The sequence below is a fragment of the Pseudoxanthomonas spadix genome (assembly GCF_003703395.1).
GTDB lineage: Bacteria > Pseudomonadota > Gammaproteobacteria > Xanthomonadales > Xanthomonadaceae > Pseudoxanthomonas_A > Pseudoxanthomonas_A spadix.
Genome location: NZ_RDQN01000002.1, coordinates 508,228 through 560,296, shown reverse-complemented (window position 1 = coordinate 560,296; position 52,069 = coordinate 508,228). Strand labels below are relative to the sequence as shown.

Here is a 52,069-nt window from a genome sequence, read left to right as displayed (position 1 = left end):
GAGTACCTGGCGCATCACAACACCAAACCCAAGCCGTTCATCTGGACCAGAAGCGCCCGCGACATCCTGCAGAAGGTGATCCGCGCCAATCAGCGCTTAAGTTCCAAACAGAATGGAACACTACACTACCTGCTGCATACCACCGGCGAGCTGTGCCTGTCGCCGGTTGGCCTGTCGGCCATGAACCGGCTGTCGCCGGCAAACATGGCCAGCCTGATCATGGGCATGTGGTTTTTTGCCTCGGCCACCGGCAATTTCGCCGCCGGCCTGATTGCCGCAGCGACCGGCGCGGAAGGGGCCGACGGCGCCGATCCGCGCGAGGTGGTGATGGGCGTGTACTCGACCGTGGGCTGGACTGCGATCGTGGTCGGCGTGGTCATGCTGGTGATCGCCCCATTGATCGGGCGTCTGATGCACCTGGAGACATTGCGCGACGATCAGGTTGGCCTGGCCGGACAGGGTGAACTGGCAGGGCCCGATGCCGCTGGCACCGGGCTGCGCAGCGAAACGCGCAGCTGACCGGCCGGTCCTGGCCCGGTTCAGGCCGGCGGCGGATTGACCTGGGCCGAGGACACCGGGCTCATCGGCATGCCCTGCAGCCCGGACAGCAGCCGGTTCATGCCTTCGCCGCCCAGGCGCCCGATCAGTGTGTGCAGCTGGGCCAGTTCCTCTTCATCCAGGACCGAAAGCAGCCGCTGTTCGCAGGCCAGCACCAGGGGGGCCACCTGGTCGTGCATGGCCTGGCCCTTGGCCGACAGCGCCAGCACCGAGCGGCGGCGGTCGTCGCCGTGGATGTCGCGGCTGACCAGTTCGCGCTCCAGCAGGCGGGCGACCGCGCGGCTGACGGCGACCTTGTCCATGGCGGTCCGTTCGGCGACCTCGCTGGCCGACAGGCCCGGAAAGCGGCCCAGCACGCACATCGTGCGCCACTCGGTCATCACCAGGCCGAAGCGCCGGTAATACTCGGCCGAGATCGCCTGGCTGACGCGGTTGGACAGCACGCTCAGCTGATAGGGGATGAAGGTTTCCAGCTGCAGGGTCAGCGGCTGGGCTGGGGGGAGGGCGTCGGGCTGCTTCATGGTGCGCTGCGGCGTGTGTGCTTGTTTCATGTGAAACTATGCTGCCGCAAGTTCCTCTGCAAGGTGGGAGAAGTTTCCATGAGTGCCCAACGGTCCATGCAGGCCCCCGGAACGGATGTGAAAGATGCCACGTTCGACAACCCGATGGGGATCGACGGCTTCGAATTCGTCGAGTTTTCCGCGCCGGCCGGCCAGGGTGACCAGCTGCACGACTACTTGCGCAGGCTTGGCTTCACCCAGGTGGCCCGGCACCGGACCCGGGCGATCAGCACCTACCGGCAGAACGACTGCACCTTGCTGATCAACGAGGACCCGGATTCGTTCGCCGCCGACTTCGCCGCCCAGCACGGGCCCGGCGCCTGCGGCTTCGCCATCCGGGTCAACAAGCTGGCCGAGTGGGTACGCGTGCAGGCGCTGAAGAACGGCGCCGAACAGATCGGCGAGCGCGAGCTGACCAAGGCGGTGGCGGCACCGGTGATCAAGGGCATCGGCGGCTGCATGCTGTACATCGTCGACCGCTACGACAGCGCCGGCACCATCCACGATCCGGACTACCAATTCCTGGACGGCGTGGAGCGCATGCCGAAGGGCTTCGGCCTGACCTTCATCGACCATCTTACCCACAACCTCTATCCCGGCAACATGGCCCAGTGGGCCGATTACTACGCGCGGCTGTTCAACTTCCGCGAGATCCGCTACTTCGACATCAAGGGCGCCAAGACCGGGCTGCTGTCCAAGGCGATGACCGCCCCCGATGGCATGGTCCGCATCCCGCTCAACGAATCGCACGATCCCAAGTCGCAGATCAACGAGTACCTGGATACGTACAGGGGCGAGGGCATCCAGCACATCGCCTGCTTCACCGAGGACATCTACACCACCGTCGAAGCGATGCGCGCGGCGGGGGTGGAATTCCTGGAGACCCCGGACACCTACTTCGAGGTGATCGAGCAGCGCATCCCCGACCACGGCGAGGACCTGGCGCGCCTGGCGCGCAACCGGATCCTGATCGATGCCGACGCCGAAACCGGCCAGCGCAAGCTGCTGCAGATCTTCACCCAGAACGCGATCGGGCCGATCTTCTTCGAGATCATCCAGCGCAAGGGCAACCAGGGTTTCGGCGAAGGCAACTTCACCGCGCTGTTCGAAAGCATCGAGCGCGACCAGATCAAGCGTGGCGTGCTGTAAGGCTTGAACCCCTCTCCCGTCGGGAGAGGGGTTGGGGTGAGGGTCCGGCGAAGTCCGGATGGTAACCAGCGCTATGCTCCACCCAATCCACCAGACAGGACGTCTGCCGATGCCGGATCACATCAAACCGCCGCTTCCTGCGCGCACCTTGGATCACGCAAGAACCCTGCGACGCGAAATGACCGATGCCGAGCGCTTGCTTTGGAAGCACCTGCGCGGCAGTCGGCTGGAAGGTTTGAAGTTCCGTCGCCAGCATCCTGTTCCGCCATACATCGCTGATTTCTGTTGTATCGAACTCAAGCTCATCATCGAGCTTGATGGAAGCCAGCATTCTCAACAGGCCGATGAAACGCGGACCAAGTTTCTGGAATCTCAGGGTTGGACGGTGGCGCGCTTCTGGGACAACGAGGTATTGCTTCAGGTCGAAGCGGTCGTCGGGGCGATCTGGCATTGCGCCTGCGGTCGCACCCTCACCCCAACCCCTCTCCCGGTGGGAGAGGGGCTTTAGCGCATCGCGGGAACACGCATGGCGGGAAAGTCCATGGATTCGAATCAGTACATGACCGGCTTCGGCAATCACTTCGCCAGCGAGGCGATTGCCGGGGCGTTGCCGGTCGGGCGCAATTCGCCGCAGCAGGTGGCCTTGGGGCTGTATGCCGAGCAACTGTCGGGCACCGCGTTCACTGCGCCGCGCGCCGACAACCGGCGCAGCTGGCTGTACCGGATCCGGCCGGCGGCGATACATGGCCCGTTCGCGGCTTTCGATGGCGCGGCGCGGTTCCACAACGTGTTCGGCGATGGGCCGGTGAGTCCGGACCAGCTGCGCTGGTCGCCGCTGCCGTTGCCGCAGGCGCCGGCCGATTTCATCGAAGGCCTGGTCTCCATGGCCGGCAATGGCTCGGCGGAAAGCCAGCACGGCGTGGGCATCCATCTGTACGCGGCCAACCGCGACATGGCCGGGCGCTGGTTCTACAACGCCGATGCCGAGCTGCTGATCGTGCCGCAGCTGGGCCGGCTGCGCATCGCCACCGAACTGGGCGTGCTCGAAGTCGAGCCGCAGCAGGTGGCGGTGATCCCGCGCGGCATCCGCCTTGCGCTGATGCTGCCCGATGGCCAGGCCCGCGGCTATCTGTGCGAGAACTTCGGCGCGCCGCTGCGCCTGCCGGAACTGGGGCCGATCGGTGCCAACGGCCTGGCCAATCCGCGCGATTTCCAAACACCGGTGGCGGCCTACGAAGACGTGGAAGGCGACTTCGAACTGATCGCCAAGTTCCAGGGCCACCTGTGGCGCGCCGACATCGGCCACGGCCCGCTGGATGTGGTGGCCTGGCACGGCAACTGCGCGCCGTATCGCTACGACCTGCGCCGCTTCAACACGATCGGCTCGATCAGCTTCGATCATCCCGATCCTTCGATCTTCACCGTCTTGACCTCGCCCAGCGACACGCCGGGCACGGCCAACCTGGATCTGGTGATCTTCCCGCCGCGCTGGCTGGTGGCGCAGGACACCTTCCGGCCGCCGTGGTTCCACCGCAACGTGGCCAGCGAGTTCATGGGCCTGGTGCACGGCGCCTACGACGCCAGGGCCGAAGGCTTCGCGCCGGGCGGGGCGTCGCTGCACAACGGCATGAGTGGGCACGGGCCGGATGCGGCCACCTTCGAGAGGGCCTCGCATGCCGACCTGTCCAGGCCCGATGTCATCACCGACACCATGGCCTTCATGTTCGAAACCCGTGCGGTGCTGCGCCCCACGCGCCAGGCGCTGCAGGCGCCCCATCGGCAGCGCGATTACCAGCAGTGCTGGGCCGGGCTGAAGCGCAATTTCCAGCCGCCGCGCTGAGCCTCAGTCTTCCAGCGCCAGGCCGATGCGGGCCAGCGCCGGCAGATGTTCCTCGGGCAGGACTTCGCTCAGGCGGGTCTGCACACGCTGGGCATAGCCGGGCGAGGTGAGTTGTGGCAACAGGGTCAGCGCTTCGAGCATGACCTCGACCGCCGGGTATTCGTCGGTCGTGCGTTGCAATTGCTGATGCAGGCGCTGCGCGGCCGGATCACGCTGCAGTTCCAGCATGCCCAGCAGATAGAGTCGCGCGGCCACCAGCGAGCGCCGATGGGAAGCAGGCGCGGCCGGTGCCGGTGGCGGCGCTGCAGGCGCGGCCTGCGGGGTGGCCAGGGCCTCGTGAAGCGTGGGCTCGGCGTCCGCGGTCAAGTAGCCATCGCGGATCAGCGCGGCCACCTGCTGCGCGGTTTCCGGCCCGAGCAGCTGGCTGAGTTCGCCGAGCGAGCGCTGGCCGTCTGCCATGATCAGGACCCGGCGCTGGCGCATGTCCAGGCCTGCACGGTGGGTCTGCAGGGCGGCGTGGGCCAGGGCGGTCTTGCGCGGTTGCATGGCGGCGGCGAAGAGAGGCGTGCATCCAGCGTCACCGCTCCAGATGAAGCTGCCATGACAGTTGCGTGGCTTTGTGCACAGCCAGGCCGGCCAAAGTCCGACAGGCTGCTAGGTTTCTGCCTTGCGCGGGAACAGGTAGATCACCGTGCCCACCAGGGCTGCGGCGGCCACCGCCAGCAGGTTGGGGGCGCTGGCGCTGCCCAGCAGGCCCAGCGACAGCAGCAGGGCCAGGATCGGGACCAGCGGTCCGCCCGGCAGGCGCAGGGCATTGGGGTTGTCGCGCCGGCGATGGGCCAGCACCAGCACCGCCGCAGCGGTGCCGATGTAGGCCAGCAGGCGAGTGACCATCGACAGCAGCGCCAGCTTCTCGAACGAGCCGGACAGCGCCAGCGCCACCGACAGCACGCCCTGGACCAGGATCGCGGCGGCCGGCGTGCGGAAGCGCGGATGCACCCAGGCCAGGAACTTCGGCCCGAACCCGTCCCTGGCCAGCGCGAACAGGAAGCGCGGGCCCAGCATCACCGTGTTGCTGGTGGTGCCGAAGATCGACACCACCGCGCCGATGGTCAGCACCAGCGCCAGCCCCTCGCCGCCGAACCGGGCCGCCGCATCGGCCAGCGGCGTGGCCGATTGCGCCAGGCCCGGCAGGGTGCCCATCGCCACCACCTGGACCGCCGCGTAGATCAGCGTCACCAGGGCGATCATGGTGATCAGCGCGAACGGCACGTCGCGGCGCGGGTTGCGGAACTCGCCGGCGGCGGCCGGGATGTTCTCGAAGCCGGCATAGGCGAACAGCAGCAGCAACGCCGCCTGGCCCAGGTTGGGCAGGTCGCCCAGGTCGGGCGCGGTCCCGGCGAAGGCCAGCGACCAGTCCATGAAGAACAATCCGACCACCACGAACAACAGCAGCGGCACCAGCTTGGCGATCACCAGCACCACGCCGGTGCGCGCAGCCGAGCGCACCCCGATCACGTTGATGCCGGTCAGCAGCGCCAGCGAACCGACCACCACCAGCAGCCGCCACCCGCCCGCCCCCGCGGCCGGCCAGAAGCGCGAGACTGCATCGGCCAGGCCATTGCCCAGCGCCGCGGCCGAGCTGATGCGGGTCAGCCAGATCATCCAGCCGACCTGGAACCCGGCATAGCGGCCGAAGGCCTCGCGTGCATACAGATAGCTGCCGCCGGGCTGGTCGAAATAGCTGGCCGCCTGTGCGTAGCACAGCACCAGCAGGGTCACTGCCACCCCGGCCAGCAGCACCGCCCACAGGCTCAGCGGACCCAGCAGCGCGACCGTGGCCGCCGGCAGCAGGTAGATGCCGCTGCCGATCACGTCATTGATCGACAGGCCGACGATCTGCCAGCGGCTGACCGCGCGGACCAGCTCGCCTTCGCCCGGCGCCGGCGCGCTCACCGCTGCGATCCGGCGGTCAGCAGCGGCAGCGACCAGGCGTGCTGCAGGCGGATGTATTCGGCCCTGGGCAAGAGCACGAACAAGGGCTGCCTGGACCGATCCAGCCAGGCCAGCAGCGCTTCCATGCTGGCTGGGGCCATCGCCGTGCAGCCGGCGGTGGCCTCGCCCGGGCTGCGCCACAGATGGGCGAAGATGCAGCTGCCGCGCCCAGGGATGGCCTTGGGGTTGTGCTCGATCACCAGGCCCTGCCGGTAGCGGACATCGCCATTGTTGTGCAGGTCCAGGCGCATGTGCTCGCTGGCGCCTTCCACTGCGCGTGGGCCGACCTGCTTCTCGTCCACGATCTGGTTGTAGAACGGCGAATCGGGCACGTCGACACACCAACTGCCGGCCTGCATCTGCTGGTACTTCAACCGGGTATCGACCGAAGCGGCATAGCCGAAGGCCTCACCGATCCGGTAGATGCCGGCCGGGCTGCGGCCATCGCCCTCGCGCTTGTGCGGTCCGGCCTGCTGCGCCGGGAACAGTCCCTCGCCCCAGGCGCTGCCGTGCTTGCCGATTGCCACCGCAAAGGCCAGCGCCGCCGGCTTCCAGTCCTTGCCTTCGCGCACGTAGGTCTGCAGCCGGCCCTGGTTGTCGTCCCAGCCGGCGGTGGTGACCACCACCAGCTGCTGGGCCTGCTGCATCGGCGCCAGTGCCGGTGGTGATTTTTTCGCCAGGCCCGGCAGGGCGGCCAGGGCGGCGGCCAGCAGCAGCCAGCGCAGGCGGCGGAAGCGGGGAACAGGTGCGGTCTGCGACATGGGCACTCCGGCGTGCGGTCAGGAATCGAGCAGGCGCTGGACCCGCTCCAGGTTCACCGCCAGCTGGCGCTCGCGGTCGGGGTTGGTCTGGCACAGCAGCACGAACAGAAAATCCAGCAGGTACTGCAGCGAGGAACGGTACAGCAGTTGCTCGATGTGCGGCGCCGGGTCGTGCGCGGATACCACCAGCGCCGCATCGGCGTGGGCGCGCAGCGGGTTGGCGGTGTGGCGGGTGATGGACACCACTGCGCCACCGGCGTCCTGGAAGGTGCGCGAGAGCTGGGACAGCTGCGGCAGCTTGCCGAATTCGGAGAACACGATCATCAGGTCGCCCGGCCGCGCGGCCGAGATGTTGGTCATCATCAGGATCGCATCGGCGTGGTGCACGGTCAGCATGCCCAGCAGCGACAGGCGCATGGCGAACTCGCGCGCGAACAGACCGTCATCGCCCAGCCCGCACACGAACACCTTCTGCGCCCGATCCAGCCGCGCCACGATCTGCTCGATGTGCGCGCGCGGGTTGAGCAGGCGCGTTTCGTCCTCGGCCGCCGCCTTGCTGCGGCGCAGCGCATCCTGCAGCTGCTGGTAGCCATCGCCAGGGGCCGGCGCCGGGTCGTTGGATGCCGGCTGTCCGTCACTGCCGCGCGCCACCGCCTGGCCAACCGAATACTTCAGGTCCGGATAGCCCTTGAACCCGAGCTTCTGGCTGAACTTGACCACGCTGGACTGGCTGATGCCCAGCGCGCTGGCCAGCTGCTGGGAAGAGTAGTCGCGCAGCAGGTGGGCGTTGTCCAGGATGTAGTCGGCGATCCGCCGCTCGATCGCAGACATGTGGTCGCGCTCGGAGCGGATCCTGACCAGGGGCGGCATGGGCTCGTGATCTGCGCGGGGCATCAGACGTGGCGCCTGATGCTGCGGTGGCTGCGGCTGCGGCTGCGGCTGTGGCTTTTGCCTTTGCTCTTGCTTTTGCTGCTGGCTTCACCGGGTCCCCATCCGCAGCGGCGGCGGCTGTGGCTGCGGCTGTGGCTTTTGCCCTTGCTCTTGCTGTTGGCTTCACCGGGCCCCCATCCGCAGCGGCGGCGCCGACGGGCCAAACCCCGCAGGGGCGACGCGCATGGATGCGCGTCGTTTTCGGCAGGGGCAGGAGGCCCCTTCCGAAAATTCCCGTCGGTGACGCGGACCCGGAGCGCCATCGGCGCGCAGGGCGCGAGGCCTGGGGCGTGCTTTCTTTGGGTTACCTTTCTTTGCACGAGCAAAGAAAGGTAACTCGCTCCCCGAAGGGGAGTGAAAGCCTTTGAATACGCTTCCAACTCCAGGCGTCCAAGGCCAAGGCCGGAGCCAAGGCCAAGGCCGGAGCCAAGGCCAAGGCCGGAGCGTTTCACGCCCTGACGGGCGCGCGTCACTTTTCTTTGCTTGTGCAAAGAAAAGTAACCAAAAGAAAGCACACCCCGCCTGCGCGCCCTCCGCGCTGCGCGCTGCGGGTCCGCAGGTCCGTCGGGGATTCGCGGATGGGACATCCTGTCCCGTCCGCGAACGCCACGCATCCGTGCGTGGCGCCCTTCGGGTATTTCCCCGCCGAACCTGCCGCTGCGGAGGGGCCCCGGGTCAGCAAAGGCAGGATCAAGCGCAACGTCAACGTCAACGGCAGCAGCAAAAGCAGGGTCAAGAGCGGGATCAAGAGCAGGACCAAGAGCAGGATTGGGATCAAGCTCAAGCTCAAGAGCAGGAGCCGTGGTAACCGCGCCCAGCGCGCTCATGGCGACAGCATCTCCAGCCCGCGGATTTCCTGGATGCCAAGCCCGGGGGCATCGGGGATGCTGATTTCCGATTCGTTGAACAGCACCCCGCCCACCACCGGATTGAACTGGCCCAGCGACGGGCCGTCCAGGTCGATCCTGGTGATGACATCGGCCTTGGCCACCGCCACGTGCACCGCGGCGGCCACGCTGATCGAGGACTCGATCATGCAGCCGATCATGCAGTCCACCCCGTACAGCGCGGCGATGTCGGCGATGCGGATCGCGTTGGAGATGCCGCCGGTTTTCATCAGCTTGATGTTGATGATGTCGGCGGCGCGGCGCTGGATCAGGTCGAACACCTGCTGCGGGGCGAACACGCTTTCGTCGGCCATCACCGGGGTGTTGACCCGATCGGTGACGTATTTGAGGCCCTCGATGTCGGCGGCCTTGACCGGCTGCTCCAGCAGCTCCAGCACCACCCCGGCTTCTTCCAGTTTGTGCATGGCGTACACGGCCTGCTTGGCGGTCCAGCCCTGGTTGGCGTCCAGGCGCAGCAGGGCGCGGCCTTCGACCGCAGCGTGGATCGCCTTGACCCGTTCGATGTCCAGGCCCAGGTCCTTGCCCACCTTGATCTTGAGCGATTCGAAGCCGCGCTCCAGTGCCGCGCGCGCGTCGGCCACCATCTTGTCGATGTAGTCCACGCTGATGGTGATGTCGGTGGTGATCACCGGGTCGCCACCGCCCAGCAGCCGGTACAGCGGTGCGTCGTAGCGCTGCGCCCACAGGTCGTACAGGGCGATTTCCACCGCGGCCTTGGCGCTGGTATTGCGCTCCAGTGCGGACTGCACCAGGGCGGTGAGCTGGTTGAGGTTGGCCACGTCCTGGCCGATCAGGCGCGGTTTGATGAAGCTGTCGATGGCGGTGATGATCGAGCCGAGCGTGTCGCCGGTGATGACCGCGGTGGCGGCTGCCTCGCCGTGGCCGGTGTGGCCGGTGTCGGTGCGGATTAGCACCACCACGTCCTCCACGGTATCGACGATGCGCAGCGCGGTCTTGAACGGGGTCTTGAGCGGCACGCGCAGCATGCCCAGCTGGATATCGGTGATCTTCATTCGGCCTGCTTGGCGGTCGCCGGCCGGGGGCGCACGCGCTGGATGTTGGTGATGCGGTCGATGTAGCTGGCGGTGTCGCTGGCCAGCATCGGCTCGAGCGGGGTGACCGACACGCCGTTGAGCCGGGCGGCCACGCGCCCCCCGTCCGGCCGCAGCCAGCTGCCACCGGCCGTGTCGTGGATGACATAGGTCAGCGCGCCCACATGGCCCAGCACCACCATCACGTGGCCGGGGATGTAGACCATGTCGCCCACGGTCAGCTGGCTCACCGCACTGGTGCGTTTGGCATCCGGGTCGCCCTGGTTGAAGGCGATCCGGTCCAGCGCCGGGCTCACGGCCTGCTGCGAGGTGTTGCGCGGCAGCAGCACGCCGAAGCTGCGGTAGATCTCCGAGGTGAAGCCGCTGCAGTCGCGCGCATCGTAGGCATGGCCCCAGCCGTAGCGTTCGCCCAGGAACTTGAATGCCTGGGTGATGAGGTTGCGCGGGGTCAGCGGCAGGTAGTCGGAGGCGCTGTCGGCGGTGCGCGGCAGCAGTGCCGGCACCAGCGCCAGCGCGCCCTGCGCGGTGCGGATCGGCAGCTGGATCACCCAGCCGGTGTAGGGCAGCTGACCGTTGACCGGCGTGGTCGGGGTCCAGTCGGCGATCACCGGCACGCGCACGCCCATGTCCAGCTGCAGCTGCGAGACCTGCGGCTGTTCCGGGGTGAAGACGGTGGTGGCGGTGGCGCCGGTGATCACCCGGTACGGCCCGTGCGCGCCGTAGCCGAACACCTGCTGCGCGCTGCCCAGCCCGACGTGGCGCTTCTCGATCCAGGCGCTGTAGCGCTCGCTGGTCACGAACAGCCATTGCCGGTCGCGGCTCTCGTGCAGCACCGCCACCGCATCGCCGGGGAACAGCGCCGATTCCTGGAAGCGGTCGATGTCGTGGTTCTCGGTGGTGCTGAAGACGCGCCGGGTGGAGGGGAAGGTGCGCAGGTCGGCGCGCTGGGTCACCAGGCCGTAGCGCACCGCAACCGTGGCCGGCACCGCCTCCAGTGCCAGGCTGTCCTGCAGCGCATCCAGCGCGGCGGCGTCCAGGGCCTGGCCATGCATGTCGTAGAGCGTGCGCGTGGGCGCGGCGGACAGGGACTGGATCTCCTTGCGCACCATCCCGGCCGGCATGCTGGCCGGCAGCGCGCGCAGGTCGTGGATGGCCGGATCCTCGGCCCGCATCCGCGCGTTCTGCGCGGCGATGCCGGCGCGGTCCAGGAGCTGTTGGTCAGGCTGTGGCTGCCGGCCGATCCAGTACTCGGCGGTCAGTTTGGGCGGATCCACGCCCACCACGCCAGTGACCGGGTCGACCGGTACCTGCGGGGCGAGCACGCCGGCCACGGTCGGGGTGGCGACCAGCAAGGCCAGCCACAGCATCGACCAAGCGAGCGGGTGCGGCGGGCGCGTGGCACGTCGCCATGCGGAAGGCTGACCGGACATGGCGTAGGGCTCCAACCAGGAAGTGCAGGAATAGTTATTCGGGAGCTCAAAAAAATCAAGAATAAATTATTGACCGAGCTCTGCGTCCCGTGTTACATCGATGTTGCCGGGCGCGTCACCGCGTCCGCACAGCGTGGCGGGGGATGCGCCACGCGACAGCGTGTTCTCCGGACCTGTGCGTCGCTGTGATCGGCAGTGAACCCATGGCGTGGGGTCGCGGCGGTACCGCACCAGGCCATCGACCGGTCCGTGCGCAGGGGGTCGACCGGAAGGAATCGGTGCGGACCATGGTCGGCTCCAGTGGCCGCGTTCGGAAGGGGAGCTTCGAGCGCCGGTGCGGACGCGCAGCTGTTTTCAGGTATCCACCCATCGGCCCAGGAGAGAGTGACCATGTCCGTTGAAGTTTCCTGCCTGCCCCGCTGCAGCACACTCACCCTGGCGCTGCTGGCCTGGCTGTGCACGCCGCTGGTCGCCCTCGCGCAAGCCACGTCCGAGCCCGTCACCGAGGCCTCGCAGGCGACGACCCAGGAGCTGGACACCGTCAGCGTCACCGGCTCGCGCATCAAGCGCACCGACATCGAGACCGCGCTGCCGATCACGGTCATCGGGAAGGCCGAGATCGACGCGCAGGGCATCAGTTCGGCCGAACAGCTGATGAGCTACCTCAACGTCTCCGGCAACGGCTCGGACAACCTGGCCAGCAACGTGGGCATCGTCACCGGCGTGGACCAGCGCGGCAACAACGGCGTGTCCGGCGCCAACCTGCGCGGCCAGGGCGCCGATGCCACGCTGGTGCTGCTCAACGGCCGCCGCGTGGCCGCGCACGGGCTCAAGGGCCGCGTGGTCGACCTCAACTCCATTCCCTTCGCCGCCATCGAGCGGGTGGAGGTGCTGCGCGATGGTGCCTCGGCGATCTACGGCACCGACGCCATCGGCGGGGTGATCAACTTCATCACCCGCAGCGATTACCGGGGCCTGACGCTGTCGGCGTTCACCGACACCACCGAGGAAGGCGGCGGCAACATCCATCGCGGCAACCTGCTGGTCGGCGGTGGCGACCTGGACACCGATGGCTGGAATGCCTTCGCCAGTTTCAGCTACAGGAAGAGCGAGATCCTGCGCGGCAATGACCGCGATTTCTCCAACGCCTTCCAGCCCGAGCGCGGCCTGTCGCCCGATACCCGCGGCACCCCGTATGCGACCGTCGCCAACCGCCCCGCCAGCACGCCCACCCTGATCGGCAACGGCCTGATCGATCCGGCCGACCGCTCGACCCAGCAGTACATCAACCCGCTCGACCTGCCCGGCGCGGGCGGCTGCGAAAGCGGCAGCGGCAACGGCCTGATGGGACCCTACGACCACGTGCTGTGGGGCGTGGCCAGTGCGCGCTATGCGTGCGCCTACGACTATCCGGCCGCGGCGGTGATGCAGCAGCCGGTGGAAAGCAAGGACATCATCGGCCGGGCGACCTTCAGGATTTCCGACCGGCACCGGATGTTCGTGGAATTCACCGGTTCGGAAGTGGACGTGGAGAAGACCTTCGAGCCCTACCAGATCTCGCCCGGCACCGTCTTCAATGCCAGCACGTTCTACCCCAGCACCGGCGCGGCCTACGACGAGGTCTACGACGCGCTGGCCGCGTACTTCGGCGCCGGCCAGCTGAACGATGGTGCGCCGATCGCCTACCGCTGGCGCTGCATCGCGTGCGGCCAGCGTCAGATCGCCACCAACACCAAGTCCTACCGCATCCTGCTGGGCTTCGAGGGCCAGATCGGAAGCTGGGACTACAACGCCGGCATCTCGCGGGCGTCGAGCAAATCCACCTCCACCCTGGGCGGCGGTTACTACGACACCGCCAAGCTCCGCCAGGTGCTGGGCAGTGGCCTGCTCAATCCGTTCCTGCTACCGGGCCAGGCGCAGACGCCAGAAGCGATGGCCGCGCTGGCCGATGCCTCGGCCGATGGCACCGACCTGTACGGCGGCGAGTCGATCATGACCAGCATCGATGCCAGCGTCTCCGGCGGGCTGGGCTTCAGCCTGCCCGGCGGCGAAGTGCAGCTGGCCACCGGCATCGACCTGCGCCGCGAGGAATACGACTTCGGTGGCAACCAGCCAGGCGAGGGCGACCCCGACGATCCGTTCGACGGCATCTACCTGGCGCCGTTCGACAACGGCAACATCCTGCGCAACGTCAGCCGCGACACCAAGGCGGTCTATGCCGAGCTGTACCTGCCGCTGCTGGATACGCTGGAACTGACCCTGGCCGAGCGCTACGACCACTACGAGGGCTTCGGTGGCACCGAAAACCCGAAGGTCTCCTTCAAGTACCAGCCGCTCGACGCACTGGCCTTCCGCGGCGCCTACAGCACCGGCTTCAAGGTGCCCACTTTCAACCAGCTGTTCTACGGCGAGGCGCTCAGCCCCTACACCGGCCTGGACCTGGCCGATCCGGCGACCTGTCCCGGTGGCGTGGCCTCGCCGACCGTGCCGGGCTGCGAATCCATCCAGCCCGACCTGCTCACCGGCGGCAAGCAGGACCTGGACCCGGAAGAATCCCGGCAGAAGAGCCTGGGTGTGGTGATCGCGCCAGTGGACTGGTTCAACATGAGCGTGGACTGGTGGGAGATCAAGCGCGAGAAGACCATCCGCTCGGGCATCTCCATCGACACCCTGGTGGACAACTACGACACCTTCGCCTCCAACTTCATCCGCGACGGCAACGGCAACATCACCGCCATCGACCAGCGCTACATCAATTCCGGCGGCAGCCTGATGCGCGGCATCGAGACCGACGTCAACCTGACCTTCGACGACGTGCTCGGCGGCGACTGGCGCGTGCACCTCAACGGCAGCTACCTGGACACCTACCGCACCAAGGACCTGGACACCCTGCCCTATACCGACAACCTGGTCGGCGAGTACGTGCGCTACTACAGCCTGCCGATCCGCTGGAAACACGCCCTGGGGGTGAGCTATCTGCGCGGCAACTGGACCCAGTCGCTGACCCAGATCTACCGCGGCGGCTACAAGGACGAGGAACCGGTCAGCGTGCGCAACGGCACCTTCATCCCGTCCAACTGGGATCCGGACGTGTCCAGCTACACCACCTACAACTACTCGGTGAGCTACAAGGGCCTGGACAAGCTGGGCATCACCTTGGGCATCAAGAACCTGCTTGACGAGGACCCGCCGTTCACCGCGCACATGAACGACTACGCCGCCGGTGCCGGCTGGGAACCGCGCGTGGCCGACCCGCGCGGTCGAGCCTATACGCTGGCCCTGGAGTACAAATTCTATTGAACGCGGTGGTCTGCATCGGGCCGTGCGTTGCGGCACGATGCAGGCCGGTTCGCTGCCCGGTTGCCCGCATGTTTCCAGTTCGCCGCAAGCTTTTCTTTTGGACCGCGCGCCGGCTGTGGCCGGCGCTGTGCGCGGCGCTGCTGGCGCTGCCGGCCGTGGCACAGACCCCTGCAGTCAGCCCGGCGCCGCAGGTCTTCGATGTGCTGTTCGACCAGGCCATGGCCCGCTACAGGCTGCCGGGCCTGGCCGTGGCGGTGGTGGAGGATGGCCGTGTCGTGTATTTGCGCACTGCTGGCGAAACACGCGCCGGCAGCGGCCAGCGGATCGATGCCGACACGCTGTTCAAGATCGCCTCCAACACCAAGGCCATGACCACCGGCGTGCTGGCGCGGCTGGTGGACCAGGGCAAGCTGCAGTGGGACGACCCGGTGACCCGCTACCTGCCGCAGTTCCGCATGGCCGATCCGTGGGTCACGCGCAACATCCAGGTGCGCGACCTGCTGATCCACAACAGCGGGCTGGGCCTTGGCGCAGGCGATCTGATGCTGTGGCCGGAGCCCAACGACTTCACCCGTGCCGACATCATCGCCGGGCTGGCGCACCTGCAGCCCACCCACAGCTTCCGCGCGCACTACGCCTACGACAACCTGATGTACGTGGTGGCCGGCGAAGTGGCCGCCGCCGCCGGTGGCAAGCCCTACGACCAACTGGTGCGCGAGCAGGTGTTTGGCCCACTGGGCATGACCCGTTGCCAGGTCGGTGCCTTCGACCGCGACGCGGTGGGCAACGTCGCCCAGCCGCACATGGTCCAAGACGGGCGCAACGTGGTGGTGCGCGAGGACCCCGCGCAGGTTCCGGACAATCCGTCGATGTCCGCCGGCGGGATCCGCTGCAGCGTGCGCGACATGGCCCGCTGGGTGCGCATGTGGCTGGACGATGGCAACCGGCAGCCGTGGCTCTCGGCGCAGCAGCGCAACGCGCTGTGGACCCTGCATACGCCGATGCCGATCGGCCGACAGCTGCGCGAATGGGATGGCACGCATCTGTACGGCTATGGCTATGGCTGGCGCCTGTCGGACGTGGACGGCCAGTGGCGGGTGGCGCACACCGGCACGCTTGCGGGCATGTATTCGTCGGTGACGCTGCTGCCGGATCGCCATGTCGGCTTCGTGGTGCTGATCAATGGCCAAGGGCAGGCCGCGCGCACCACCCTGACCGAGGCGCTGACCAAGCACTACACCCGCGGCGACACTGCGCTGGACGTGGACCACTACGCCGCCCTGCTTGAAGGCGACCGGGCCAAGGCCACCGCGACCTCGCCCGATGCGGTGCCGGACACTTCTGCGCGCACGCCGGTGCATGCCGACCAGGCGCGCAGCTGGCAGGGCGTGTACACCGATGCGTGGTTCGGCCAGGTCAGCCTCTGCCCGGCCGGCAACCAGACCGAATTCCGCGCGGCCAAGTCGCCGCGCATGCATGGCAAGGTGATGCGCGTGGGCCAGCGCCTGCTGGTGGACTGGGACGATGCCAGCGTCGATGCCGAGCCGTGGCTGAGCTTCGCCGGCACCGGTGATGCGGTCACCCTGACCCTGGCGGCGATCGATCCGGATGCCGACTTCAGCTACGACTACCGCGACCTGCACTTCCAGCGCAGCGGCGCGTGCCCGGCGCAGTGACCGCGCGGGCATCCGATGACTCCATGCAAGCTGAGCTCCTGATGACCATGACCCCGTGCAATCAATGTCTGCGTCCGCGCCGCCACCTGGCCCTGCTCGGCGCGCTGCTGTGCGCCCTGGTGCTGGGCGGCTGCGCCAGCCTGCCGGACAGGAACCCGCTGGCGCAGTGGGAAAGATCGCCCAACCAGAACAAGCGTGGCCCGGTGCTGGTGGTCATCCACTACACCGACCAGGATTCGGTTGCGCAGAGCCTGAAGACACTCAAGACCGCCAACAGCAAGGGGCCGGTCAGCGCGCACTACCTGATCGGTGCCGACGGCAAGCGCTACCAGTTGGTCAGCGACGAGCGCCGCGCCTGGCACGCCGGTGCCGGCTACTGGGGCACCATCGGCGACGTCAACTCGGCCTCGATCGGGATCGAGCTGGACAACGACGGGAACAGCCCGTTCGCCCGCGCCCAGATCGACAGCCTGATCCTGCTGCTGGGCGATCTGTGCCAGCGCCACCACATTCCGCGCACGGCGATCATCGGCCACGAGGATCTGGCGCCGGGCCGCAAGGTCGATCCGGGCCCGCTGTTCCCGTGGAAGCAGCTGGCCGATGCAGGCTTTGGCCACTGGCCGCGCGCCGATGCGCCGCCGGCCCCGGCCGATTTCGATCCCTGGCTGGCACTGGCCGCGCTGGGCTATCCGCTGGCCGATCGCGGCGCTGCGGTGCAGTCGTTCCACCACCACTTCCGCGGCATGGAAGGCAAGACGCTGGACGCCGAGGACCTGCGCATCCTGCACGATCTGACCTTGCCGCTGCCGCCGGCCGCGGGTGAAGAGGACGGCATGTGAGCGCACGCGCGCGCCGCATCGCCTGGGTGCTGTTAGCGCTGCTGGCCTTGGCGCCGGCGTTGGCACAGGCGCCGGTGACGATCTCGCCGGCGACCGACGCGGCGCAGGTCGACCTGGTGGACGTGGCCACGCTGATGCCACAGGTGCAGCGCGACATCCGCTACGCCGGATCGGACAACTTCATCGGTGCGCCGGTGGACGGCTACCAGGCCCCCAAGTGCCTGCTGCTGCGGCCGGTGGCGCGCGCGCTGGCGCAGGTGCAGGCCGACCTGCGCGCACAGGGCCTGGGCCTGAAGCTGTTCGACTGCTATCGCCCGGTGCGCGCGGTGCAGGCCTTCGTGCGCTGGGCCGACGACCTGTCCGACCATAAAATGAAAGCCGGGTTCTACCCGGCCCTGGACAAGGCGCGGATCATCCCCGAGGGCTACGTGGCGCCCGTCTCCGGCCACAGCCGCGGCGCCACTGTCGATCTGACCCTGGTGCGCTGCACGGACGGTGGCTGCGATGCGCTGGACATGGGCACGCCGTTCGATTTCTTCGACCCGCGCGCGCATACCGATGCAGCGGACATCACCGCCGCGCAGCGCGAGAACCGCAGCTTGCTGCTGCAAGCGTTGGCGCGCCGCGGTTTTGTCAACTATCCCAGGGAATGGTGGCATTACACCTTCCAGCCCGAACCCACGCCGCGCCTGGCCTACGACGTGCCGGTGCGTTGAGCGCCGATTGATCCAGGTCACTGCCTGCCATCCTCGCCCGGGCGTGCTTGCACGCGCGCGTGCGGCCCCTACCATCGAGCGCCATGCCTGACTCCTCCCACGCCCTGATCCAGAATGACATCGTCCTGTTCGGCCTGATCGCCGCCACCCTGGCGCTGGTGTTCTGGACCGCTTCGCTCAAGGGCTTCTGGCAGAAGTTCTACGGCGTGGTGCCGCCGCTGCTGCTGTGCTACTTCATTCCCGGCATCTTCAATTCCATCGGCCTGATCGATGGCACCGGCAGCCAGCTCTACAACCCGATCGCCAGCCGCGTGCTGCTGCCGGCGGCGCTGGTGCTGCTGACCCTGACCATCGACCTGAAGGCGGTGATGGGCCTGGGCTGGAAGCTGCTGGCGATGTACTTCGGCGCCTCGTTGAGCATCATGCTCGGTGCCTTCGTCGCCTTCTGGGTGATGCAGCACGTGCATCCGCAAACCACCGCCGGCGACACCTGGGGCGGCATGGCGGCGCTGGCCGGCAGCTGGATCGGCGGCGGCGCCAACATGGTGGCGATGAAGGAGATCTTCGAGGTCGACGAGACCACCTTCGGCCAGTTCGTGGTGCTGGATGTGGGCGTGGGCTACGTGTGGATGGCGGTGCTGATCTTCCTGGCCGGCCGGGCCAAGGCGATCGACGCGCGCGCCGGGGCCGAGACCGCGGCGATCGAGACGCTCAAGCAGCGCCTGGCCGCCTACAACGCGCAGCACGCGCGCATCCCGACCCAGACCGACTTCATGCTGATCATCGGGCTGGCCTTCGGCGTGGTCGGGCTGGCGCATGCGGTCTCGGTGCCGCTGGCCGGCTGGTTTGCGCCGTTGCCATGGGCGCACCGGATCAGCCTGGATTCGCCCTACGTGTGGGTGGTGCTGCTGGCCACCCTGGCCGGACTGGGCCTGAGCTTCACCCGCGCGCGCCAGCTCGACGGCGCCGGGGCCTCCAAGATCGGCACGCTGCTGCTGTACGTGCTGATCGCCAGCATCGGCATGCAGATGGACATCGGCGCGGTGCTGGCACGGCCGTGGCTGTTCGTGCTGGGGATCGTCTGGATGGCGGTGCACATCGTGCTGCTGTGGGGCCTGGGCCGGCTGCTCAAGGCGCCGCTGTTCTATTTCGCGATGGGCTCGCAGAGCAACATCGGCGGCCCGGCCTCGGCACCGGTGGTGGCCGCGGTGTTCCACCCGGCGCTGGCGCCGATCGGCGCGCTGCTGGGCACGCTGGGCTATGCCACCGGCACGGTGCTGGCCTACCTGGTCGGCATCGGCCTGCGCGCGATGGCCGGCGCGGGCTGAGGGCACGCAAGCCGGCGGCGGCCATGCAGCCCGGCGCCGGGCCCGGTTGAACCCCGTAACGCTGGACCGGGTTGGATCAATCGTCCCCGGGCGGCGGCGCGGGCTGGTGCCCGGGCAGCAACGCCAGCGCCGCCTTGCCGATCAGGTGCGCACTGATCGGCGCGGTGATGAACAGGAACACGGTGATCAGCAGCTCGCGCAGCTGCAGACCTTCGCCCTGCAGCAGGTGATAGCCCACCGAGGCCAGCAGCACGCAGCCCACGCCCAGGGTGCTGGACTTGGTGGGCGCGTGCAGGCGGCGGAACACGTCCGACAGTTTCACCAGGCCCAGTGCGCCGACCAGGATGAAGATGCTGCCGGCCACCAGCAGCGCGATCAGCACCAGGTCGATGGCTGCGTTCATTCGACGATGTCCCGGCGCAGCACGAATTTACTCAGCACCACGGTGCTGCCAAAGCCGAGCATGGCGATCACCAGCGCGGCCTCGAAGTACACGGTCGAATCCAGCTGCATGCCCCACAGCATCAGCACGGCGATTGCCGTGACCGAGAGCGTGTCCAGGGCCAGGATCCGGTCGCTGACGGTGGGCCCGAACACCAGCCGCCACAGGCACAGCAGCAGGGCCAGACAGGCCACGCCCAGCGCGCCGGTGACGGTCATGTCCAGCAGGGCGGTGGTATTCACGGGAAGACCTCCATCAGCGGGGTTTCGTAGCGGGTCTTGATCTGGCGCACCAGCGCGTCGGCATCGTCCAGGTGCAGCGCATGCACCAGCAGATGGCGGCGATCGTCGGTCAGCACCACCGACAGCGTGCCCGGGGTCAGGCTGATCATGCTGGCCAGCACGGTGATGCCGCGCAGGTTGCCGATGTCCAGCGGCACCCAGACGAACCCGGGCCGGATCCTGGACTCGGGGCCCAGCACCTGCGCGGCCACGATCAGGTTGGATTTGATGATGTCCCAGGCAAACACCACGGCCAGCCGGGGCACGCCGCGCAATGATCCGGTCGGGCAGTGCTCGTGGTCCATGCGCCGGGCCAGCAGCGGGATGGCCAGGGCCAACGCCGCGCCCAGCAGGACCTGCCCGGGCGAGGCGCTGTGGTTGAGCAGCAGCCAGAACACCAGCAGGGCCACGCTCAGCGACGGCGAGGGCAGCCAGCGGCGCATCAAGGCTGCCTCCTGGCCGGCGCCAGCCCGCGTAGATGGTCCACGTAGCCGGCCGTGTCCTGCAGCTGGCGCGCGGTGGCATCGGTGTAGACCAGCAGGGGCTGGGCGAACACGCTCATGGCCACCACGTAGCCCAGCAGGACGGTGGCCGCGATGGTGGCCACCGGGCGCGCCGGCGCGGTCCTGACCGGGCCGGCCTCTTCGAGCCTGGCCGGGGCCTGCCAGAACAGGCGCACGCCGGCGCGGCTGACGCCGATGATCACCATCAGGCTGCTGACCAGCACCGTGCTCCAGACCAGACCCACCTGCGAAGGCGGGGTGGCCGCCAGCAGCGCGGCCTTGCCCAGGAAGCCGGTCAGCGGCGGCAAGCCGGCCACCGCCACACCCGCGATCAGGAACAGCACCCCCGGCCAGGTGCGCCCGGGCAGTGCCGCGGCCAGGGAATCGTCCTGGTCCGCGCTGCCGTGCCGGCGCCGGATCAGGCCGGCGATCAGGAACAAGGCCGCGGTGGTGAAGCAGCTATGGGCCAGGTAGTACAGGCCCGCGCCCACCGTGCCCGGCTCACCCAGGGCAAAGGCCACAAACAGGGTCGCGGCCGACCACACCACCAGGTAGCCGATCATCACCGGCAGCCGCGCCGAACCCAGCACGCCCAGTGCGGCCACGATCAGCGTCGCAGCGCCCAGCACCAGCAGCCAGGACTGCCCGTAGCCGGCCAGCGCGCCTGCGCCAGCGCCCAGCAGCAGCGTGGACACGCGCAGCACCGCATACAGGCCGACCTTGGTCATCACCGCAAACAGCGCCGCCACCGCCGCCGGTGCGCGTGCGTAGGTGTCCGGCAGCCACAGATACAGCGGCAACAGCGCGGCCTTGGCGCAGAACACCACCAGCAGCAGACCGATTGCGGCCTTGACCAGTGCCACGTTGGCCGCCGGCAGCTGGCTGATGCGCACCGCCAGCTCGGCCATGTTGAGGGTGCCCAGCAGGCCGTAGATCAGGCCCAGCGCGATCAGGAACAGCGAGGAGGCGGTGACGTTGAACACCACGTAATGAAAGCCGTTGCGCATGCCCAGCCCGCGCCCGCCGGACAGCAGCAGGCCGTAGCTGGCGATCAGCATCACTTCGAAGAACACGAACAGATTGAACAGATCGCCGGTCAGGAACGCGCCGTTGAGGCCCATCAACTGGAACTGGAACAGCGCGTGGAAGTGCGGGGCGCGCCGGTCCCAGCCGCTGCAGGCGTACAGCAGGCTGGCCGCGGCCAGCAGCGTGGTCACCGCCACCATCCACACCGACAGCCGGTCGGCCACCAGGGCGATGCCCAGCCGCGCCGGCCAGTCGCCCAGCAGATACGTACCGACCTGGCCACGGGCGGCGTCGGCCACCAGCATCGCCACCACCGCGGCCAGGGCGGCCATCGACAGCCACGCCACCAGGCGGCGCACACCCGCGCCGAAGCGGCGGCGTTCGACCATCAGCGAGACGGCAGCGCCGGCCATCGGGATCAGCACCGGCAGGATCGGCAGATGGTTCACCGGCCGCCCCCACCCGGGTTGCTGCGCGCCTCCTCGGGCGCGGCGTCATGGGCATCGACGTGGTCGCCGCCGTTGTCGGCGCGGCTGCGCATGGCTAGCACGATGCTCACTGCGGTCATCGCAAAGGAGATCACGATCGCGGTCAACACCAGCGCCTGCGGCAATGGATCGGTGTAGTGGGCCAGATCGGCCGGCACGCCGTCGGCGATGATCGGTGCCTTGCCCACCACCGGGCGGCCGCCGGCGAAGATCAGCAGGTTGGTGGCGTAGCTGAGAAAGGTCAGCCCCAGGATCACATCGAAGCTGCGCGCGCGCAGCATCAGGTAGACCGCCACCGCGGTCAGCACACCAATGGCGGTGGCCAAAGCCAGTTCCATCAGACCGGCTCCTCGCCAGTGAAGGCCGAGCGGCCCGAGCTGTCGACCACCCCACGCTGGGTCTTGCGGGTGCGCGAGCCCTTGATGGTGCCCATCATCGACAGCATCAGCATGGCCGCGCCGAACACCACCAGGTACACGCCGGTATCGAAGGCCATCGCACTGGGCAGTTCCAGTTCGCCGATCAGCGGCAGTTGCAGCTGCAGATGGCCGCTGGTCAAAAACGGCGCGCCCAACAGCATCGAGGCCGCGCCGCTGGCCAGGGCCAGGACCACGCCAATGCCGATGGTGCGGATGAAGTCGAAACCCAGCCGCGACTCGACCGAACGCGCGCCTTGCAGCACGTACTGGATCAGCAATGGCACCGCCAGCACCAGCCCGGCAATGAAACCGCCGCCGGGCGCGTTGTGGCCGCGCAGGTACAGGTAGATCGAGGTGGCCGCCACCATCGGCGCCAGCACCTGCATCAGGTTGGCCGGCATCGACAGGTCCACCGGCGGGCCGTCGAAGTGGCGTTCCGGCGCCATCCGCGCGCGCCGCAACAGTGCATGCACCACCAGTCCGGCGATGGCGAACACGGTGATCTCGCCGAAGGTATCAAAGCCGCGGAAATCCACCAGGATCACATTGACCACGTTGTGGCCCCAGGCCTGCGGCAGCGAGCGCTGCAGCATCTCCACCGCGATGGTGTCGTGCGGGCGCAGCATCATCGCCCAGGCCAGCGCGCCGACCACGCTGCCGGCCACCAGCGCGATGGCGCCGTCGCGCAGGCGCCGTGGCAGGCCCGTCTCACGCGGCGACCGCTCGGGCAGGTAGTTCATCGCCAGCAGCAGCAGCACCAGGGTGACCATGTCCACCATCAGCTGGGTCAGGGCCAGGTCCGGCGCGGACAGGAACACGAAGCTCAGACTGACGGCCAGGCCGGTGCCACTGACACAGGCCACCGCCAGCAGCCGGTGCCGGTACAGGCGCAGGGCGGTCAATGCCGGGACCAGCATCAGCAGCCACAGCACCCAGCCTGGCCACTGCATGGGCGTGCGCCAGCCGCCGTTCCAGGCCAGCGCCGTGCCCGGGTCCAGCAGCAGCGGCAGCGCCATGACCACCAGCGCGCTGAGCACCAGCCACAGCAGGGTCCGCTGCAGACTGCCGTTGGCCAGGGCCCGGGTGATCCGGCTGCCGGCGACGAACAGCAGTTCCAGGTTGTAGGTAAACAGGTCGCGGCCGATGGCCCGGGTCACCACCGCGTGCAGGTTCAGCAGCCTGGCCAGGCCGAAGTACAGCAGCACCCCGCCCAGGATCCCGGCGATGCTCATCGCCAGCGGCCAGTTCAGGCCGTGCCACACGGCCAGGTCGTATTCGGGCATGGCGCTGCCCAGGATCGCGCCGGCGCCGGCATGCAGAACCGGGGCCACGGTCAGGGCCGGGACGATGCCCACCGCCACGCACAGCACCACCAGCACCTCGACCGGGATCTTCATCCAGCGCGGCGGCTCATGCGGGAGGGTGTCCAGCCCGCGCGGGCCATCGCCGAAGAAGCTTTCGTAGACAAAGCGCAGGCTGTAGGCCACGCCCAGCACGCCGGCCAGCAGCGCGGTGATGCCGGTGAAGATGCGCATCGGCAGCGGCGCATCGGTTTCGATGGCCGCGGCGAAGAACATTTCCTTGGACAGAAAACCGTTGAGCAGCGGGATGCCGGCCATCGACAGCGAGGCGATGATCGCCAGGGCGCTGGTGAAAGGCATCAACCTGCGCAGGCCGCCCAGCTTGCGGATGTCGCGGGTGCCGGTCTCGTGGTCGATGATGCCGGCGGCCATGAACAGCGAGCACTTGAAGATGGCGTGGTTGAGGATGTGGAACACGCCGGCCACCACCGCCATCGGCGTGCCCAGGCCGAACAGCATGGTGATCAGGCCCAGGTGCGAGATGGTCGAATACGCCAGCAGACCCTTGAGGTCGTGCTCGAAGATCGCGTTCCACGCGCCAACCAGCAGGGTCAGCGCACCGATGGTGCACACGGTGTAGAAGAACAGGTCGGTCCCGGCCAGTGCCGGGTGCAGGCGCGCCAGCAGGAAGACCCCGGCCTTGACCATGGTGGCCGAGTGCAGGTAGGCCGACACCGGGGTCGGCGCGGCCATGGCCTGCGGCAGCCAGAAGTGCAACGGGAACTGCGCGCTCTTGGTGAAGATGCCGCCCAGCACCAGGTACAGCGCCCAGGGATACAGCGGGCTGGCACGCAGGGCGTCGCCGGCGGCCAGGACCGCATCCAGGTCGTAGCTGCCGACGATGCGGCCGATCAGCAGCACCCCGCCGAGCAGGGCCAGACCACCGCCGCCGGTAATCACCAGGGCCATGCGCGCGCCTTCGCGGGCATCCTGGCGATGCGACCAGAAGCCGATCAGCAGGAACGAGGTCAGGCTGGTCAACTCCCAGAACACGCTCAGCAGCAGCAGGTTGCCGGAGATCACCACGCCCAGCATCGCACCCATGAACAGCAGCAGGAAGGCCAGCAGGCGCGGCAGCGAGTCGTTGCGGCTCAGGTAGTAGCGCGCATACATGATCACCAGCGCACCGATGGCCAGCACCAGCATGGCGAACATCCATGCAAATCCATCCAGCCGCAGGGTGAATTCCAGACCGATGCGCGGCAGCCACAGGTGGCGGCTGTGCAGCACCTGGCCGTCCAGGATCGCCGGTGTCATCGCGCCCAGCAGGGCCAGCCCCAGCAACGGGGCCAGCGCGGCGATCCAGGCGATGACCGTGCGCGGCAGTCGATGGGCGGCAGCCACCACCGCTGCCAGCAGAAAGGGCAGGGCCAGCAGCAGGTCGAGGGTTTGCGGCATGCAGGCAATACAGCGATTCGCGAGCACACGAGGATAGCAGCCGCGGTGTGCAGGGGCCGCTGACCAGCCGGTCATGCCCGGCGGCGCGGTGCCGGTGGCCTATGCTGGTGCGATGCCAGAGACCGTCGATTCCGTCGCCGCCTGCCACCGGCGGCCACGCACCGCGCTGCTGCTGGGCGGCACCGGCCAGATCGGCCAGGCGCTGCTGCCGCGCCTGCACACGCACGGCTGGCAGGTGTTGGCGATTTCGCGGCGGGCGCAGCCGGCGCGCGACGGGGTGGCGTGGCTGCGCGGCGACCTGCAGCACATGCCGGTGCTGCCGGGCAGCGTCGATGCGATCTTCAGCGCCGGGCCGCTGGATGCGTTTGCGCACTGGTATGCGCGCGGCGCGGTGCACAGCCGGCGCGTGGTCGCCTTCGGCTCGACCAGCCTGGGCACCAAGCAGGCATCGGCCGATGCCCATGAGCGCGACCTGGCCGCGCGCCTGGCCGCGGCCGAGCAAGCGGTGTTCGCGCATGCGGCAGCGCGCGGGGCGCAGGCCACCTTGTTGCGGCCGACGCTGGTCTACGGTGCCGGCCGCGATGCCTCGCTGACCCGGATCGCGGCGCTGGCCCGCCGCTTCGGCCTATTCCCGCTGCCACGCGGGGCCGACGGGCTGCGGCAGCCGGTGCACGTGGAGGATCTGGCCGATGCGGCCATCGCGGTGCTCGAGGTTGCAGCCACCTTCGGCCAGGCCTACGCGCTGCCCGGCGGCGAGACGCTGGCCTATCGCGAGATGGTCGCGCGCACGCTGGCGGCGATGTCCCCGCCGGCGCGCCTGCTGGAACTGCCGGCACCGCTGTTCAACCTCGCCGTGGGCGTGGCCCAGCGGCTGGGCATCGCCCGCGCACTCAATGCCGCGGCCGTGGCGCGGATGGGGCAGGATCTGGTGTTCGATGCGTCGCCTGCTCACCGCCACTTCGGCTACGCCCCGCGCGGCTTTGCGCCGACCGCGGCGATGCTGGGGCAGGCGCCGGCCATGCCCGCGATGGGGCGTTCCCGGTAAAGCCTCTCGCGCCCATGCGGCCCCGGCAAGGGATCCGGCATCACCCAAGGACGCAGGAGGCGGCTAATACCGCCAACCCATGCTGCGATAGAACCTGGCCAGCACCCAGAGCGGGCCGATCAGCAGGTAGACGGTGTCGGTGAAGAAGCTCGGCTTGCGGCCTTCGATCCGATGGCCGATCAACTGCGCGATCCACGCCGGCACCAACACGCCCAGCGCGCTCCACAGCAACGCCTCGAGCCCCGCGCGCTGGACCACCAGCCGGCACAGGCAGCCCATGAAGAAGAACACCACGAACATGCCGTAGCCGAGCCGGCGCGAGAGCCGGTTGTAGAAGCTCCACGCGGCAAACATCGCCAGCCCCGCCCACACCCCGTTGCGCAACCAGCTGGCCTGGGTGGGGATGCACCACAGCAAGGCCACCACCGACCACAGGATCGCCGGCACCGCCACCGCATGGATGGCCTGGTTGACCGGGTCGCGATGGTCACGCGAATAGCGGGCAAACCAGTCCTCGATCGTGCGGGCGGCAGGTGCGTTCATCGATCCCTCCCGAGGATGCGTTCGCATTCAAGCAGGTCGTTGGCGGGTGCCGGCATGGCGGTGCCTGCCCGATGCATCAGTCGATCGTGATGCCGGCCAGCTTGTGCAGGACTTCGGCGTAGCGGGCGCGGGTGCGCTCGATCACTTCGGCCGGCAGCACCGGGCCGGGCGCGGTCTTGTCCCAGTCCAGCGTCTCCAGGTAGTCGCGCACGATCTGCTTGTCGTAGCTGGGCGGGCTGCTGCCGACCCGGTATTGGTCGGCTGGCCAGTAGCGCGAGGAATCGGGTGTGAGCATCTCATCCATGATGTACAGGCGGCCATCGGCATCGGTGCCGAACTCGAACTTGGTATCGGCCAGCAGGATCCCGCGCGCGGCCGCGTATTCGGCGGCGAAGGCATACAGGCGCAGGGTCGCATCGCGGACCCGCTCGGCCAGCTCGCCGCCGACGCTGCGGACCATCGCATCGAAGTCGATGTTCTGGTCGTGCTCGCCTACCGCGGCCTTGGTCGAGGGGGTGAAGATCGGTTCGGGCAGCTGCTGGGCCTGCTGCAGGCCATCGGGCAAGACGATCCCGCTGACCTTGCCGGTGCGCTGGTAATCCTTCCAGCCGCTGCCGATCAGGTAGCCGCGGGCGATGGCCTCCACCGGCACCGGCTTGAGCCGCTTGGCCACCACCGCGCGCCTGGCATACAAGGCCGGGTCCACGCCTTCGGGCAGGACGCTGGCCACCTCGATGCCGGTCAGGTGGTTGGGCATCAGGTGGGCGGTCCTGTCGAACCAGAAGTTGGAGATCTGGCACAGCATCTCGCCCTTGCCCGGGATCGGATCGGGCAGGACCACATCGAATGCGCTCAGGCGGTCGGTGGCCACGATCAGCAGGTAGTCCCCATTGGCGGTCGCGCCGGGCTGTGCGTCGGCGGGCAGGCGCCCGCGCGGGATCTCGAAGACGTCGCGGACCTTGCCGCGGTGGCGCAGGTTCAGACCGGGAAGATCGGCTTGCAACAGCGTGGTGGGCACTTGGCACTCCTGAGGTGACGCGCTGGCTCGCGATGGACCCGCGCGCGTGGCACGCCGGCACGCCGGCTGGCGGCGGCGGGCCGCGTAGTGTACGCGCCCGCGCGGGTTTGGGAGCGTGCCCGGGGCGGCCTGCGAAGGTGCCGTAAAATGCACGCACATCCCCCACGGCAGGCAGGCCGAATCCGATGAACCGCTGGTATGGAAAGCTGTTGGGCGGCATCGCCGGGGCGCTGCTGTTCCGGCCCAATCCGGTGTTCGGCGCCCTGGCCGGCCTGCTGCTGGGCCACGCCTTGGACCGCGACTGGTTCCGGCTGGCCAGGGACAACCCGTACCGGGCCTTCGACCTGACCCGCGACGCGTCCGATGCCGAAGTCGACCAGGCCTACCGCCGGCTCATTTCCCAGTACCACCCGGACCGCATGGACGGCGCTGCGCCCGAGTTGCGCGCCCGCGCCGAAACCCGCGCCCGCGAGCTCAATGCCGCCTACGACCGGATCAAGGCCCTGCGCCGCAAGCGCGCGGCCTGACCGTCCTTTCCCCTGACCCTCGAGCCCGCCCATGTCGAACTGCATCATTTCCCCGTCCATCCTGTCGGCCGACTTCGCCCGCCTGGGTGCCGAAGTGGACGCCGTGCTGGCCGCCGGCGCCGACTGGATCCACTTCGACGTGATGGACAACCACTACGTGCCCAACCTGACCATCGGCCCGATGGTCTGCCAGGCGCTGCGCAAGCACGGGGTGAGCGCGCCGATCGACGTGCACCTGATGGTCGAGCCGGTGGACCGGATCATTCCGGACTTCGCCCAGGCCGGCGCCAGCGTGATCAGCTTCCATCCCGAGGCCAGCCGCCACGTGCACCGCACCGTGCAGCTGATCAAGTCGCATGGCTGCAAGGCCGGGGTGGTGCTCAACCCGGCCACGCCGGTGGACATTTTGGATTGGGTCCTGGACCAGGTCGACCTGGTGCTGCTGATGTCGGTCAACCCGGGCTTCGGCGGCCAGGAGTTCATCTCCTCGGCGCTGGACAAGCTGCGCGTGGTGCGGCGCAAGATCGATGCGTCCGGGCGCCAGATCCACCTGGAAATCGACGGCGGGGTGAAGGTGGACAACATCGGCCAGATCGCCGCGGCCGGGGCCGACGCCTTCGTCGCAGGATCAGCGATCTTCAACGCGCCCGACTATGGCCGGGTGATTGCGGACATGCGCGCAGCCGTGGCCGGTGCCCGATGAGCCTGCAGATCCGCCCGGCCACCCGCGCCGATGTACCGCTGCTGCGCGAGCTGATCCAGGCGCTGGCCGAGTACGAACGCGAGCCCGACGCGGTCAAGGCCAGCGAAGCCGACCTGGCCCGCAGCCTGTTTGACGAAGGTGCCACCGCGCACGCCGTGATCTGCGAACAGGACGGGGTGGCGGTGGGCTTTGCGGTGTATTTCTTCAACTACTCGACCTGGCTGGGCCGCAACGGCCTGTATCTGGAGGACCTGTTCGTGCGCCCGCAGGCGCGCGGCCAGGGCGCGGGCCTGGCGCTGCTGCGCTACCTGGCCCGGCTGGCGGTGGCGCAGGGTTGCGGCCGTTTCGAATGGTCGGTGCTGGACTGGAACCAGCCGGCGATCGACTTCTATCGCGCCGCCGGTGCCAGGCCGATGGACCAATGGACCGTCTACCGCATGGACGGCCAGGCGCTGGCCGATTTCGCGCGCGGCTAGCAGCGGCGCGTGTTTGCGATCCACGGAGCGTGTGCATGCTGGATTTGTTCAAGTTCACGGCGCTGGCGATGACCGCCTTGCCGCTGGCCGCAAGCGCCGGCTCGGTCGACCTGCTGGTGGGCTCCTACACGCAAGGCGAGCGCCCGGGCCTGTACGCCTACAGGTTCGACACGGCCAGCGGCAGGCTCGATGCCAGGCCCTGGCAGCAGCTGCGCCTGGACAATCCGTCCTGGCTGGTGGTCTGCCCCGAGCAGAGCCACGTCTATGCGGTCAACGAGAACGGGCCCGGTGCGCGCGATCCGGTCGGCCGCGCCAGCGCGCTCAGCCTGGATGGACAGCACCGGCTGACGCTGCGCAACCAGGTCTCCACCCTGGGCCAGCATCCCACCCACGCCACCCTCAGCCCGGACGGGCGCTACCTGCTGGTGGCCAACTACTCGGTCGCCGCCGATCCCGGTGGCACCCTGGCGGTGCTGCCCATCGCCGGCGATGGCACGCTGCAACCGGTGACCCAGCTGTCCAGCTACCAGGCCAGCCATGTGGACAGGAAACGGCAGCGTTCGGCGCATCTCCATTCGGTCAACTTCGCGCCCGATGGCAAGACCGCCTACGTCGCCGACCTCGGCGGCGATCGCGTCTATGCCTATCGCTATGCGCCGCAGGCCAACGCCGAGCAGCCGTTGCAGCCGGCCAAGACGCCGTTCCTGGCCCTGCCGCCGGGCAGCGGGCCGCGGCATCTGGTGTTCGATGTGGAGGGAAGGCATGCCTATCTGACCCTGGAAATGGCCGGGCAGGTGGCCGTGCTCGATGTCGCCACCGACGGCACCCTGGCGCTGCGCACGCTGGTGAATCTGTTCGCGCCCGGCTTTGCCGGTGACAACGGCGGCGGCGCGCTTCATCTGTCGGCCGATGGCCGGTTTCTCTATGCGATCAACCGCGGCACCGACAACCATCTGGTCGCCTTCGCGGTCACCGCCGATGGCGGCTTGAAGCCGCTCCAGCGCCGCGCCACCGATGGCCGTCTGCCGCGCGAGTTCGCCATCGACCCGACCGGTCGCTTCGTGCTGGTGGCCGCGCAGGGCGACGACCGGATCGTGGTGATCGCGCGCGATCCGGCCACCGGCCGGCTCGGCAAGACCCTGCAGACCGTCGAGGTGGCCGCGCCGTCGGACCTGAAGTTCCTGCGGCCATGAAAAAGGCCGCGGCGGAGTCGATACCGGTGCGGCCCTGGATGAATGCTGGAGGCTGATCCTGCCTCCCTCCGTCGTCCCTGCTATGGCCTTCCACGCTACCTGTCAAATCTGACCGGCACATGACAGCGGCCATCATCCGCGGCTGCTAGCCTGCCGCACCCCACACCCCCCATCGTTCCCATGTCCCAGCCCCACTGGCGCCTGATCCTCAACGGCAAGTCCGCCGGCAACGAAGCGGTGCGCGAAGCCGTGGCCGCCATGCGCAGGCAAGGCGTGCAGCTGGACGTGCGGGTGACCTGGGAGGGCGGCGATGCCGGCCGCTATGTGGCCGAGGCGATCGCCGATGGCGTGAACACCGTGATCGCCGGCGGTGGCGATGGCACCCTGAGCGAGGTGGCCAGCGCGCTGGCCGGGCGCGAGGATGACGCAGATGCGCTGCCGACGCTGGCACTGCTGCCGCTGGGCACGGCCAATGATTTCGCCACCGCCGCTGGCCTGCCGCTGGCGCCCGATGCCGCGTTGGCCGTGGCCCGCGACGGCCAGCCGCGCCGCATCGACCTGCTCAAGGTCACCGCCGCGCACGGCCGGCACTGGTGCGCCAACCTGACCACCGGCGGCTTCGGCACCCAGGTCACGGTGGAGACCGACGAGGCCATGAAGCGTGTGCTCGGCGGCCTGGCCTACCTGGTCACCGGCCTGGCCCGGCTGGGCCGGGTGGAGCCGCAGCACGCGCGCTTCAGCGGGCCGGACTTCGGCTGGGAAGGCGCCTTCATTGCCCTGGGCCTGGGCAACGGCCGCCAGGCCGGCGGTGGCCAGGCCCTGTGCCCCGACGCCTTGATCGATGACGGTCTGCTGGACCTGACCATCATCCCCGAACTCACCGGCACGGTCGCTGCCACCCTGGGCGCGCTGATCACCGGCGGCAAGCGCGCCGCGCTGGAGCAGGTGGCGGTGCGGCGCCGGCTGCCGTGGGTGGAGATCCAGGCCGATGTGCCGATCACCCTGAACCTGGACGGCGAGCCGACCACTGCGCGCCAGTTCCGCATCGACTGCGTGCCCGGTCGGCTGCGCATGCACCTGCCGCCCGGCTGCCCGCTGTTGCGCTGAAGCGACTCGGTGGCCTGCCGCTGGCTGTGGCCCACGGCGGCCAGGGGCGCTGTGGGGCACGGCCCTGCAGTGCCCACCACGCTGCGCGCGCTCGTCGTCGGCCGTGTCCAGCCAGGTCATGGCCAATCGATCGGAACGTGCCGGTCGGGCATGCAGGCAGCCGCTCGCGCGCCACGCGCGGCCCGCTTGCTTCCGGCGCGCCCGCCCCAGGGGCCGTCGTTGCGCCCCTGTCGGGTTGCGGTAAAGTACCGGCCGTGCCCGTCCTGACGACCCCGCTTAGCTCCCTTTCCGCTCGCCGCGCGTGGCGATGGTGGCCTGCCGCCGTCGTCCAAACCGCCGCCACCGAGTTCCGCAAGGGAAGCCGTCTTGATCACCGCAGAGCAGTTCCAGCGCCACGCCGCTGAAGGCCACACCCGCATCCCCGTCGTCCGTGAAGTGCTGTCCGACCTGGACACGCCGCTGTCGGTCTACCTGAAGCTCGCCGACGGTCCCTACACTTACCTGTTCGAATCGGTCGAGGGCGGCGAACGCTTTGGCCGCTATTCCATCATCGGCCTGCCGGCGCGGCGCATCTACAGCGTGCGCGGCCATACCCTGGAGGTGTGCGAGTACGGTCAGGTGGTGCAAACGCGCCAGCTGGAGGACCCGCTGGCCGAGGTCGAACGGCTGCGTGCCAGCTATTCGGTGCCCCGCTTCGAGGGACTGCCCGGGTTCACCGGCGGGCTGGTGGGCTGGTTCGGCTTCGAGTGCATCGGCTACATCGAGCCGCGCCTGGCCGCCGGCGACAAGCCCGACGAACTGGGCACGCCGGACATCCTGCTGATGCTGTCCGAAGAGCTGGCGGTGTTCGACAACCTCAAGGGCCGGCTGTACCTGATCGTGCATGCCGATCCTGCGCAGCCGCAGGCCTGGGCCCGTGCCAACCGGCGCCTGGACGAGCTGGCCCACCGCCTGCGCCAGGGCGGGGTGGGCTACCCGCAGGCGCAGGTGTCCGATGCCATCGACGAGGCCGATTTCCATTCGTCCTTCACCCGCGAGCAGTACCACGCGGTGGTGCGCAAGGCGCAGGAATACGTGCGCGCCGGCGACATCTTCCAGGTCGTGCCCAGCCAGCGCCTGCGGGTGCCGTTCCGGGCCCGGCCGATCGATGTATACCGCGCGCTGCGGGCGCTCAATCCCTCGCCATACATGTACTTCGTCGATGTCGGCGGCACCCAGGTGGTGGGTTCCTCGCCGGAGATCCTGGCGCGCCTGCAGGGCGGGGTGGTCACCGTGCGCCCGATCGCCGGCACCCGCCGCCGCGGCGCCACCCCGGAGGAAGACCTGGCCCTGGAAGCCGAGCTGCTGGCCGATCCCAAGGAACGGGCCGAGCACGTGATGCTGATCGACCTGGGCCGCAACGACGTGGGCCGGGTGGCCGAGCCGGGCACGGTCGAAGTGGGCGAGCAGTTCGTGATCGAGCGCTACAGCCACGTCATGCACATCGTCAGCGAGGTCACCGGCAGGCTCAAGGCCGGGCTGAGCTATGCCGACGTGCTGCGTGCCACCTTCCCGGCCGGCACGGTCAGCGGCGCGCCCAAGATCCGCGCGCTGGAGATCATCGGCGAGCTGGAGCCGGTGCGGCGCAACGTGTATTCCGGGGCGGTGGGCTACATCGGCTGGCATGGCGACGGCGATACCGCCATCGCCATCCGCACCGCGGTGATCCAGGACGGCTACCTGTACGTGCAGGCCGGCGGCGGGGTGGTCTACGATTCGGATCCTGACGCGGAGTGGGAGGAAACCATGAACAAGGGCCGCGCCCTGTTCCGCGCCGTGGCTCAGGCGGCCAAGGGGCTGTGATGGGCGCCGCTCCGATCCAGGCCCTGGCCTCGTTCCGCAACGACTACAGCGAAGGCGCGCATCCGCGCCTGCTGCAGGCGCTGGTGCAGGCCAGTGCCGCGCAGCACACCGGCTACGGCCTGGACGCGCACAGCGTGCGCGCGGCCGAATTGATCCTGGCGCGCTGCGGCCAGCCGCAGGCGCAGGTGCATCTGCTGGCCGGCGGAACCCAGACCAACCTGCTGGCGATCAGCGCCTTCCTGCGTCCCCACGAGGCGGTGATCGCGGCCAACAGCGGCCATATCGCCACCCACGAGACCGGCGCCATCGAGGCCACCGGGCACAAGGTGCTGGTCACCCCGCACGTGGATGGAAAGCTCACCCCCGATGGCGTGCGTGCGCTGCTGGCCGAAAACACCAGCGAACACATGGTCAAGCCGCGCCTGGTGTACGTGTCCAACACCACCGAGCTGGGCACCATCTACCGCAAGGCCGAACTGCAGGCCCTGCGCGCGCTGTGCGACCAGGCCGGCCTGCTGCTGTACCTGGATGGGGCGCGCATCGGCTGCGCGCTGACCGCCGCCGGCAACGACCTGAGCCTGGCCGACATTGCCGCGCTGACCCATGCCTTCTACATCGGCGGGACCAAGAACGGCGCGCTGCTGGGCGAGGCGCTGGTGGTCGTGGAGCCTTCGCTGCAGCCGGACCTGCGTTACCTGATCAAGCAGCGCGGGGCGATGCTGGCCAAGGGCATGGTGGTCGGTGCCCAGTTCGAGGCGTTGTTTGAGGACGAGCTTTTCTTCGAACTGGCCGCCCATGCCAACGCCATGGCCCAGCGCCTGCAGAGCGGGCTCAAAGCGGCCGGCGTGCCGCTGCTGATCGACTCGCCGAGCAACCAGGTGTTCCCGATCCTGGCCCACGCCCAGATCCAAGCCCTGGCCGGTTTCACCAGCTTCGAGCGCTGGTCGCCTTACGACGACACCCGTGCGGTGATCCGCCTGGTGTGCTCGTGGGCCACCGGCCAGGAGGCGGTGGACGCGCTGCTGTCCTGCATCACCGGGCTTTTCCGCCACGACCCGCCGCGATCGGCAACAGGATCCTGACCATGCTGCTGATGATCGACAACTAGCATTGGCCTCCATGACATTCCATTGCGATCCATTGGTGGCCTCAAAACTGGCTGAAGGTAAAGGTTTATCGCCCACTGGTGTCCACAAGAATCCATTGTAAGCCAGTGAAAATGCGGGTACCGTTGAGGGTACCGAAGGCCCGATACCCGCACATGCCACTCACGGACGTCAAGATCCGCAACACCAAGCCAGGCCCCAAACCCGCGAAGCTGGCGGACGGGGGCGGCCTCTATCTCGAAGTGCGTCCAACTGGGGCGAGGCTATGGCGCTTCCGCTATCGCATCGCGGGGAAGGAGAACCTCTTCGCGATCGGTGAGTACCCGAGCATCGGCCTTGCCGAAGCGCGAGCCGAGCATGGCAAGGCGCGAGCGCTGGTGAAGCAGGGAGTTCACCCGTCCCACAATCGGCAGGCTGAGCGTCTATCGATCCAAGTGGCGAACGCGAACACGTTCGAGGCCGTTGCCAGGGAGTGGATCTCCAAGAAGTCTCCAAGGTGGACGGCGTATTACCTGCGCCAGGTGACGCGATTCTTGGAGTCGGACGTGTTCCCTCACGTGGGCAAGCTGCCTATTCGAAATGTGACGTCGGCACATTTGCTCGAAGTCATCCGCCGTATTGAGGCGCGCGGAGCCGTGACGGTTGCCTTGTTGGTTCGCCAGTGGTCGTCGGCCATCTTCAGGTATGCCGTCGCCACGTTGCGTGCTGACGGCGATCCCGCTGCCGCATTGAAGGGCGCCATCCATCGGCCGAAGGTCGAACATCACAAGCCGCTTTCACGCGAACAGATAGTTGGCTTCAAAGAGGCCTTGGAGAGATATGGCGGGTATCGCACGACAGTGATTGCGCTACAACTGATGTTGCTCACCTTCGTTCGTACTGTCGAACTTCGAAAGGCAGAGTGGTCTGAGTTCGATCTCGAGCACGCCGAGTGGCGAATACCAGCCGAGCGCATGAAGATGCGTGAACCACACATCGTCCCACTGTCCAGGCCGGCGGTAGATCTGCTGCTGGAGCTGCGGACCTACACGGGAGGGCGTGGGTTCTTGTTCCCGAACTATCGAAGTCCAAAGGAATGCATGACCGCCACCACCTTGAACAGAGCGCTTGAGCGCATGGGATTGAATGGCAAGGACAGCATCGGTTTTTCGGCCCACGGGTTCCGCGCGACCGCTTCCACCCTCCTCAACGAGATGGGATATCGTCCGGACGTGATCGAACGTCAGCTGGCACATGCAGAACGTGACAAGGTACGTGCGAGCTACAACCAGGCTGAGTACATGGAAGAGCGCACGGCAATGATGCAAGAGTGGGCGGATTTCCTAAACGATCCAATCCGTCGTACCAAGAGGGCGTAACGGCCGCGCCTTGGAAGAGCTCCGGTTTGCATGCTCTAAGGACCGCTCCCGAACCAAAGCGGATGTTTCGGGCGACCAGGTCCATCATTGGCTCTGCCCAGCGATACAGGTATCGCCTCGCCGACAGCTCGAGGGAGAAAGGAACTGGCGAGGTGCGGCCTTGGCACTATCTAACTAGCCCTTATCCTCAGCCGCCAGTCGCGGGATTTGCGACTGCAGAGCGAGGCGATGCCGCCATCGGGAGCGTGACAGAGGTTGTCAAATGAGCATCAACCGCGTCCAATTCCAAGCCGGGCTGTCGATGCCCGGGTTCTTCTTCGGGGCCTGCGGCGAATGCCGGTGCGCGGGCTGGCCAGGATCGAGTCCGTGGTCGGGCTGTTCGTGCTGGCGCACAACCTGATGCGCATGGCGGCGCTGGCGCCGCAACTCATCGGCTGGGGCGCAAGCCCATCCGCCGCGGCTGCCAGGGCCGCATGAGAGGCCTCCAGAGGCTCAACATCGCCGCCAAGACGCAATGGACGCGGGCGGTGCCGCCAAAAAAGCGGCCCGGGCGATCAAACCGCGCCGTCTACTTGATGAAGGTGCGGCCGTTGTCCGCAGAAAAATTGCCGCAGTCGAAATCTGAAAAACTCTCAGTCTCTGAGTGATTCCTACCGGACTTGCTGCTGCGCTTTTCTTCGGCATCCATGAACGCGGGAGCATGGGCTACGTGTGCATCGACCTTGCGCGGTCCGGCCGGGCCCGTGCGGGTAGGCCGCGGCAGGAGTCAGCGGCAGTGGGGCGGGCTACAGCGAAGGACAACAGCAAGTGGCGGCGACGGCGCGAACCGCCGACCCAGCGGCAGCCCCCGGCGGGCACAGGGAACAATAACCGGCCTGGCACTTATCGGATGAGAATTACCCGCGAGCAGCACCTTGACTGCAGAACACTGGCAGGGACTACACGATCAGTCGCATCACGTTTTTTCCCGTGGTCGCACCGATCGCCAGCAACAACGTACGGCGACAGCTGCGCCGCCGCCGCAGCACCAGCAGCCGATGCGCCTGTTTGTTCCATAGATGCATGACCGGGCGGTGAATTGAGGCATGTCCATTCTGCATACCCTGTGCTTCCTGTTTATAGGCAAGTGACTTCCGAGAGACTTCACGGTCGGGGTCATTGGCCCAGGTCCTTGCCGGTGGGCGCCATGCCCCCTGGTTTGTGCTCTCAGGGCGAGACACCCGGAGGCATCGGATGAACCAAAGGTAATTGGTCCAAATGCCCCTTGACGGGCATGATTGACCCGTTAACTGCATGTTCAGTTGAACCCCGTGTGCGGCGTGTCGCACCGTCCGATCAGGGATGACCATCCACTTCTATCTGTCCGTCTGCCAGGAGCCATCATGCCGCTGTCCGCCCGCCTCCGCCGTCTCGACATGCTCCGTCCCGGCCTTCTCGCACTCGCTCTGTACATGGGTCTACACGGCTCTGTCGCCGTGGCCCAAGAGACTCCCGTCCCCCAGGACAGCGCGAAGATGCTCGACACCATCACCGTCACCTCGACCAAGCGAACCACGAGCCTGCAAAAGACGCCGGTGACCATTTCTGCACTGACGTCGGAAACCATCTCCGATAGCGGCTCGCTGGACGTGGGCGATTACGCCAAGTTCGTCCCGGGCCTGAGCGTGGTCAACAGCGGCCCGGGTTCATCACGACTGGCCATGCGCGGTATCAATGCCGTAGGCGAAGCCACCACCGCGGTGTACTACGATGAAACGCCCATCAGCGGTTCCGTTGGCACCGGCAGTGATCCAGGCGGTCGCAATCCGGAAATGAACCTGTTCGACGTGGAGCGGGTCGAAGCGCTGCGAGGTCCGCAGGGCACGCTGTACGGAGCCAGCTCCATGGGCGGCGCATTGCGAGTGATCTTCAATAAACCGGCGCTGGATACTACCGAGGGCTCGGTGCAGGCCGGCTATGCGCAGATCGAGGGCGGCGATTCGTCGTGGATGACCAATATCATGGTCAATGCACCGCTGGTCAAGGACGTGCTTGGCATGCGCGCGGTATTGTACAAGCGCGAAACCGGTGGCTACATCGACAGCCTGACTTATGATCGGAAAAACGTGAACTACTCGGGCAACGCCGGCGGCCGCCTGATGTTTCGTATGCAACCCCGCGAGGACCTGACCCTGGACCTGAGTTATTCCTCGCAGAACAGCAACGGCACCAACTACGCCTACACACCAGACGCCGGGGTGAAGTGGGGCTCCACGCTGCAGACTCTCGTGCCCTACAAGGACCAGACGCAAATCTCCAACGTCACGCTGAACTGGGACTTGCACTGGGCCACGCTGACCGGCGTCAGCTCCTACTACGACCGCGACAATACCTACGGTCAGGACACCTCCGGCCTGTTTGCCGCCTATCAGGCCGGCTACGGCGCGGCTGACGGCCATCTGGCGCAGGCGGAAGCCTACTACCGGTCGCTCGGCCCTGCTTATGCCGCCTTAGCCCCAATACTGTTCAGATAGAAAGAGATCATTGACAATCCATGTCCATCGAAGCTTCGGTGGACATGGACAATGGCGAGAACCCGCAAGACCCTCCCGGCGAGGGCGGACGTCGCGCATCTGATCAGCGCAGGCGTGCTGGCCAGCGTCTGCCCCAGGACGCTGATCGAGGAAGTGCTGGCCGATACCGGACGGGCGAGCCAGCGCGAGCGACTGCTGCCAGCGCCAAGCAGAAAGCTGGGCGGCATAGAGGCCATTGCGGCGCAGCCAGGCCCCCTGCTCGCCGTGAGCAAGGGCGTCGGCTTCGGCCAGAAGGCGCAACTTCTCAGGCGCACTGAAGCGGCGCCGTGTCCGCTTTTCCAGTTGCGGATCGGGAGCAATCTCGGCCGTGGTGGGTGAATCAGGGGACATCGGTGTACTCCAGCAGCGGAGCCCATTTGTTATAGATAAAAACCGAGGGTAGCTGTTGGGTCGCATGTTGACACGTAGGGGGGGGTTGCTGCTGGCGCACTTCGCGATCCGGCAATTGATGACCCAGGCCGCATGGCCGCGCGGACTCGACCCCGATCGCTTGAGCTTCATCCACGCGGTACGCGTGATCAAGCGCAAGATGCCGCAAGCTGCGGCCGTTCCCCCCTGAGCGGTTGGCTGCGTGGCGTGACGCGCTGCTCAGCGAAATCGCGAGCGGGCGCTGTGTCAGCAGTCGCGGGCGCTTCAACCCGCGTGGCGTCAAACGCAAGATGAGCAACTTCCATGTGCGCCATCGCGGCGAACTGCTTCACCAGCGGCATCAGCCTACGCCGGTGTTGCGTATCTGAACAGTATTGGCCTTAGCCCAGGCCTATGCCGCACAGGCCCAGTACTACAGTGGCCTGAGTTCCACCGCAGCAGACTACGTGCCTTCGCTGCTGTACTACCCAGGCAGCACTACCAACTGGTCCAACGAATGGCGGCTGAGCTCCAACAAGGGCGAAAGGTTCGATTGGACCACCGGTGTGTATTTGGAAAACCGCAACAACCGCCTGTTCAGCATGTATTACCGGGCCGACCCGATCACCGGGCAGGTTATCCATCCGCAACCGCACGTACAGTACCGCCGCTTCATTCACGACCAGTTCGAGCAGCAGGCGGGGTACGGCGAAGGCACCTGGCATGCCAGCGATTCACTCGATCTCACCCTGGGCCTGCGCTATTACCACTACACCCATACGATCACCTGATTAGCACGCTACTTCAGCCCGGTCGCAGCCTGTGAGTCAGCAGCCCTGCACATTGACGGCAAGTCGCTTGTGCAGGAGTCAGATCATGGCAATGAACCGCGTCCAGTTCCAACCAGGGCTGTCGCTGCCGGCCTTCCTGGCCGAGTACGGCAGCGAAGGTCAGTGCGAGGGCGCGTTGGAAGCGGCCCGCTGGCCGGATGGGTTCGTCTGTCCCCGCTGTGCCGGCAAGGGATGTAGCAAGTTCTACCGTCACCGGCAGGCCTACTGGCAGTGTTCGCAGTGCCGCCATCAGAGCAGCCTGCGCTCGGGAACGGTGTTCGAGCACAGCCGGCTGCCCTTGAGGACCTGGCTGCTGGCGATGTACCTGCTGGGCCAGAGCAAGACCAACCTGTCTGCTTTGGAGTTGATGCGGCATCTTGGCGTGAGCTATCCGGCGGCCTGGCGGATGAAGCACAAGCTGATGCAGGCCATGGACGAACGGGAGGCCGGGCGGAAGCTCGGGGGCCTCGTGGATGCCAACGATGGCGACTGGGCCGAAAGCCTGACTGCCCCGTGCGAGACCGCTGACGGCGCGCTGCAGCTGCTGGCGCACATAGGCCAATAGGCCAGGTGTTCGGCGAGGTGCCCGGCACGGCTGCGGCTGGTGCCATTGCCGCCCACCCACCCAGCCGCCGGGCCGCCGGGCCGCCGGCAAGAATAGGGGCGCGCTGAGGCAAAAGCCAAGGTGATCGTTCCGTATGCTCATGCACACGGGTGCTGCAGGCGCCGCGGGCATGGGACGTTGTTGATGCAGGCCAGCGGATTGGATATGGAGCTGCGGGTCCATGCGGTGGACGACCGCACCTCGGGTGTGCGCTTGCTCGACCTGCGTCGAGCCGATGGCGGTCTGCTTCCGACCTTTGACGCTGGGAGCCATATAGACGTGGCAGTCGGCGAGGCCGGCGTGCGCCAGTACTCGCTGTTCAACGCGCCAGACCAGGCCGACCGCTATTGCATCGCAGTGGCCTTGAAGGAGCAGGGCCGGGGCGGCTCGCGTTTCTTGCACGAGCGAGTACGCACTGGCGACGCGCTCAGGGTCAGCGCGCCGCGCAACCACTTCGCCCTGGTCTCGGACCCGGCGCCCAGCATTCTGATCGCCGGCGGCATCGGGATCACGCCGCTGTGGGCGATGGCTCAGGCGCTGGAGGCGCAGGGGCGGCCGTGGGAATTGCACTATGGCGCGCGCAGCCGCGAGGAGGCGGCGCTGCTGGTACAGATTGAGGCGTTCGCCGCGAGTGCACGCCACGGGCGTGTGTGCCTGTACTTCAGCCGCGTCGCCGGCGGCTGTCGCATGGACCTGCATTCGGTGATCCGGCGGGCGCCGCCGCAGGCGCACCTGTACTGCTGCGGTGGCACGCCGATGCTGGAGGACTACAAGGTGCGCGTACAGGGGCGCCCAGTCAGCCATGTCCACTCCGAACGCTTCCAGTCCACGCAGGAGGCGGCCAGCGCCGGCGGTTACGTGGTCGTTCTCGCGCGCAGCGGTCGGCAGGTGGAGGTCAGCCCCGGACAGACCGTTCTGGACGCGCTGGAGGGCGCCGGTGTCCAGGTCGACTACACCTGTCGCGAGGGTATCTGCGGCGACTGCGAGGTGGCCGTACTGGAAGGCACCCCCGACCATCGCGACGACGTCCTGACGGAGGATGAGCGCGCCGCCAACGCCACGATGATGATCTGCTGCTCCGGCTGCAAAGGGGCACGGCTGGTGCTGGACCTATAGGTGCGGCGCGCCCCTGGGCGGTCCTTTGGTGAAAGACGCGGTGCACTGCGGCGGCGACCCGTTGTAGAGCCGAGCTCACTCGACTCTACAGGAACAGGGTCAGGCAGGATCACCGGGGGGGCGACTCTCCCGCAGCGCAACAACAAAAAGGGCGCGGTAAATCAAGAAGGTTACAGCGGCGTGAACAATCTTGGGACCTCATCCCGGGTCGCCGACGTCCTCGCCCGGCTCATCCCGCCATGATCGATTGAGGTGATGTTCGATGCGAAGCTCCAAGTGTAGGCCGGCAAGAGACAGTCTGGCGTTGGCGGCGTCCTTCGTTGTGTTCGGTATGTCCGCGGGCCGGCCGGCCGTGGCGGCGGAGGAACCGGCCGAGGACCAGGCCACCTCTACCACCGATGCGGCCATTGCCCAGCAGTTGTCCACCGTCACGGTCACCGCCGAACGCCGCGCCGTGGACCAGCAGAAGGCCCCCCTGTCGGTGAGCACCATCTCGGCCGAGCAGCTGGACCAGGCCAACATCAACGATGTCACCGGATTGAATGGAGTCGTGCCCGGCCTGGTGGTGGCCAAGAGTGGCGGCGCCGAGCGGGTGATGTCCATCCGCGGCATCGGCTCGGAGACCCCAGAGAACACCAACACCCAACCTGGCGTGTCGCTGCACGTGGATGGGGTGTACATCTTCAACTCGATCGCCGCCAACGCCGCCTTCATCGACCCCGCCCAGATCGAGGTGCTGCGCGGCCCCCAGGGCACCATGTTCGGCCAGGGCTCAACCGGCGGCACCGTCAACGTGGTCAGCAAGCAACCCGAACTGGAATATCTGACTGGGCAGGTCAAGGTGGGCGTGGGCAACTACGGGCTGACCAAGAGCAATGCCTCGATCAACCTGCCGGTGGGCGAAACCTTCGCCGTGCGTGTGGCCGGGCAGGAGTACCGCCACGACGGCTACGCGAAGCTGACCGACGTCTACGGCAAGTACGGCTACGAGGCCGACCAAGCCGACGACATGGGCGGCAAGATCATGGCGCTGTGGAAGCCCAGCGACGACTTCGACGCCACCTTCAGCGCGATCACTTACAAGGGCGACACCAACGCGCCAGCGCAGAAGAACGCTCTCGACCCGATACAGGACCCGCGCGTGATCAGTTCGGATTATCCGGGCAAGTCGCTGATCGAATTCGACCTGTATGCGATGACGCTCAAGTGGAATCTGGACTGGGCCACCTTCAAGTCGATCTCGGCCTACCAGAAGCTGCATTCGAACCAGTCGTGGGATGGCGACGCGCTGACTGCCGACCTGTTCTGGGCCGAAACGTATAGCCCCCTGTCCTATGACGGTTACAACTATGACCATATCGCCAAGTGGCAGAGCGATGTCAAGTCGTATTCGCAGGAATTCAATCTGGCCTCCAATGATGACGGCAGGTTCCAGTGGATCACTGGTGCGGTCTTCCTGAAGTCCACCAACAAGCAGTACATCGTCGAGTACCGCGACAGCGACATGGTCCTTGTGCGCCCGGCGCTCGCTGCCGGCACCGCCTGGGATGCGGCCGAGGTGGCCAGCGTGACCTATGGCGACCTGGAGGAGTACACCCGCAAGTCCTGGGCGGCGTACTTCCAGGGCACCTACGCGCTGACCGACAAACTCAGCCTAACCGCCGGCGCCCGCTACAACACGGACAAGTACGAGGGCAAGGCGGACAGCCTCAGCGGCGGAGTTTCCAATTGGACCTCCGGCGCCTATCTGCAGCCGCAGACCTTGTCCGGCTACAAGAGTCACGAGACGACCGGGAAGGTCTCGTTGGACTACCAGTTCACGCCCAGCAGCATGGGCTATGTCAGCTACACCCGCGGCTACAAACCCGGCGGGCTCAACGGCTCGTCCACGGCCAACGGCAACGCCGCCGTGATCGGGCCGCACTTCCTGCCCGAGACCGTCAACTCCTTCGAGATCGGCAGTAAGAACCGCTTCCTGGATAATTCGCTGCAGGTCAACGCGTCTTCGTTCCTGTACGACTACAGAAACATGCAATTCCTCAACGAGGACCCCATGTTGTACGGTGAGGGCACCAGCAACGCTCCACGAGCCAAGATCTACGGATTCGAACTGGAGAGCAGCTGGTTGGCCACCCCGAGCTGGCGCTTCGACGCCTCCTTTTCGCTGCTGCATGGCGAGTTCGACGAGGACTACTACGCGCTGGATCCAGCATCGGCCTCGCAGGCGCAGATTGCTGCTGGCTACCCGAGCTGGCTGTACTGGGTCAACTTCGCCGATGCGGTCGCCGCGCGAGCGGCCGCCTCGCAGAACATCAACGGCAATACTGTGCCCAAAATCCCCAGATTTCAGGGCAACCTCAGCGCCACCTATACCACTGATTTTGCCAGCGGCCTTTTTACTGCCAAGGCCGAACTGCTACATCGAGGTTCTTACCAGTATCGGCTGTACAACAATGCCGACGACGACAAGGTGCCGTCCTATAATCAGGTCAACCTATTCTTCAGCTTCGCCCCGGCGGCTTCGCACTGGGACTATTCGCTGACGGTGACAAACTTGCAGGACCGTGACGGGGTGAACTCGCGCTTCAGTGACCCCTATGGCAGCGCCCAGGTCACCGAAACCTACATCGCGCCGCGGCAGTACATCTTCTCGGTACAGTACTCGTTTTGACTGGCGCTGGTGTCGGTGTCGGTGTCGTGAGGTCAACATGCGAAATGAACGCGGTCGCCGTTGCACCTGCTCTGCTCCTTCCAGGCCGCTCCCTGGTCTTGAAGCAAGGCAACGACCCGTGCACCTGAACGCAAGCCGGCCCGGTGTGCGGCGTGGAAAACGCCGGTCAACCCCTTGGTATCCCACCCTCGAGCCTCCTATGACCGGAATCGCTGAACTGGAACCTATCACCACCGAGGCCGCCTGGCGCGGCGACGAGCTTTCCGCCCGCGCCGAGTGGATCTACCTACTTTCGGCCACGCAGGTGGCCGAGCTGGAGGCGTTGGGCGCGCGTTTAGTGGAGGACGACCCAGACCTGCGCTTCGTGCAAGCGGCCGACTATCCGCTGCAGGCTTGCGCCGGGGCGGTGGCCTCGTGGGGGCGGGACATCGACACCGGGCGCGGCTTCGTGCTGGTGCGCGGCCTGCGCACCTACCTGTACTCGGACTCGCTGTCGGCGGCGATCTACTACATCCTCGGCCTGCACATGGGCGAGCCGATGCGGCAGAATCGGCTCGGCGACCTGATCGGCCACGTTTATGCCACCTCGGACAAAACCCTGGACGATCCGACCGCGCTGTCGGCCAGCATCCGCGATGCACTACCGTTCCATTCTGACAGCTCGGATGTGGTGGGGCTAATGTGCCTGCGCCCGTCCAAGCAGGGCGGCGCCTCATGCCTAGTTTCTGGGGCACAGATCTACAACGAGATCCTCAAGCGCCGCCCGGACCTGGCGCCGCTGCTGTTCGAGCCGTTTCACTGGGACTGGAAGCGCCAGGACCACAACGCTCCGGCCAACACCTACACCTCGCCGATCATCGACCTGACCGATGGCGTGTTCAGCATGTATGCTGGCGCGTTGTACATCTTGACCGCGCAGGATTACCCGAACGTGCCGCGGCTGACCGAGGCGCAGATTGAGCTACTCAAGCTGTTCGACGACATCACCTATGAGCCGGGCATGGCCATTGAGATGGACTTCCGTCCGGGCGATATCCAGTGGCTGTCCAACTACGCGGCGCTGCACTCGCGCACCTTCTTCAGCGACTACGAAGAACCCCAGCGTCGGCGACATCTGCTGCGGCTGTGGCTACGCCGCACCGGTGACCGGCCGGCGATCGACGGCTTCGGCAAGAACGCGGTGGTGGAGGATCGGGCCAGCATCGTCAATCCCGATGGTGTCGGCGGCAGCGAGGGCGGGCGCTTCCGCATCGGCATGGCCGCAGTGCCTAGGCTGGAAGGGGTGTAAGCAGCCGGACGATTACTTGTACTTGAAGGAGCGCGGGCTAGCCCGTCGAAGCAGCTAACGGCGATGATGCCTTGCGGTGGAACCTTGCCGCTGAGGTGGCACCCATAGCATTTCGTTGTTCTACTGGCCGTTGCGGTTCGGGCGCCCCCGGCGCACGGTCAGGGCCGCCGTAGTTACGCCGCTGGCAGCCGACGGAGCGGCTGTCGAAACCCATCAGCCAGCCGATCAGCGCGTCCGCCCACCCAGCCCGGCGACTGCCGCCCATGTGCCCGTCCGGACGGGTACATGGGCGGCAGCGGCTGGTCCTAGTGGCCACGCTCCACTAGCATTAGCCATTGCAACTGCTTGATGCTGAGCGCTCGTCAGTCCTCCCAGCGCCACAGGTGCAGATCGGCGCAGGAGGCGGCGCGCAACTTACCGCGGCAGTGGGTGCAGACATATTTGGCGGTGAAGGCCAGTCTCCGGTCGAGCAGGTGAACCGTAACCCTTTCGGTCGCATCGGCGGACAGCGGCCTACCGCCGCCTCGAGCTTTATCGCGTGTGACATTTCATGGCCTCGCCATCGAGGTGCTGGGGCTGGAGCAATCGCGCAGCACCGCCAGCACATGCGGGGGGGCGAGCGGCCAGTGCTGGACCCAACTTTTGTTGAAGTCCATGTCCCGGCCGATCGCGTCGTATCAGGCCGCGGGCATCGCGGTCCAGCACCAGGTTTTCGGTCGGTTTGGCGAACAGGTGTTGGTCTTGCGGTACATGCGCCCGTAGCGGTAGCGGCACAGCAGCCATTTCAATTCGTCCAAGGTCGAGGCACTATTCAGCCGTCGCCGTTCCAACAGTGCGAGCCCGCCGCAGGCCGAGACGTCGCGCCCGGGGGATTGGGCCGGGCGCAGACGCGTGACCAGCACGGATGCAGAGATGGCGACCACAGCGAATCCCATCGCGCCGGTGCATCGTCGCCAACAGGTGGTCGTGCCATGGTATCTAGGGTATCTAGCTTGTGCGGGTCAATCGGCACCAGTGTCCCGCCGGGTTCTGGTCAGGACACGCCCTGAAAACGGCCGAAGCGGCCGCGGTGAAAAAGCAGGGGTTGGCCGGGGTGTTCTTGGATGTGCCGGACGCGACCGATAACGATGCTATGGTCGCCGGCCGGGACGATCTGCTCGGTGGCGCACTCGAAGCGCACCAGGCAGCCGGACAGCAGCGGCACGCCGTGTGCATCGTCCACGACCTCCAGCCCGGCAAAGCGCTCCTGCCCGGACTGGTGGAACTGCCGGCTCAGCTCTTGCTGGTGCTCACCCAACACGTGGATGGCGAAGTGGTGCACGTGTCCGGTGAACTGGTCGTGGCTGCGCGAGCTGCAGGAGATGCTCCACAGAAGAAGCGCCGGTTGCAGCGACAGCGAGGCCAGGCTGTTGATGGTCATGCCAAGGCGCTGACCGGCGCTGCCGCGGGCGGTGACAATGGCTACGCCGGTGGCGAAGTGGCCGAAGGCATCTCGCAGGCGGCGGATGTCGAACTGCGATTCCGGTACGGAAGGCTGGGGCAGGGACGCAGCGGCTTGAGAACTCATGGCGCCATTCTGGACCGTTCCGCCGCGACCATCTTGTTGCCGAGTGCACAAATTCTTGCGGACGGTCACAGGCAAGCGCCTTGGAGGCCCATGGCCGCTGGGAGCTTTATCGGCAAAGCTCTCACGGCCGTGGGCCGCTGCTACGATTCGACACCGTCGGTGAAGATGTCCTTGCGCAGGATGCCGTGCACGCACCAGTTGCCGTCCACCACCTGGGTCACGCCGAAGTCCACCGCCACCGAGATCAGCGACAGCGCCTCGTCCTCGCTCAGGCCCTTGTAGGTCATAAGGAAGCGGCGCATCTTGCGGAAAGCGTCCTTCATGGCCAGGTCCAGCGAGGATTTCTTGTAGATCTCGCTCTGCGCCTTCTCGCCCAGTTCGGCGAGGTAGTTGGCGTAGCTGAAGCCATGGACTACCCATTCGTTACCGGTCTCCAGCAAGGGGTAGTTGAGGTCGAAGTACGGCTTGCCGGTCAGATTGCGCTTCTTGTGCAGCACCAGCTGGAACAGGCCGGTCATCGAGCACTCGATGGCCGTGCCGCACACCTCTGAGTCGCCTTGCGATGCGTGAGGGTCGCCAACTGAGAACAGTGCGCCGGCCACGCTCACCGGCAGGTACATAGTGGCGCCCTTGCCAGCGCGCTTATTGTCAATATTGCCGCCGAAGTACGAGGGCGGGATGGAATCGACCATTTTCGCTTCGCGCGGGGCCACGGCCAGCACGCCGAAGTGCGGCTGCACCGGCACACGGACGTTGCGCAGGACATCGTGGTTCTCCATCACCGTGCGGTGGTCCACCGGAACGCCGGGGTAGTCGATGGTGTGGTGGACCACGCCGAACGGGTCGGTCTGCGGGGTCCAGCGAAAGTTGTAGACGGCGCGGGCATATTGCCCGGCTTCGCCCCAGTCGAGTTCGTATATGGTGACCACTTCGCGCTGCTTGGGCTCGGTCAGCATATCTCCGTAGTGAAAGCCCCACCAGGTGGCCGCATTGCTGCCGTAGGTGTGGCCGTGGAAGCGCGGATCGGCGGCAGCGCGCGGCTTTACGTCGAGGATGCGGATCTCCAGTACGTCGCCCGGCTCGGCCCCACGCACCGCCACCGGCCCAGTGCACACGTGCACGCCGAAGCCTTCGCCGGCGCCGCGCCCGTAGACCGATGCGTCCATTGGACCGGAGCCGCGGCGGTCCACGTTCTTGCCCTGGGCGGTCCAGCGGAACACGCTTTCGGCGCCGGGATCGTCCTTGATCATGCGTTCGTAGTCATCGTAGGCATGGTGCGTGAGCGTTTCGATGGTAACGATGTCGCCAGAGTCCACTTCCAGCACCGGCTTGAGGGCGGAGCTGAAATAGCCCCAGTGCACGTTCTCGGCGTTGACCGGCAGGTAGTGCAGGTGCGGGTTGACCGCGCTGGCGATGGGCAGCGCGGGCGGGTTGACCGAGATGGCGGGCCGGGCCTTGAGGCCCTTGGCGGTTTCTTCGCTCAGTTCCGGCCAGCCGCGGCTGAAGCGGCTGAGCAGGTCCTCGGACAGCGCATCGCTGATCTGGCGCCGGTAGCGGCGCGGTGAGACTCCGTACTGCTCCTTGAATGCGCGGCTGAAGTGGGCCGAGTCGTTGAAGTTCCAGCGGAAGCAGATGTCGGAGATGGACAGTTTGGCGTAGAGCGGGTTGATCAGGTCCGCGCGGCAGCGTTCCAGCCGGCGCACGCGCACGTAGTGGCTGAAGTTGTCGTTGGCCGACTCGAATAGCTTCTGCAGGTAGCGCGGGGAAACCCCGGCTTCCTGGGCGATTTGGCCGACACTCAGGTCGGCCTCGGTCAGGCGCGCCTCGATCAGCTGGCTGATCCGGTGCAGCAGCGCGGTCTGGGTGCTGGTCGAGCCGGTAATGGCGTCGGCGAACTCCTCGTCGGTCAGGCTGGTGATGAGCAGCTCGGACAGAGACGTCTCAATCGGCCGCAGCTGGTCTGGGCCCAGGTCCTGAATGGTCTCGGCTACCGCGCCCAGCAGCCCGGAGAACACATGACCGATGCCCGAGTGCCCTGACAGCACACCCATGCGGGAAGACAGGGGGATCGGCAGGCGCGCGCGGAACACCGAGCGCGGGATCCGTATTAGCAGGTGGCGGAAGTTGCTCTGCAGGGCGATGGTGCCCACCGCGTCGGCGATGTTGTAGACGATGTCGCCGGGGTGCAGGCGGGTTTGGTGGGTGCGGTCCAGCAGTGAGGCGACGCCTTCCACATGCAGGGCCAGCTGGATCGAGCCGCCGTGGCCGGGGTCCTTGTAGTAGATCTCCTGCGGGCACGAGGACACCAGCGAGAAGCTCATCCCCTGCTGCGATTCCAGGGTGGTGATGGTGCCGAACAGCTGCGGGGCGGTGATGCGCGTACGCACCCCGATCCGTTCCAGGGCCTGCTGCCAGGCCACCTGGCGGTGGCTGGAAGGATAGGACTCGACGGTGAAGAAGGACGGTTTGACCAAGGCGGCGAGGACGACGGTTCCCGAACATGGAGGGGCGTTGCCGGAAAGGTTGCCGGGCTCGATGGCCCCGCCTTCGCCACGACCGCAAACACGCCGCCGCGGCCGGCGCACGTCGCTCGTCGTTTCGTCCCTGTGGCGCAACCCGACCGGCGGTTTGCTGCACTTGCACAACGGAGATATACAGGCCGGCGGGCGCTGTCAAGCACGTCGGCCCGGTGGCCGCAAGCTAGCCAAGGAATAGGGCGCGCCTGCGCAAGATGAGGCGCGCAGCGCCCCGCACCATCGCAGCACCGGCGCCGGCTGGTGCGGCGCGACTCCTTCTCCAGGTGGCATTGCATGTACAAGTACATCCAGGTCAGCCCCTGCACAGTGCGCATCGGTGCGGAGATTTCCGGCGTGGACTTGACCGGTCCGCTGCGGCCGGAGCAGGTGGAGGAGATCGGCCGCGCGTTCCTCCAGTTCGGGGTGATCTTCTTCCGCGACCAGCCGATCAGCCACGAGGACCATATGCGCTTGGGCCGTTGCTTCGGCGACCTGATCGTGCACCCCGGCGCGCCCGGGATCGAGGGCTACCCGCTGATCGTGGCCATCCACGGCGATGCCGACTCCACCTACGTGGCCGGCGAGCAGTGGCATTCGGACCTGTCGTGCAACGCCGAGCCGCCGATGGGCAGCATCCTGTACCTGCACACGGTGCCGCCGGTGGGCGGCGACACTTTGTGGGCGGACATGTACTCGGCCTACGAGGCCTTGCCGGAGCGGATGAAGGTCTACCTGGACGGGCTGACCGCCGAGCACGACGCCAATCACGTCTACCATGCGCTCTACCACGACTACGACAAGGTCTATCCGCGCAACGACCACCCGGTGGTGATTACCCATCCGGAGAGCGGGCGCAAGGCGCTGTTCTTCAATCCGCAGTACGTGTCGCACTTCAACGGCATCTCACGCGCGGAAAGCAGGATGCTCTACGACTACCTGACCGCGCACTGCGCCGACGCCAGATTCCAGGTGCGCTTCCGTTGGAAGCCGCATTCGCTGGCGTTCTGGGACAACCGCTGCACCCACCATCTGGCGATCTGGGACTACTACCCGCAGACCCGCTCGGGTTTCCGGGTGACGCTCAAGGGCGCGCGGCCGACGTTCTAGGGCGCGTGCGGAGCCTGGCTTGCTTGCCGGGGGGCAGCTGCCATTTCCAAGGAGCACCAAAATGCCGAGCAATGAAACTGCATCGAGCAAGCAGGCGCGGGTCTGGCTGATCACCGGTGCCGGTTCCGGCCTGGGGCGCGCCCTGGTGGATGCGGTCCTGGCGCAGGGCGACTGCGTGGCCGGCACCGTGCGCCGTCCCGCCGATGCCCAGGTGCTGGAGGCGCTTGCGCCGGGCCGGGTGATGGTCGTGCGCCTGGACGTGACCGACGCGCCAGGCGTGCGGACCGCTGTCGCGGCGGTGGAAGCCCGGTTCGGCGGGCGCATCGACGTGCTGGTGAATAACGCCGGCTACGGCCTGGTGGCCGGCGTCGAGGAGGCCAGCCTGGCCGAGGTGCGCGCCCAGTTCGAGGTCAACGTGTTCGGCGCGCTGTCGATGATGCAGGCGGTGCTGCCGGCGATGCGCCGTCGTCGCGCCGGCACCATCGTCAACGTCACTTCAGTCTCCGGGTTGGTGGGCTGGCCAGGCCTGGGGATCTACTCGGGCAGCAAGTTCGCGCTGGAAGGCATCAGCGAGACGCTTGCGCAGGAGGTGGCCGGATTCGGCATTCGGGTGGTGATGGTGGAGCCCGGCGGGTTCCGCACCGATTTCGCCGGGCGCTCGCGTGCGCTGGCCGCGCAGCCCATCAACGACGACGGCTATCTGGACGGTGCGCTGGGCGCGTGCAAGCGCACCCTGGACGCGCATGCGGGCCATGAACGCGGCGACCCGGCGCGCGCCGCGCTGGCCATCTGCAAGGTGGTGGCCGCCGAGGCGGCCCCGTTGCGGCTGCTGCTGGGGGCCGATGCGCTGGGCTACGTGCTGGGCAAGCAGGCCCACCAGCAGGCCGAGCTGGCGCGCTGGTTGGAGGTGACGACCTCCACGGATTTCCCCGGATGAGCGCGCCGTGGCCATTCTTGAGGCCGGGCGCATTCGTCAGGCGCTTGTGGATGTGCCTGGCCTGTCTTGCGCTGGCGCCGGGCGTTTCCGCGCAGCAGGCGGCGCTTCATGTCGATGGCGGACTGCTGCAGGGCGTGGCACTGGACGCGCGGATCAGCGTCTACCGGGGGATTCCCTACGCCGCCGCGCCGGTGGGCGCGCTGCGCTGGCGACCACCGCAACCGGTCGTGCCGTGGAGGGGCGTGCGGGTGGCCAACCGCTTCGGCGACGACTGCCTGCAGATTCCCATGACCGATCCGCCAGGGCCGGGTTACGTGAACCAGCAGAGCGAGGACTGCCTGTTCCTCAACGTCTGGGCTCCGAACGCGTCCAGCGCCAGGCCGCGGCCGGTGATGGTCTGGATCCACGGCGGCGCCTGGTTGATGGGAGCCGGTTCGTGGCCGCTGTACGACGGCACGGCCTTCGCACGGCAGGGCATCGTGCTGGTCACGCTCAACTACCGGCTCGGCCGCTTCGGCGTGTTCCCGCACCCGGCGCTGGGCGAGGAAAGCCGGCGAAGCGGCGAGCCCTGGGCCGACTACGGGCTGATGGACCAGGTGGCGGCGCTGCGCTGGGTCCGCGACAACATCGCTGC

General features: G+C 67.3%; 45 protein-coding genes and 3 pseudogenes (1 of these 48 cut by a window edge). 30 read left to right on the top strand and 18 right to left on the bottom strand.

The genetic code is table 11. The annotated features are described in order from the left end of the window. Positions 1–519: POT-type proton-dependent oligopeptide transporter (locus D9R12_RS05190; RefSeq protein WP_147475049.1), on the top strand; the 519-nt coding region annotated here is incomplete at its 5' end. 20 nt (positions 520–539) lie between these two features. On the opposite strand, the gene D9R12_RS05185 is transcribed toward D9R12_RS05190, so the two are convergent. After that, positions 540–1,109, bottom strand: coding sequence for a MarR family winged helix-turn-helix transcriptional regulator (locus tag D9R12_RS05185; protein WP_425479047.1), 570 nt, complete (start codon positions 1,107–1,109; stop codon positions 540–542). 66 nt (positions 1,110–1,175) lie between these two features. On the opposite strand from D9R12_RS05185, the gene hppD reads away from it, so the two are divergent. The 3 genes from hppD (at position 1,176) to hmgA (ending at position 4,107) form a co-directional block, all read left to right on the top strand. Beyond that, a complete protein-coding gene (gene hppD, locus D9R12_RS05180; protein ID WP_014161951.1) occupies positions 1,176–2,267 on the top strand; it encodes a 4-hydroxyphenylpyruvate dioxygenase in 1,092 nt (363 codons plus the stop codon). Positions 2,268–2,376: 109 nt separating this feature from the next. After that, positions 2,377–2,775 carry an endonuclease domain-containing protein gene (locus tag D9R12_RS05175; RefSeq protein WP_122228755.1) on the top strand — a complete coding sequence of 133 codons (399 nt, stop codon included), beginning with the start codon at positions 2,377–2,379 and terminating at the stop codon, positions 2,773–2,775. Positions 2,776–2,808: 33 nt separating this feature from the next. After that, entirely contained in the window at positions 2,809–4,107 is a 1,299-nt protein-coding gene (gene hmgA / locus D9R12_RS05170; protein ID WP_122228753.1) for a homogentisate 1,2-dioxygenase, read from the top strand. Between the two features lie 3 nt (positions 4,108–4,110). Here the strand turns inward: hmgA and D9R12_RS05165 are convergent, their stop codons facing one another. From D9R12_RS05165 to D9R12_RS05135, 6 genes are all read right to left on the bottom strand, one after another. Further along, the gene (locus D9R12_RS05165) at positions 4,111–4,653 is read right to left on the bottom strand and encodes a hypothetical protein (RefSeq protein WP_122228751.1); all 543 of its coding nucleotides are present in this window, start codon (positions 4,651–4,653) and stop codon (positions 4,111–4,113) included. A 108-nt stretch (positions 4,654–4,761) separates the two neighbouring features. Beyond that, positions 4,762–6,063 (bottom strand): APC family permease, encoded by a 1,302-nt coding sequence (locus D9R12_RS05160; RefSeq protein WP_122228748.1) that lies wholly within the window; start codon positions 6,061–6,063, stop codon positions 4,762–4,764. Beyond that, positions 6,060–6,863, bottom strand: a complete 804-nt coding sequence (locus D9R12_RS05155; RefSeq protein ID WP_122228746.1) for a L,D-transpeptidase family protein — start codon at positions 6,861–6,863, stop codon at positions 6,060–6,062. The genes D9R12_RS05160 and D9R12_RS05155 overlap by 4 nt, the downstream gene beginning before the upstream one ends. 18 nt (positions 6,864–6,881) lie before the next feature. After that, entirely contained in the window at positions 6,882–7,733 is an 852-nt protein-coding gene (locus D9R12_RS05150; protein ID WP_122228744.1) for a MurR/RpiR family transcriptional regulator, read from the bottom strand. An 883-nt stretch (positions 7,734–8,616) separates the two neighbouring features. After that, complete coding sequence (locus tag D9R12_RS05140; RefSeq protein WP_122228742.1) at positions 8,617–9,714, bottom strand: dipeptide epimerase; 1,098 nt, start codon at positions 9,712–9,714, stop codon at positions 8,617–8,619. Further along, positions 9,711–11,120, bottom strand: coding sequence for a C40 family peptidase (locus tag D9R12_RS05135; protein WP_122228740.1), 1,410 nt, complete (start codon positions 11,118–11,120; stop codon positions 9,711–9,713). Before D9R12_RS05135 ends, D9R12_RS05140 begins: the two co-directional genes overlap by 4 nt. A gap of 453 nt (positions 11,121–11,573) precedes the next feature. Here D9R12_RS05135 and D9R12_RS05130 point away from each other — a divergent pair, with 453 nt between their 5' ends. The 5 genes from D9R12_RS05130 to D9R12_RS05110 all read left to right on the top strand — a co-directional run bounded on the left by D9R12_RS05130 (position 11,574) and on the right by D9R12_RS05110 (position 19,042). Next, positions 11,574–14,483, top strand: a complete 2,910-nt coding sequence (locus D9R12_RS05130) for a TonB-dependent receptor plug domain-containing protein (RefSeq protein ID WP_122228738.1) — start codon at positions 11,574–11,576, stop codon at positions 14,481–14,483. Between the two features lie 68 nt (positions 14,484–14,551). Next, positions 14,552–16,159, top strand: coding sequence for a serine hydrolase domain-containing protein (locus D9R12_RS05125; protein ID WP_122228736.1), 1,608 nt, complete (start codon positions 14,552–14,554; stop codon positions 16,157–16,159). Positions 16,160–16,182: 23 nt separating this feature from the next. Then, positions 16,183–16,998, top strand: a complete 816-nt coding sequence (locus tag D9R12_RS05120; RefSeq protein ID WP_425479045.1) for an N-acetylmuramoyl-L-alanine amidase — start codon at positions 16,183–16,185, stop codon at positions 16,996–16,998. After that, on the top strand, positions 16,995–17,714 hold the full coding sequence (locus tag D9R12_RS05115; protein WP_122228732.1) for a M15 family metallopeptidase: 720 nt from the start codon (positions 16,995–16,997) through the stop codon (positions 17,712–17,714). The genes D9R12_RS05120 and D9R12_RS05115 overlap by 4 nt, the downstream gene beginning before the upstream one ends. A gap of 83 nt (positions 17,715–17,797) precedes the next feature. Further along, positions 17,798–19,042 carry a DUF819 family protein gene (locus D9R12_RS05110; RefSeq protein ID WP_122228730.1) on the top strand — a complete coding sequence of 415 codons (1,245 nt, stop codon included), beginning with the start codon at positions 17,798–17,800 and terminating at the stop codon, positions 19,040–19,042. A 76-nt stretch (positions 19,043–19,118) separates the two neighbouring features. Here D9R12_RS05110 and D9R12_RS05105 read toward each other — a convergent pair whose 3' ends face one another. The 6 genes from D9R12_RS05105 to D9R12_RS05080 are packed head-to-tail and all read right to left on the bottom strand — an operon-like array spanning position 19,119 to position 24,960. Further along, positions 19,119–19,445 (bottom strand): Na+/H+ antiporter subunit G, encoded by a 327-nt coding sequence (locus D9R12_RS05105; RefSeq protein WP_122228728.1) that lies wholly within the window; start codon positions 19,443–19,445, stop codon positions 19,119–19,121. After that, on the bottom strand, positions 19,442–19,702 hold the full coding sequence (locus D9R12_RS05100; protein ID WP_043291457.1) for a K+/H+ antiporter subunit F: 261 nt from the start codon (positions 19,700–19,702) through the stop codon (positions 19,442–19,444). The genes D9R12_RS05105 and D9R12_RS05100 overlap by 4 nt, the downstream gene beginning before the upstream one ends. A 20-nt stretch (positions 19,703–19,722) precedes the next feature. Beyond that, the gene (locus D9R12_RS05095) at positions 19,723–20,208 is read right to left on the bottom strand and encodes a Na+/H+ antiporter subunit E (RefSeq protein ID WP_122228726.1); all 486 of its coding nucleotides are present in this window, start codon (positions 20,206–20,208) and stop codon (positions 19,723–19,725) included. Then, entirely contained in the window at positions 20,208–21,743 is a 1,536-nt protein-coding gene (locus tag D9R12_RS05090; RefSeq protein WP_122228724.1) for a monovalent cation/H+ antiporter subunit D, read from the bottom strand. The genes D9R12_RS05095 and D9R12_RS05090 overlap by 1 nt, the downstream gene beginning before the upstream one ends. Further along, positions 21,740–22,120 carry a Na+/H+ antiporter subunit C gene (locus tag D9R12_RS05085; protein WP_122228722.1) on the bottom strand — a complete coding sequence of 127 codons (381 nt, stop codon included), beginning with the start codon at positions 22,118–22,120 and terminating at the stop codon, positions 21,740–21,742. The genes D9R12_RS05090 and D9R12_RS05085 overlap by 4 nt, the downstream gene beginning before the upstream one ends. Next, on the bottom strand, positions 22,120–24,960 hold the full coding sequence (locus D9R12_RS05080) for a monovalent cation/H+ antiporter subunit A (RefSeq protein WP_122228720.1): 2,841 nt from the start codon (positions 24,958–24,960) through the stop codon (positions 22,120–22,122). Before D9R12_RS05080 ends, D9R12_RS05085 begins: the two co-directional genes overlap by 1 nt. A 112-nt stretch (positions 24,961–25,072) precedes the next feature. Between D9R12_RS05080 and D9R12_RS05075 the strand changes: the two genes are divergently transcribed. Beyond that, positions 25,073–26,005 carry an SDR family oxidoreductase gene (locus tag D9R12_RS05075; protein WP_170159148.1) on the top strand — a complete coding sequence of 311 codons (933 nt, stop codon included), beginning with the start codon at positions 25,073–25,075 and terminating at the stop codon, positions 26,003–26,005. Positions 26,006–26,068: 63 nt separating this feature from the next. Here the strand turns inward: D9R12_RS05075 and D9R12_RS05070 are convergent, their stop codons facing one another. Both D9R12_RS05070 and D9R12_RS05065 read right to left on the bottom strand, forming a co-directional pair. Next, on the bottom strand, positions 26,069–26,548 hold the full coding sequence (locus D9R12_RS05070; protein ID WP_122228716.1) for an Mpo1 family 2-hydroxy fatty acid dioxygenase: 480 nt from the start codon (positions 26,546–26,548) through the stop codon (positions 26,069–26,071). 76 nt (positions 26,549–26,624) lie between these two features. Then, a complete protein-coding gene (locus tag D9R12_RS05065) occupies positions 26,625–27,566 on the bottom strand; it encodes a phosphoribosylaminoimidazolesuccinocarboxamide synthase (RefSeq protein ID WP_122228714.1) in 942 nt (313 codons plus the stop codon). 185 nt (positions 27,567–27,751) lie between these two features. Between D9R12_RS05065 and D9R12_RS05060 the strand changes: the two genes are divergently transcribed. The 17 genes and pseudogenes from D9R12_RS05060 to D9R12_RS04985 all read left to right on the top strand — a co-directional run bounded on the left by D9R12_RS05060 (position 27,752) and on the right by D9R12_RS04985 (position 45,308). Then, positions 27,752–28,093 (top strand): J domain-containing protein, encoded by a 342-nt coding sequence (locus tag D9R12_RS05060; protein ID WP_014161927.1) that lies wholly within the window; start codon positions 27,752–27,754, stop codon positions 28,091–28,093. Between the two features lie 31 nt (positions 28,094–28,124). Beyond that, positions 28,125–28,796: a ribulose-phosphate 3-epimerase gene (gene rpe / locus D9R12_RS05055; RefSeq protein WP_122228712.1), complete on the top strand. Its 672-nt coding sequence runs from the start codon at positions 28,125–28,127 to the stop codon at positions 28,794–28,796. Continuing rightward, positions 28,793–29,272: a GNAT family N-acetyltransferase gene (locus D9R12_RS05050; RefSeq protein WP_122228710.1), complete on the top strand. Its 480-nt coding sequence runs from the start codon at positions 28,793–28,795 to the stop codon at positions 29,270–29,272. Before rpe ends, D9R12_RS05050 begins: the two co-directional genes overlap by 4 nt. Positions 29,273–29,307: 35 nt before the next feature. Further along, entirely contained in the window at positions 29,308–30,465 is a 1,158-nt protein-coding gene (locus D9R12_RS05045; RefSeq protein ID WP_122228708.1) for a lactonase family protein, read from the top strand. Positions 30,466–30,645: 180 nt separating this feature from the next. Next, the gene (gene yegS / locus D9R12_RS05040) at positions 30,646–31,572 is read left to right on the top strand and encodes a lipid kinase YegS (protein ID WP_122228706.1); all 927 of its coding nucleotides are present in this window, start codon (positions 30,646–30,648) and stop codon (positions 31,570–31,572) included. Between the two features lie 366 nt (positions 31,573–31,938). Next, positions 31,939–33,414: an anthranilate synthase component I gene (trpE, locus tag D9R12_RS05035; protein ID WP_122228704.1), complete on the top strand. Its 1,476-nt coding sequence runs from the start codon at positions 31,939–31,941 to the stop codon at positions 33,412–33,414. Further along, positions 33,414–34,496, top strand: a complete 1,083-nt coding sequence (locus D9R12_RS05030) for a threonine aldolase family protein (protein WP_122228702.1) — start codon at positions 33,414–33,416, stop codon at positions 34,494–34,496. Before trpE ends, D9R12_RS05030 begins: the two co-directional genes overlap by 1 nt. Positions 34,497–34,675: 179 nt before the next feature. Then, on the top strand, positions 34,676–35,878 hold the full coding sequence (locus D9R12_RS05025; RefSeq protein WP_122228827.1) for a tyrosine-type recombinase/integrase: 1,203 nt from the start codon (positions 34,676–34,678) through the stop codon (positions 35,876–35,878). A gap of 333 nt (positions 35,879–36,211) precedes the next feature. Continuing rightward, the gene (locus D9R12_RS15890) at positions 36,212–36,355 is read left to right on the top strand and encodes a hypothetical protein (RefSeq protein ID WP_211327652.1); all 144 of its coding nucleotides are present in this window, start codon (positions 36,212–36,214) and stop codon (positions 36,353–36,355) included. 1,037 nt (positions 36,356–37,392) lie between these two features. Further along, positions 37,393–38,391 (top strand): TonB-dependent receptor, encoded by a 999-nt coding sequence (locus D9R12_RS05020; RefSeq protein WP_170159147.1) that lies wholly within the window; start codon positions 37,393–37,395, stop codon positions 38,389–38,391. Between the two features lie 51 nt (positions 38,392–38,442). After that, a pseudogene (locus D9R12_RS05015) lies at positions 38,443–38,601 on the top strand (transposase domain-containing protein); the annotation flags it as partial. Positions 38,602–38,863: 262 nt separating this feature from the next. Then, positions 38,864–39,010: pseudogene (locus D9R12_RS05010) on the top strand (IS4 family transposase); the annotation flags it as partial. Between the two features lie 184 nt (positions 39,011–39,194). Then, positions 39,195–39,590, top strand: a complete 396-nt coding sequence (locus D9R12_RS05005) for a TonB-dependent receptor (protein WP_122228698.1) — start codon at positions 39,195–39,197, stop codon at positions 39,588–39,590. A gap of 85 nt (positions 39,591–39,675) precedes the next feature. Then, positions 39,676–40,113 (top strand): annotated as a pseudogene (locus D9R12_RS05000) (transposase); the annotation flags it as partial. Between the two features lie 264 nt (positions 40,114–40,377). Then, entirely contained in the window at positions 40,378–41,349 is a 972-nt protein-coding gene (locus tag D9R12_RS04995) for a PDR/VanB family oxidoreductase (RefSeq protein WP_210538903.1), read from the top strand. Between the two features lie 331 nt (positions 41,350–41,680). Next, complete coding sequence (locus D9R12_RS04990; protein ID WP_210538905.1) at positions 41,681–44,020, top strand: TonB-dependent receptor; 2,340 nt, start codon at positions 41,681–41,683, stop codon at positions 44,018–44,020. Between the two features lie 199 nt (positions 44,021–44,219). Continuing rightward, complete coding sequence (locus D9R12_RS04985; protein ID WP_122228693.1) at positions 44,220–45,308, top strand: TauD/TfdA family dioxygenase; 1,089 nt, start codon at positions 44,220–44,222, stop codon at positions 45,306–45,308. A gap of 677 nt (positions 45,309–45,985) precedes the next feature. On the opposite strand, the gene D9R12_RS15720 is transcribed toward D9R12_RS04985, so the two are convergent. The 3 genes from D9R12_RS15720 to D9R12_RS04970 form a co-directional block, all read right to left on the bottom strand. Further along, complete coding sequence (locus D9R12_RS15720; protein WP_211327651.1) at positions 45,986–46,231, bottom strand: hypothetical protein; 246 nt, start codon at positions 46,229–46,231, stop codon at positions 45,986–45,988. A 110-nt stretch (positions 46,232–46,341) separates the two neighbouring features. Further along, positions 46,342–46,944, bottom strand: coding sequence for a flavin reductase family protein (locus D9R12_RS04975; RefSeq protein ID WP_210538907.1), 603 nt, complete (start codon positions 46,942–46,944; stop codon positions 46,342–46,344). Positions 46,945–47,015: 71 nt separating this feature from the next. Continuing rightward, the gene (locus tag D9R12_RS04970; protein WP_122228687.1) at positions 47,016–49,349 is read right to left on the bottom strand and encodes an acetamidase/formamidase family protein; all 2,334 of its coding nucleotides are present in this window, start codon (positions 49,347–49,349) and stop codon (positions 47,016–47,018) included. 336 nt (positions 49,350–49,685) lie between these two features. Between D9R12_RS04970 and D9R12_RS04965 the strand changes: the two genes are divergently transcribed. From D9R12_RS04965 to D9R12_RS04955, 3 genes are all read left to right on the top strand, one after another. Beyond that, complete coding sequence (locus tag D9R12_RS04965) at positions 49,686–50,498, top strand: TauD/TfdA dioxygenase family protein (RefSeq protein WP_122228685.1); 813 nt, start codon at positions 49,686–49,688, stop codon at positions 50,496–50,498. A gap of 61 nt (positions 50,499–50,559) precedes the next feature. Beyond that, complete coding sequence (locus D9R12_RS04960) at positions 50,560–51,435, top strand: oxidoreductase (RefSeq protein WP_122228683.1); 876 nt, start codon at positions 50,560–50,562, stop codon at positions 51,433–51,435. A 50-nt stretch (positions 51,436–51,485) separates the two neighbouring features. Further along, on the top strand, positions 51,486–52,069 hold the 5' end (the start) of the coding sequence (locus D9R12_RS04955) for a carboxylesterase/lipase family protein (protein ID WP_170159145.1). Its footprint extends 961 nt past the window's final position; only the first 584 of its 1,545 coding nucleotides appear in the window; it begins with the start codon at positions 51,486–51,488; the stop codon falls past the right edge of the window.

Coding starts and splice junctions, on each gene's coding strand:
- D9R12_RS05185 (WP_425479047.1), bottom strand. CDS start 1,109: ATGAAACAAGCACACACGCCGCAGCGCACCATGAAGCAGCCCGACGCC.
- hppD (WP_014161951.1), top strand. CDS start 1,176: ATGCAGGCCCCCGGAACGGATGTGAAAGATGCCACGTTCGACAACCCG.
- D9R12_RS05175 (WP_122228755.1), top strand. CDS start 2,377: ATGCCGGATCACATCAAACCGCCGCTTCCTGCGCGCACCTTGGATCAC.
- hmgA (WP_122228753.1), top strand. CDS start 2,809: ATGGATTCGAATCAGTACATGACCGGCTTCGGCAATCACTTCGCCAGC.
- D9R12_RS05165 (WP_122228751.1), bottom strand. CDS start 4,653: ATGCAACCGCGCAAGACCGCCCTGGCCCACGCCGCCCTGCAGACCCAC.
- D9R12_RS05155 (WP_122228746.1), bottom strand. CDS start 6,863: ATGTCGCAGACCGCACCTGTTCCCCGCTTCCGCCGCCTGCGCTGGCTG.
- D9R12_RS05150 (WP_122228744.1), bottom strand. CDS start 7,733: ATGCCGCCCCTGGTCAGGATCCGCTCCGAGCGCGACCACATGTCTGCG.
- D9R12_RS05140 (WP_122228742.1), bottom strand. CDS start 9,714: ATGAAGATCACCGATATCCAGCTGGGCATGCTGCGCGTGCCGCTCAAG.
- D9R12_RS05135 (WP_122228740.1), bottom strand. CDS start 11,120: ATGCTGTGGCTGGCCTTGCTGGTCGCCACCCCGACCGTGGCCGGCGTG.
- D9R12_RS05130 (WP_122228738.1), top strand. CDS start 11,574: ATGTCCGTTGAAGTTTCCTGCCTGCCCCGCTGCAGCACACTCACCCTG.
- D9R12_RS05125 (WP_122228736.1), top strand. CDS start 14,552: ATGTTTCCAGTTCGCCGCAAGCTTTTCTTTTGGACCGCGCGCCGGCTG.
- D9R12_RS05120 (WP_425479045.1), top strand. CDS start 16,183: ATGCAAGCTGAGCTCCTGATGACCATGACCCCGTGCAATCAATGTCTG.
- D9R12_RS05110 (WP_122228730.1), top strand. CDS start 17,798: ATGCCTGACTCCTCCCACGCCCTGATCCAGAATGACATCGTCCTGTTC.
- D9R12_RS05105 (WP_122228728.1), bottom strand. CDS start 19,445: ATGAACGCAGCCATCGACCTGGTGCTGATCGCGCTGCTGGTGGCCGGC.
- D9R12_RS05100 (WP_043291457.1), bottom strand. CDS start 19,702: ATGACCGTCACCGGCGCGCTGGGCGTGGCCTGTCTGGCCCTGCTGCTG.
- D9R12_RS05095 (WP_122228726.1), bottom strand. CDS start 20,208: ATGCGCCGCTGGCTGCCCTCGCCGTCGCTGAGCGTGGCCCTGCTGGTG.
- D9R12_RS05085 (WP_122228722.1), bottom strand. CDS start 22,120: ATGGAACTGGCTTTGGCCACCGCCATTGGTGTGCTGACCGCGGTGGCG.
- D9R12_RS05080 (WP_122228720.1), bottom strand. CDS start 24,960: ATGCCGCAAACCCTCGACCTGCTGCTGGCCCTGCCCTTTCTGCTGGCA.
- D9R12_RS05075 (WP_170159148.1), top strand. CDS start 25,073: ATGCCAGAGACCGTCGATTCCGTCGCCGCCTGCCACCGGCGGCCACGC.
- D9R12_RS05070 (WP_122228716.1), bottom strand. CDS start 26,548: ATGAACGCACCTGCCGCCCGCACGATCGAGGACTGGTTTGCCCGCTAT.
- D9R12_RS05060 (WP_014161927.1), top strand. CDS start 27,752: ATGAACCGCTGGTATGGAAAGCTGTTGGGCGGCATCGCCGGGGCGCTG.
- rpe (WP_122228712.1), top strand. CDS start 28,125: ATGTCGAACTGCATCATTTCCCCGTCCATCCTGTCGGCCGACTTCGCC.
- D9R12_RS05050 (WP_122228710.1), top strand. CDS start 28,793: ATGAGCCTGCAGATCCGCCCGGCCACCCGCGCCGATGTACCGCTGCTG.
- D9R12_RS05045 (WP_122228708.1), top strand. CDS start 29,308: ATGCTGGATTTGTTCAAGTTCACGGCGCTGGCGATGACCGCCTTGCCG.
- yegS (WP_122228706.1), top strand. CDS start 30,646: ATGTCCCAGCCCCACTGGCGCCTGATCCTCAACGGCAAGTCCGCCGGC.
- D9R12_RS05030 (WP_122228702.1), top strand. CDS start 33,414: ATGGGCGCCGCTCCGATCCAGGCCCTGGCCTCGTTCCGCAACGACTAC.
- D9R12_RS05025 (WP_122228827.1), top strand. CDS start 34,676: ATGCCACTCACGGACGTCAAGATCCGCAACACCAAGCCAGGCCCCAAA.
- D9R12_RS15890 (WP_211327652.1), top strand. CDS start 36,212: ATGCCGGTGCGCGGGCTGGCCAGGATCGAGTCCGTGGTCGGGCTGTTC.
- D9R12_RS05020 (WP_170159147.1), top strand. CDS start 37,393: ATGCTCGACACCATCACCGTCACCTCGACCAAGCGAACCACGAGCCTG.
- D9R12_RS04995 (WP_210538903.1), top strand. CDS start 40,378: ATGCAGGCCAGCGGATTGGATATGGAGCTGCGGGTCCATGCGGTGGAC.
- D9R12_RS04990 (WP_210538905.1), top strand. CDS start 41,681: ATGTCCGCGGGCCGGCCGGCCGTGGCGGCGGAGGAACCGGCCGAGGAC.
- D9R12_RS04985 (WP_122228693.1), top strand. CDS start 44,220: ATGACCGGAATCGCTGAACTGGAACCTATCACCACCGAGGCCGCCTGG.
- D9R12_RS04965 (WP_122228685.1), top strand. CDS start 49,686: ATGTACAAGTACATCCAGGTCAGCCCCTGCACAGTGCGCATCGGTGCG.
- D9R12_RS04960 (WP_122228683.1), top strand. CDS start 50,560: ATGCCGAGCAATGAAACTGCATCGAGCAAGCAGGCGCGGGTCTGGCTG.